Origin of the sequence: Pigmentiphaga litoralis, from assembly GCF_013408655.1 — a bacterium.
Lineage (GTDB): Bacteria > Pseudomonadota > Gammaproteobacteria > Burkholderiales > Burkholderiaceae_B > Pigmentiphaga > Pigmentiphaga litoralis_A.
In genome coordinates this window covers 2398512-2453710 of sequence record NZ_JACCBP010000001.1, presented here as the reverse complement: position 1 = coordinate 2453710, position 55199 = coordinate 2398512, and the positions used below count along the sequence as shown (strand labels likewise).

The window sequence follows — 55199 nt, the reverse complement described above, 5'->3', positions numbered from 1 at the left end:
GAAACGGGTGCCGCCCTCGGCCGGCCGTTCTGCAGTCACTTGGCCGCCTTGTTGGATGACGAGGGTCTGCACGATGGCCAGGCCCAGTCCCGACCCGCCGGTCTCTCGCGATCGCGACAGATCGGTGCGGTGAAAGCGCTCGAACAGATGCGCCACCACATCTTCGGGCAGACCGGGGCCACGATCGGTCACGGTCAGCACGGCCTTGTCGTCGTGCCGATGCACCGCGATTTCCAGCCACTCGCCGCTGGCCGCATACCGCAACGCATTTTCTATCAGGTTGGACAGGATCTGGTTGATCCGGTCCGGGTCGGCGTTCGCGTGGACCGGCACGATGTCGGTCCGGTATTCCGCGCGTACGTTGTGATCGGCGATGCGGCCGGCATAGGTCGACAGCAACTGCGCGCAGGCCGCGCTCAGGTCGATATCGCTGCGATGCAGGGACAGCCGGCCCGCGTCCGCCAGCGACAGGGTATGCACGTCGTCGACCAGCCTGCCCAGGTGCTCGACCTGATCCAATAGCCGCCGCAGTTCCTGCGGCGTTCCGGGAATCACATCGTCGTAGATCGCATACAGGCGGGCGCGCAGCACGGCCAGTGGCGTGCGCAATTCATGCGAGATCGCGGCCGCCGTGGCCCGTCGTTCCCGCTCCAGGTTTTCCAGCGAGTCCGTCATCAGATTGAAGTCGCGCACCAGCTCGGCCAGTTCGCCGCGCTGCCGGACGGGTTGCGCGCGTACGCCCAGGTCCCCAAGCGCCACCCGATTGGCCGCTTGCGCAATTGAATTGAGCGGCTGCGTCACCACCCGTGACAGCCAGAAGCCCGCGGCCAGACCGGCCGGCAGGCAGAGCAGCAGGGCCATGAATAGCAGCCAGGTCTCGTCCAGCCAGATACTGTTGCGGCCATGTTCGCGAAGGATTTCGTCAAAGCGCGCCGAGTTGCGGTCTTCCACTTCTTCGATCCGGGCCAGTTCGGCCGACGCGGTCTTCGGCAGGCTGCGATGCAGCCATCCTTCCTGAAGCTCGGAATACAGCAGCAGGCTGCCCATCACCAGGCCGAAGGTCACGACGATGGTGCCGGCCATGTAGAGGCCGAAGCGGACCCAGATGCGGTCTAGGACTCGGGCCACAGCCGGTATCCGATGCCGCGCACGGTGTCGATCATGTCGCCGCAGCCGCCCACTTCCAGCTTGCGGCGCAGCTTGCTCAGATGCGAGTCGATGACCCGGTCCAGCGCGTCGCTTTCCGGCAGGCAGGCCTCCACCAGGTCGGACCGCGTGAAGCAGCGCCGCGGCTGGTTCGCCATCGTTTCGAGCAGCTTGTATTCGGTCAGGGTCAGCGGCAGGGGCCGGGTCGTGCCGTCATCGTCGCGCACCGACGCGGCGTGGGCTGATCGATCGATCTGCAGGCGTCCGACGCGCAGCATGGACGGCCGCTGCTGCCCCGCCGCCGCAGTGCGCCGCAGGACCGCCCGCACGCGCGCCACGACTTCGGCGGGATTGAAGGGTTTGACGACGTAGTCGTCGGCGCCCATACGCAGGCTGACCAGCTTGTCCACGTCGTCGGCCATGGCGGTCACCATGATGACCGGGGTATCGCTTTCGGCGCGGATGGTTTTCAGCACATCGACGCCATCGATGCCCGGCAGCCGGATGTCCAGCAACACGATGTCGGGCCGGTTCTGCCGGAAGTTCTGCAAGGCGGTCAGGCCATTGTCGGCATGTTGCGTCCGCAGGCCATCGCGCTGCAGATAGGCGACCAGGATGTCGGCAAGACTGCCTTCGTCTTCGACAACGAGGACCAGCCGGTTGAGATGGGAAGCGTCGGGGTTGGTCATGGGCGGGCTGTTTGTCGAGTCTTGTTTTGCGCCGATTATCCGCCTTGTTATCGCCTTCGCGACAACATTTCTCTGGCTGGGGCCTCTCCACACAGTCTCCACATAACCTGCACCGGCGGGCAAGACAAGGGATCGACAATCCGGCCACTTGCCGTCCGCCCCAGCCGGGACGGGGCAGCATCCGCCCCTGGTGGCGGCTCTGGATTGGACCCGCCTGTCGTGCCTTTACGCCGTCCCCTGATGTCTTGCCTTGCGGCGTGCGCCGCCGCGGCCGGTATGGCCGGGTGCATGGGCGTGCCGATCCCGCCGCTGGATCGCAGCGTGCCGGCGGCATGGAGCGAAGCGGATCCGGCGCTTGCCTTGCCGGCGGGGCCCGACCTGCGGACGTGGTGGACCGCGTTCAACGACCCGGCGCTGAACACGCTGGTGGACCAGGCGCTGGCGCAGAACCTGACGCTGGCCGAGGCCGGCAGCCGGGTGCGGCAGGCCCGGCAACTGTCGCAGGGCGTGACCTCGTCCTTCCTGCCGAGCCTGTCGGCGGGCACGCGCAGCGTCCAGCCGCCTTCCGCGCAAGACACCTATCTGCAGGGCAGCCTGGATGCGATCTGGGATCTGGGCCTGTTCGGCGCGCGCGAAGGCGCCACCCAGCGCTACCGGGGCGGGATCGATCTGGCGCTGGCCGAAGAGCAGGCCGCGCGCGTGACGGTGGTGGCCGAGGTGGTGCGCCATTATCTGGACTTGCGGGCGGCGCAGGAGCAACTGGCGCAGGGTCAGGCGCAATTGCGGCTGGATGCCCGCAGCCTGGCGCTGATCGATGCCCGCATCGATCACCGGCTGGCCGCTGCGGGCGAACGCGATGCCGTGGCGCTGCGCCAGGCACGGACCCGTGCGTCGCTGGCCGATCCGATGGCGGCGCAGTCCGCGGCCGCGCACAGCCTGGCCGCGTTGCTGGGACAGACGCGGCCGGATCCGGCCTGGATGTCGCCTGCTGGCCAGCCTGCGCTGGCGGTCCGGTCGATTGCACAGGTGCCCGCGGACTTGCTGCGGGTGCGGCCCGAGATCCGCCGCGCCGAAGCCGATGTGGCCCAAGCCGCGGGCGAACTGGGCATTGCGCGATCCGAACTCTATCCCCGCGTGGCGCTGGGCGCGTCCTATCTGGTGTCGTACAACCTGACCCGCTCGCCGAGGTCGCGCTTCAACACAGGGGTCGCGGCCGGCCCGATCATCGATCTGCCTCTGTTCGACTGGGGCCGCCGTCAGGCCGGCGCCGCCGCGAAGCGGGAAGCGCTGGACGCCGCCGTGACGGCCTACCGGCAGGCTGTGCTGGAGGGCGTGGCCGACGTTGAAATCGCCCTGGCCGCGCTGCAATTCCAGACCGAGCGCGTCGCGCAACTCGAGGACGCCCGCCAGACTGTCGCACGGCAGCGGTCCACCCATCAATCCCTGGTCGGGCTGGGCCTGGCCAGCGACTTCGATGGCCTGGACGACCAGCAGGGCGCGTTGTCGGCCGACCAGGATCTGGTGGTCGCCCGGGCGCGCCGCAACCTGGCCTTCGTGACCCTGTACAAGGCGCTGGGCGGCGCGCCGCTGCCGATGGACGGGGCGGCAACGCCACCACCGGACGCGGCGTCGCCACCGCCCCACGACGAGGCTGCCTCATGATCGCGCTCGCCCGCAAGACCCTGGTGTATGAATGGCGGCGCTTTCTGCCCGCGGTGCTGGCGATCGCCTTTTCGGGGGTGCTGCTGACGGTGCAGGCTGCCCTGGTGCTGGGCATTTTCGGCAGCGCGTCGGTGTATGTGACCGGGTCGACAGCCGACCTGTGGGCCGGTTTCCCGGGCACGCAAAGCGTGAACTTCGGCCGGGCCATCAGCCCCGATGTCGAGGTGCGCCTGCGCATGGATCCGGACGTGACCGCCGTCGAACCCTATGTGTGGGTGGAAGGCGACTGGCGTGACCGGGGCAATACCGGTGGCGGCGTGCCGGTGTTCGTGTCGGGCATCGAGACGCGTGCCGACGCGATGATGTTCGCGCGCCTGATCAAGCCGGCCACGCGCCGCAAGCTGGCTGACCCGGGCGCCGTGGTGGTGGACCGGGCCGACCTTGCCTCGCTGGGTGTGGATGACGGGGCGACCGCGTGGATCAACGGCCAGCGCGTGCACGTGGTCGCGACCGTCGCGGGCTTGCGTGCTTTGGGCGGGGTCAATGTGCTGGCGTCGATCGACACGGCCCGCATGCTGGATGCCGCCGACGCGGTGCCGGGCAGTGCCACCTATTTCGTGGCCCGGGTGCGCGATCCGGCCAAGGCCGACGCCGTGCGCCAACGGCTGGTGCCCGACGCCGCCTTCGGCCCGTTCGAAGTCTGGACCGCCGATGCGTTCGCCACGCTGTCGCAGCGTTACTGGATCTTCGATACCGGGGCAGGGGTGGCCGTGCTGTTCATGGCGGGGATCGTCTGCCTGGTCGGCGCGGTCATTACCAGCCAGTCGTTGATGGCCATGGTGGTGGCATCGGCCCGGGAATACGCCACGCTCAATGCCTTGGGTGCGAGCCTGTCCGCGCTGAGCCGGGTGGTGGTGGAACAGTCGTGCTGGATCGGCGGCCTGGGGCTGATGGTGGGCGGCCTGGCCAGCGCGGCCTTGCTGTCGATCGCGGCCAGCCGCGATGTGCCGGTCGCCTTGAATGTGACCGTGGCGGCGGCGTGCGCCGCGCTGGTGATCGTGCTGGCCCTGGTGTCAGGTCTGATCGCGGTGCGCGGCCTGTCGCGTGCGGACCCTTCGATGTTGCTGCGGTGATTGCCATGCCTATCCAGACCGCATCGCTGCACGCACCTGCCAAGACCGGCTCCCGCCATCCGGCATCCCGTCAACCCGTGGCTCGCCTCCCGGCGCCCAGCCTGGAAGCGGTGGGCGTCAGCAAGTCCTTCCTGTCGGGCGTGGTCCGCATCCAGGTGCTGCAGCGGCTGTCGATCGCCGTGTTCCCCGCGGAACTGACGCTGATCTCGGGTCCGTCGGGCTGCGGCAAAAGCACGCTGCTGTCCTTGCTCAGCGGCCTGCAGGCTCCGGACGAAGGCGAGGCCCTGGCGCTGGGCCAGCGGCTGGGCAACCTGAGCAAGCGGGCTATTGAACGCTTTCGCCTGCATCACACGGGCTTTGTGTTCCAGGGCTTCAATCTGTTCCCGGCCCTGACCGCGTGCGAACAGGTCGAGCTGCCTTTGGGCTACCTGGGCATCTCGAGCCGCGAAGCGCGCCGCCGCGCGCGGGAAGCGCTGGACGACGTCGGCATGACGCATCGCGCCGACTGGCGTCCGGCGCAATTGTCGGGCGGTGAAAAACAACGCGTGGCGATCGCCCGCGCCTTGGCCAAGGCGCCGCAACTGCTGTTTGCCGACGAGCCGACCAGCGCGCTGGACGCGACCAATGGCCAGAACGTGGTCGACATCCTGCACCGTGTGGCGCGCACGCGCGGCACGACCGTGCTGTGTGTCAGCCACGATCCGCGGCTGGTGCGCCATGCCGATCGTGTCCTGACGATGGAAGACGGCATGATCCGTGGCGATTGGCGGCAGGGCGAGGCGCAGGGACAGGCCGCCGGCGTGATCAAGGAGGAGGAATGATGGCCCGATTCATGGCCCGCACGATGCGGTCGACGCTGCTGCGGGGCGTGTCCCCGGTCACGCGGCTGACGTGGCTTGGGGCAGTTCTTGGTCTGATGGCCCTTGGCGGTCTGGCCGGATGTTCCGATGGGGCGTCGGCTGCGCCGACCGCGCAGACCGCGGGATCGGCGGCGGCCGCGCCCTCCGGGTCCAACGCCGCGGCCTCAGGCTCCAACGCCGCGGCGGCGTCCGCCCAGGTCGTCGCCATCGCGCGGGGCAAGGTCGATATCGATGGCGGGCTGCTCGATATCGCCGCCATGGCCGATGGCCAGGTTACCCACGTCGCGGTCAAGCCCGGCGATGCGGTCAAGCGCGGCCAGGTGCTGGTCCAATTGTCCGAACAATCGGCGCAACTCGATCTGGCCCTGGCCGACGCCGAACTGCAGCGCGCCACTGCCGTCGCGCAGTCGGACGCTGCCCGGGTGCCGGCCGCCCGTGACCTGGCCCGCCGCCTGGCATCCGCCGCGGCGCTGGGCGCGACCGACCGTCAGCGTGCTGACGATGCCGCGGCCACCGTGCAGCAGCTGGAAGCCGCCGTGCGTCTGTCGCGTGCCGACGCCGCCATCCAGAAACAGAAACGCGCGCAGGCCGCGTACGCGCTTGCGCAGCGCACGATCCACGCGCCGCAGAGCGGGCGGGTGGCGGCAGTAAGCACGCAGGCAGGTGCATGGGTTCGTGCGGGGCAGGCGGCGCCGCTGCTGGTGATCGTGCCTGACCGGCCGCTGATCGTGCGCGCGGAACTCAATGAAAGTTATGCCGCGCGAGTCAAACCCGGCATGCGCGCCGATGTGACGCTGGAGTCCAACGGCCGCCAGCAGGCGCTGCCGGCGCGCCTTATCCGCATCGCGCAGACCTATGGCGCAAGCCAGCTGTATGACGACACCCAGCCGCGCGCCGCGGTGCGTGTCATCGAGTGCGTCCTTGAATTCGACCAGCCGCCGGCCTTGCGCATCGGCCAAACCGTAAGGGTGAACTTCCATGAATGAAACTTGGCGTGTGCAGTGCGACTTCGACGGCACCATCAGCCTGGCCGACGTGACCGACTCGCTGCTGGAACGGTTTGGCCAGCCCGGATGGCATGAACTGGAAGCCGCCTGGGAGCGCGGCGACATCGGCTCGCGGGAATGCATGCGCGGCCAGATCGCGTTGCTGGACATGAGCGAGCACGAACTGGCGGCGCATCTGGACACCATCGCCATCGATCCGTTCTTTGTGGACTTCGTGCGCACGGCGCAGTCGCTGGGCCTGCCGGTCGAAGTCATCAGCGACGGCATGGACCGGGTGATCCGCAGCATCCTGCAGCGGCACGGCCTGGGCGATCTGCCGGTCAGCGCAAACCATCTGGTGCAGGTGGGCGAGCGGCGCTGGGCCCTGGAATCGCCCTACGCCAAGGCGTCGTGCACCCGGGCCAGCGGCACCTGCAAATGCGCCTGCCTGGCCGTGCATCACCAGGACGGCGCGGCAGTGCTGTTCGTGGGCGACAGCACGTCGGACTTTTGCGTGTCGGGCAAGGCAGACTATGTGTTCGCCAAGAGCCGCCTGATCGACTACTGCGAAGCCGAACGCATTCCGTTCGCGCCCATCGCGGACTTTGGCGTGGCGCTGGCCTTGCTGGCCGACGTGATCGAACCCGCCCGGATCTCGGCATGACCGACAACGAATTCCTGTTTCGCGGCGGGCGGGTGGGCGTACTGCTGATCCATGGTCTGACCGGCACCCCCAATGAAATGCGGCTGGTCGGCAAGGGCCTGCATCAGGCCGGCTACACGGTGCATGGCATGCAGCTGGCCGGTCACTGCGGCACCGAGGATGACCTGATCGCGACCGGCTGGCAGGACTGGTATGCCAGCGTGTGCGCCGCCGCCGACCGGCTTGCGGCCGACGTCGATCACTTCTTTGTGATCGGCCTGTCGATGGGCGCGTTGCTGGCGCTGAAGCTGGCGGCCGATCGGCCCGCCCAGGTCCACGGCGTGGGGGCGTACGCCACCATGTTCCGTCACGACGGGTGGAGCATGCCGTTCTTTACGCGGCTGTGTTTCCTGCTGCCCGTGTTCAAGGCCTTGGGCGTCGGGCGTCGCCGCAGCTTTACCGAGCGGCCGCCTTACGGCATCAAGGACGAACACCTGCGCAGCCGCATCGTGGCCAAGATGCAGGGCGGCGACAGCGCCGCGGCCGGCCTGCCCGGCAATCCGTGGTATGCCGTGGCCGAGATGTATGCGCTGTCGGCCGCGGTCCGCCGGCAGCTGCGCGACATCCGCTCGCCTTGCCTCGTGGTGCATGCGACGCAGGATGACGTGGCCAGCGTGCGCAACGCGGCGCTGATCGCGCGGCGGGTGCATCGGGCCAGTGTCGAAACGGTGCTGCTGAACGACAGCTACCACATGGTCACGATCGACCGTCAACGCCGCACCGTGATCCGCCGGTCGGTCGCGTTCATCGATCGCGTGGTGGCCGCGCGCGAACCCGCGCTGCGCGCCGCGGCGTGATGAACGCTCCGCTAACGAACGCTCCAATACCGAACGCATCCACTACGGGCATGTCATGACGAGCACCTTGCCGCCGGTCGCATTGCTGGTGTGGATGGTCTGCGTGGTCGTCGATACGGGCGGCCAGCTGGCCTTCAAATATGCGGCGACCGACGCGATCGAAGGCGATGGCGTGGCCCGTTGGCGCGGCATGGCCCGCCGCCCCTGGCTGTGGCTGGGGCTGTCCTGCTATGTCGTGGAATTCGTTGCCTGGCTGGCCTTCCTGTCGCTGGTGCCGCTGTCGGACGGCGTGCTGCTGGGATCGATCAACATCGTGGCGATCATGCTGGCCGGACGCTATCTGTTCAAGGAACAGCTGTCACAGCTGCGGGTGGTCGGCATCCTGCTGATCACGGCCGGCGTCGCCATCGTCGGGTGGACCTGATGCGCCGCTTCTACCTGCTGGGCTTCCTGGTGTTGATGGGGTTCGATACCCTGGCGCAGGTCAGCTTCAAGCTGGCCGCCAACCACGCCTTGCCGATGGACCTGTCCGCGGCATGGCTGGCGCGCGTGGCGAGCGAGCCGTGGATCTATGGCGCGTTCGTGGGCTACATCGGTGCGTTCTTTACGTGGATGGCGCTGCTGCGTCATGCCCCCATCGGGCCCGCCTATGCCGCCACGCATCTGGAAATCGTCAGTGTCATGCTGTGCTCGGTGTGGCTGTTCGGTGAACACATCTCGGCGCTGCAAGGCGTGGGCGCGGTGCTGATCGTGGCGGGCATCGTGTGCCTGGCCATCGCGGAAAGCCGGCAGGGCGGGGCTGCGGTAAAGGATGACGGGGGCGCTGGCGCGTCGGCAGATGCCCTGCCTGCCGACGCGTCCAGCTCGATCAGCCGCTGACCGCCGAGATCCGCGCCACCAGCCGCGCATTCAACGCGTGCTGTTGTGCCTGCCACTGCGCCAGATCGCCGGCGGACACGGCAATGTCCTGTCCGTCGGCAGCGCTCAGCCACCGTTTCCATCGGCTGCGATACACATAGGACGAGACCTCGCCCGTGATGTCGCTGGCCACGATCTGCCCGCCCAGGCTATCGATCACCCGATCAACATGCGCTTCCAGCAGGCGGCCCTGATCCCAGTTGGTCCGCACGACATCCGTGCTGAACGCGTCCTTGTCGATGGAAAGATAGGTGGTCTCGGGCTGCCCGCGAAGCATGCCGTCGAACGCATCGATCATTGCGTCGACATGTTCGAACGACCGGAAGCCGCGCGCCACGCCGGCCCACTGCGCCCATCGCGTGTCCACCCCCACGCTCCAGTACGTCAGCTTGCCGCGGCGCAGCGGCGCCAGATAATTTTCCCAGCAGCTGGCCGCGCCGATGTCGGCGGATGTAATGCCCACCACATGCACGTGCGTTACCTCGGGCATCAAGGCCACGCGCCGCACCCACGATCCGCAGTGCACGCCGAACGGAAACCGCATGTTGTCCGGATGGTTGTCGAACACAACGATCCGGAACGGCTTGCCGTCAAGCCGCCGCCGCTGGCGTTCGATCAGGGGCCAGCTCACATGATGGAAGTCGCCGCTGCCCATCAGGACTGTGCCGTGCTCACGAGGCAACGCCGCCGCCAGCTGGGTCGACAGCGCGTCCATGACCCCCACGCGGCAGCCGAAACGGATCGCTTCCTGCCAGGTGCCCAACGCGATGCGGGTCATGCCGGGCAGGGCGCCGATCGACCCATCGAAGTCCAGTGCGACCGGCGTCCGGCGCGGCGTCACGATGCGGCTCCGGGGGGGCCGACAGTGGCGCGTCTCCCCGCGCTTTCCTTCCATTCCCGATCCGCCTCGAAGCGATGCGCAAAAGCACGCGCCAGCTTGCGCAGCAGGGGGTTGCGCACATACACCGCATGCCGCGTCGGCGTGAAGCTGGCGCCCAGTTCCGCCTTGACCTGCGGGTCGGTCCACCCCGCCACGTAGTGCGTCAATCCGCGCGCCAGGGCATGCTCCAGGTTCACGATCCAGCTCACGGCATACAGGTTGTGCGTGCGCGCCTGCGGATAGGCAAAGCCCACGTACTTGTCGATCAGCTTGCCGCCGTGTTCAAAGCACAGGTTGAAGCCGATCAGCTCGCCCGCATGCCGATATGCAAACACCATCCCGCCATTGCTCGCGTCCCGCAGCACGTAGGCAAAGAAGTCGCGCGACAACCGGTCGAAGTGGATCTCGCTTTGCGCATACACGTTCAGGTACAGCGCGTAATACGCGTCGATCACGGCGGGGTCGTCAAAGTTGGGGTCGCCGGTCTGTACCAGCGCCACGTCCAGATCGGTCCGGCTGCGCAGCTTGCGCCGGATATTCTTGCGCCGGCTGGCCGACAAGCGGGCTAGATAGGCATCGATCGACACGAAGTCGATATCGACATAGGCCAGTTGCTGGCCGGCCAGCAGCACGAAGCCTGCCCTGGCGCAGGCCTGCGCCAGGGCATCGGCCGCCAGGTTGCCTTGCGCGCCCAGCAGCGGCGAATCGCAGGGCAGATCCTTGACGACCAGCAGCCGAAAGCGCGCCGCCAGGGCGCGCCATGCCGCGACCCGCATCTGCGGCAGCACGCAAGGCGCCGCCGGCAGCGGCACGTATTCCGACACGGTGGTCCCGACAAACGCCGTGCGGATGCGCAGCCAGCGGCCCCACCACCGGTAGCCCGGCAGCCCCTTGACCTGCATCACCAGTGCCGGGTCGGCCGTGGTGAGCAGGTCGAAGTGCGCCGCAAACACCGGTTCGTGGCAGGGCGCCGGCAGCGTCAGCACGTCGAACCCTTCCGGCGGATGCCGCAGGAATGCCGACAGCAGGGGAGCAGGTTCGAGTGTCGTCACATCGCCCGTTTTGCGCGCGTCAGCAACTGATCCAGCAGCACCATGGCCTGGTCGATTTCGGCAAACGAGATCATCAGCGACGGGGCAAAGGTGATCACGTTCTTGTAGTAGCCGCCCACGTCCAGCACCAGGCCGACCTTCTTGCCCTGGTATTCCAGATCGCCCGACAGGCCGATGTCGACCATCTTGTCGAGCAATTCGCGGTTCGGCGCAAAGCCGTCTTCCTGGCAGATCTCGGCGCGCAGCGCCAGGCCCAGGCCATCGACATCGCCGATTTCCTTGTGCCGTTTCTGCAGGTCGCGCAAGCCTTCCAGGAAGTAGGCGCCCCGTTCCATCACCTGCCGGCCGAAGTTGTCTTCGGACGTCATGCGCAGCGTTTCAAGGCCGATCGCCGTGCCGAGCGGATTGGCCGCAAAGGTCGAATGCGTGGACCCGGGCGGGAACACCGTCGGGTTGATCAGTTCTTCTCGCGCCCACAGGCCGCCCAGCGGATTCATGCCGTTGGTCAGCGCCTTGCCGAACACGATCATGTCGGGCTTGACGTCGAAGTGCTCGATCGCCCACAGCTTGCCGGTCCGGTAGAAGCCCATCTGGATCTCGTCGATCACCAGCAGGATGCCGTACTGATCCAGCACCTTTTTCAGCGCCGGAAAGTAGTTGCGCGGCGGCACGACATATCCGCCCGTGCCCTGGATGGCTTCGGCGTAGAAGGCGGCGTATTCGCACTGTCCGGCCTTCGGGTCCCACACGCCGTGGTATTCGGTCTCGAACAGCCGGGCAAAGTCCTTGACCAGAAAGTCGGCGTATTCCTCGGCCGTCATGCCGGGCTTGCGGCGGAACGGGTAGGGGAAAGGAATGAAGTGCGCGCGGTCGCTGAAGTGGCCGTAGCGGCGGCGGTAGCGGTAGCTAGACGTGATGCTGGATGCGCCCAGGGTGCGGCCGTGGTAGCCGCCTTCGAAGGCGAACATCAGGCTTTTGCCATTCGATGCGTTGCGCACGATCTTGAGCGAGTCTTCGATCGACTGCGATCCGCCCACATTGAAGTGCACGCGGCCGGCATGGCCGAACTTGCGTTCGGCATCCTGCGCAATCGTCTTGGCCAGTTCGATCTTGGTCGGATGCAGGTACTGGCTGGCCACCTGGGGCAGCTCGTCCAGCTGCTTTTTCATGACGGCGGTCAGCCGCGGATTCTTGTAGCCGAAGTTGACGGCCGAATACCACATCTGCAGATCCAGATACGGCGTGCCCGCGGCATCGAACATATAGCTGCCGTCGCAGCCGGTGAAGATCTTGGGTGGGTTCACATAGTGGACCGTGTCACCGAAGGAACAATATTTGGCTTCGTCCGCCAGCATCGCTGCGCTCATCGAATCAACCCCGATTCAGGAAGGTGGGTGTCACCGCGGGCCCCCGAGGTGACGACTGGGCGCAGTCTGCTGCGCCAACCTTGCCCGGGCGTCGAGACTTTGTGTGCAACGTGTGGAGACGAATCTCTTCTACACTGGCCGCACTTTCGCCACGTCGCCATCGGCGCGCTTCATGAGGACACCGCCATGACTGTCACGGCATTGCGCAGCTCGGTCATTACCTTTCATCAGGACCCTTTCCTGGTCGACCCGGCCAGCAGCTACCGATATCTGGACGACGCCCTGGTCGTGATGGCGGACGGCAAGATCGTGTCGGTCGATCCCTATTCGGATGCCGCGGTGGATGCCGCGACGCAGGCCGCGGGGTCGGCTGTCACGGTCACGCACTATCCCGACAGCCTGATCTGCGCCGGCTTCATCGACTGCCACGTGCACTACCCGCAAACGCAAATGATCGGCGCATTCGGCGAGCAACTGCTGGAATGGTTGAACAAGTACACCTTCATTGCCGAACAGCAGTTTGCCGACAAGTCGCACGCCGATACCGTGTCGCGTGTGTTCCTGCGCGAGCTGCTGCGCTCGGGCACGACGACCGCCGCGGTGTACTGCACCGTTCACCCCGAATCGGTGGACGCGTTGTTTGAAGAATCCGAACGTTTCAACACCCGGATGATCGCGGGCAAGGTGCTGATGGACCGGCACGCGCCTGATGCGCTGCTGGACACCGCCGAACGCGGCTACGACGAATCAAAGGCCTTGCTGCAGAAGTGGCATGGCCGCGGCAGGCAGCTGTACTGCATCACGCCGCGGTTTGCCGCGTCGTCCACCGACGAACAATTGGCCGCCGCCGCGCGGTTGTGGAAAGAGCACCCCGGCACCTACATGCAGACCCATCTGGCCGAAAACACCGGCGAGATCGACTGGGTGCGCGATCTGTTCCCGCAACGTTCCAGCTATCTGGACGTGTATGACCATGCCGGCCTGACCGGTCCACGCGCCATCTTCGGCCACGCGGTGCACATGGATGATGTCGACTTCGCGTGCTGCCATCGCACCGGATCGGCGCTGGCGCATTGCCCGACGTCCAACCTGTTCCTGGGCAGCGGCCTGTTCAAGCTGACCGAAGCCAAGCAGACGGATCGGCCGGTCCGCGTGGGCATCGGGTCGGACATCGGCGCGGGCACCAGCTTCAGCACGCTGCACACCCTGAACGAAGCCTACAAGGTTTCGCAAATGGCGCAGGGCCGGCTGACGGCAGCGCATGCCTTCTACCTGGCGACGCGGGGCGGGGCCGAGGCCCTGTACCTGCAGGACTCGCTGGGATCGGTCGCGCCGGGGTACGACGCCGACCTGGTCGTGCTGGATCTGGCGCCGACGCCGCTGATCGCCTTCCGCATGGGCTTCACCCAGGACATCCTGGAAAAGCTGTTCGTGCTGATGACGCTGGGCGACGACCGGGCCGTCAAGGCCACCTACGTGGCCGGCGTGCCGGTTTACGACAGCGCGCGTGATGAAGCCTTTCACTATGCGCAGGACGCAGCGGTCACGGACGGCGGCGCCCCGGACCCCCGGCCCCACGACGCGTCGTTGCCGGGCATTCCAGGCTGAAGCGCGGCAGACTGATACGCTGCGGGCTGACACCCCGCAACTACCGGATACCGCATGCCCCTGTCCCCGACCCAGGCCTTCTGGCGCACCTGCCTGAAGGTGGCCTGTCTGTGCATCCCCGCCCTGATCGTGGCGGGCTGTTCCACCGTCCAGGCGATCAACGCCCTCGTCCCTGAAAGCGGGTTTACCCGCCAAGCCGATCTGTCCTACGGCCCGTCGCCCCGGCAATCGGTCGACGTCTATGTGCCGACCCGGCCGCCGTCCTCGGCCCTGCGTCCCGTCGTGGTGTTCTTCTACGGCGGCAACTGGGACAGCGGCCGCAAGCAGGACTACCTGTTCGTTGCCGAAGCCCTGACGTCGCGCGGCTACGTCGTGGTGCTGGCGGACTACCGCATTTACCCCGAGGTCCGCTACCCCGGCTTCATGGACGACGGCGCGGCGGCCGTGCGGTGGACGCTGGATCACCTGGCCGACTTTGCTGGCGATCCGTCGCGTGTCCACCTGATGGGGCATTCGGCCGGCGCCTATATTGCGGTCGACCTGGTCATGGATGATCGCTGGCTGGGCCCGCGCCGCGGTGCGATCCGCAGCGTGGTGGGCCTGGCCGGCCCCTATGACTTCCTGCCGCTGACCGATCCCACGCTCAAGATCATCTTCGGCACCGCCACCGACCTGCGCACCACGCAACCGATCACCCATGTCGATGGCAAATCGCCTCCGCTGCTGCTGATGTCCGGCCTCAAGGACACCACGGTCCGTCCGGGAAACTCCGAACGGCTGGCGGCGAGCGTGCGCGAACACGGCGGCCAGGCTTTCGAGCACTATTACCCGGGCCTGAGCCACGTCACCCTGATCGGCGCCCTGGCCAGGCCCACCCGCTTCCTCGGACCGGTGCTTGACGACGTAGCACGATTCCTGGATTCCGGTGAGCCCCCGGCGGGCGGCAATATTCCGTAATCATTTCGGCCCGGGATTTGCGCGTGGCGCCGGTAATTGTGTAACCAAGGTGGTGCTGCCCAGCTTATGATGAGGACACGTGGTGCAGGGGGACCGGCACCCACGCCTCCCGATGGTGCGCAGCTGTGGCAAAACGTGCATGGCGAACGGGTACGGCCTTTGCTTTAGTAGAAAAGTCACATTGCGCAGAGCGCGAAAGGCGAAAGGCACACGATGCGGTCTTACAACGAAATGCAGTTTGAAGAAGGTAAGGTCCGCCAGCATTACGAGCGCTTCGGCGCTTGGCTCTCCCGCCAGTCTCCCGAGACGATGGCGCGCAAGCGGGCGGAAGCCGACCTTGTTTTCCGACGTGTCGGAATCACCTTCGCGGTCGATGGGGACGCGGGCGGCACCGAAAGGCTGATCCCGTTCGACCTGATCCCCCGGATCATTCCGGGCGACGAATGGAGCCTGCTGCGAGACGGTCTCGCTCAGCGCGTCCGCGCCCTCAACATGTTCATCCACGACGTCTATCACGACCGCCGCATTGTCCGCGCCGGCGTGATTCCGGCCGAGCAGGTCTATACCAATGCTCAGTACCGTCCGGAAATGCAGGGCGTGTCGGTGCCGCGTGACATCTATGCTCACGTGGCCGGCGTCGACATCGTCAAGGCCGGCGGCGACAACGACGGCACGTTCTACGTGCTGGAAGACAATCTGCGCGTGCCCTCGGGCGTGTCCTACATGCTTGAAAACCGCAAGATGATGATGCGGTTGTTCCCCGAGCTGTTCGTGCAGAACAAGGTCGCGCCGGTCGCCCACTATCCCGACCTGCTGCTGGAAAGCCTGCGGTCGGTGGCGCCCAGCGGCGTCGACGATCCGACGGTCGTGGTGCTGACGCCCGGCATGTACAACTCCGCCTACTTCGAACACGCCTTCCTGGCGCAGCAGATGGGCGTGGAACTGGTGCAGGGGCAGGACCTGTTCGTCGACGACAACAGCGTGTTCATGCGCACCACGCGCGGCCCGAAGCGCGTCGATGTCATCTACCGCCGCCTGGACGACGACTTCCTGGATCCGCTTGCCTTCCGCGCCGACTCCGCGCTGGGCGTGCCGGGACTGCTGTCGGTCTATCGCGCCGGCCGGGTGGCGCTGGCCAATGCCATCGGTACCGGCGTGGCCGACGACAAGTCCATCTATCCCTTCGTGCCGGACATGGTCAAGTTCTACCTGTCCGAAGAACCCATTCTCAAGAACGTGCCGACCTGGCAGTGCCGCAAGCCCGACGAACTGTCGTACGTGCTGGCCAACCTGCCGGAACTGGTCGTCAAGGAAGTCCACGGCGCCGGCGGCTACGGCATGCTGGTCGGGCCGACCTCGTCCAAGGCCGAGATCGAAGCCTTCCGGGCCCGGCTCATTGCCCGGCCCAATGGCTACATCGCCCAGCCCACCCTTGCGCTCTCGTCCTGCCCCACCTTCGTGGAATCGGGCGTCGCGCCGCGCCACATCGACCTTCGCCCCTTCGTGTTGTCGGGCAAGAACGTGTCGATGGTCGCAGGCGGCCTGACCCGGGTGGCGCTGCGCGAAGGCTCGCTGGTGGTGAACTCGTCGCAGGGCGGGGGAACGAAAGACACGTGGATTACCGAGAAATAAGATGCTGAGTCGAACCGCCGATCATCTGTTCTGGATGGCCCGATACATGGAACGCGCGGAAAACACCGCGCGCATGCTCGACGTCACCCTCAAAGCCCTGCTGTTGCCGCAATCGGAAGAAAGCGCAACGCGCAGCCAACGCGCGGTCCTGGACATCTCCGAACTCGGCCAGGCATTTTCCGAGCGCTACGATGCGCTCACGCCCGAGAACGTGCTGCGCTTCATGGTCACCGACGCCGACAATCCGTCGTCCATCCTGCGCTGCCTGCAGGCGGCGCGTGAAAACGCCCGGGCCGTGCGCGGCGCGATCACGACCGAATCGTGGGAAACCATCAACCACACCTGGCTGGAATTCGGCAACCGCCTGGCCGACAACGGCTGGCTGCAGGATCCGAACGCACTGTTCGAATGGGTCAAGTTCCGTTCGCACCTGTCGCGCGGCGTGACCCTGGGCACCGCGCTGCAGGACGGCGCCTTCTACTTCACGCAGCTGGGCACCTTCCTGGAACGGGCCGACAACACGGCGCGGATCCTGGACGTTCGTTTCGTGAGCGGCGGGCGCGAAACCGGCACGGTCAGCGCCGCGCAATTGGACGACTTCTATTACTGGACGTCCATCCTGAGCTCGGTGTCGGCGCTGGAAATCTATCGCCAGGTCTACCGCGACGTGCTCGCGCCGGAACGCGTGGTGGAACTGCTGATCCTGAATCCGTCCATGCCGCGGTCGCTGCTGGCCTCGCTCGACGGCGTCGTGACCAACCTGGCCATGCTGACCACGCAGAACTCGATGGAATGCGAGCGCTACGCCGGCAAGCTGCGCGCCGAACTCCTGTTCTCGGACATTCGCGACGTGCTGGACCAAGGTCTGCACGAGTACCTCACCCAGTTCCTGGCCCGCATGTATGTGCTTGGCAACAAGATCAGCACGACGTTCTTGCTGCCGACGACGGTATAAGGGGCTCCCATGCGTCTGTCGATCCGCCACCAGACCCGCTACACCTATGACAGCCCCGTGCTGTATTCCATCCAGCAGATCCGGCTGACCCCGAATTCGGCGCCGACCCAGTTCGTCGCCAACTGGGACCTGTCGGTGCCGGGCAAGCTCAACACGTCGCTCGACGCCTACGGCAATACGCTGCAGACGCTGGTGCTGACGCGGCCCATTACCGAGATGACCTTCACGGCCACCGGCGAAGTCGAAACCACGCCTTTGCAGGACGGCCGTCTGCTGGAAGGCCCCGGGCGGATTCCGCTCGAACACTTCACCTGCACGACGCCATTGACGGAAGTGGACCCTGCGATCCTGGATCTGGCCAACACGATTACCGACCTGAAGTCGCCGTCGTCGCTGGTCAACCTGGCGCAGACCATTCGCGGCAAGGTCGCCTACCAGACCGGGTCGACCGAAGTCACGGGCACGGCGGCCGAAGCCCTGGCCCAGGGCAAAGGCGTCTGCCAGGACCATGCGCATCTGTTCATCGCCTGCTGCCGCGCGCGCAATCTGCCCGCACGGTATGTCAGCGGCTACCTTGAAACCAGCAATGCACCCGAGATCGGCGAGCAGGCCGCCAGTCACGCCTGGGTCGATGTCTGGCTCGAAGACTGCGGCTGGATCTCGGTGGACGTGACCCAGGGCCAGTTCGCCAGCGAGCAGTATTGCCGGCTGGCAGTGGGACGCGACTACTCGGCGGCGGCGCCGCTGCGCGGGATGCGGGTCGGGGGCGGAAACGAGACGTTGTCGGTGGACGTCAAAGTGCAGGTCGTGGTCAAAAGCTTCTAGGCGATACGGGTCAGTCCGGGGCGCGACAGACGGTAGAATGGACGGTCCATCGCGTTCCACTTGTTTTCCCAGACCATGACTTACTGTGTCGCAATGAGCGTGTCCGACGGCCTCGTGTTCCTGTCGGATACCCGCACCAACGCTGGCGTCGATCACGTCAGCACCTTTCGCAAGATGGCGGTCTTCGAGCAGCCGGGCGAACGTGTGCTGGTGCTGATGACCGCGGGCAACCTCGCCCTGACGCAGTCGGTGGTGCAACTGCTGACCGAGCCGACCCATCCAGGTGGCCAGACCTTGTGGACGGTGCCATCCCTGTTCGAGGCGGCGCGCCTGATCGGCGAGGCCGTGCGCGAGGTCTACAAGCAGCACGCCGCGGCGCTGCAGGAATTCAACGTCGAATTCAATTGCAGCTTCCTGCTCGGTGGCCAGATCCATGGCCAGAAGATGCGGCTGTTCCAGATTTACGCGGCCGGCAACTTCATCGAAGCGTCGACCATGAACCCGTATTTCCAGATCGGCGAAGCCAAGTACGGCAAGCCCATCATCGACCGGGTCATCACGCCGTCCACGCCGCTTGACGAACTGGCCAAGTGCGCGCTGATCTCCATGGATTCGACACTGCGGTCCAACGTGTCGGTGGGCCTGCCGCTGGACCTGCTGGTGTATGAAAAGGACAGCCTGCGCGTGACCAAGTACGCGCTGATCGACCACACCAACGAGTACTACCAGATGATCCACTCGACCTGGGGCGAACGCCTGCGCCAGGTGTTTACCGAGATTCCGGATCCGAAGTGGACATCGTCGCCCCAGGCGGTGCCGGCGGGCGAACGCTCGTTCAAGGTTGAAGCGCCGCCGCGGGCCGACATGCCGATCGCCGGGGATATCGAACTGGTCCCGACGCCCGCCCAGACGTTGGCGCAAGAAGCGCCGCCCCTGCGCGACGCCTGATCGGCCGGGGGCGCCGGGTCAGACCAGCGTCGAAGGCTGCAGCAGGGTCGAAGGCAGCGGCGACAGGACGTGTTCGAAGGCCGCCGGGTTCAGCGGCCGCGAAAACCAGTAGCCCTGCGCTTCATCGCACCCGAGTCTGGTCAGGCTGTCGGCATCGTCGGCCGTCTCGACCCCTTCCGCCGTCACATGGATGCCCAGTTCATGCGCCATTGCGATGATGGCGCTGACGATCGCGCGGCCTTGCCGCCCGGTGGACATGGCCATGACCAGTGACCGGTCGATCTTGATCCGGTCCACCTGGAACCGGGTCAGGTAAGACAGGCTGGAATAGCCGGTCCCGAAATCATCGATCGCGATCTCGACCCCCATGTCCCGCAGGCCCTTGATCGTGGCCATGGCGGCCGACGTGTCATCCAGCAGCACGCCTTCGGTAATCTCGACTTCCAGGTAGGCCGGGTCCAGCGACGCGGCATCCAGCGCGCGCTCCACCATCTTCAACACGTCCACCTTGCGGAACTGGATCGGCGACACGTTCACGGCGATCCGCGGGCAGGTGCCAAAGCGCGACACGATACGCGCGGCCTGGCGGCAGGCCGTGCGCACCACCCATTCCCCCATGGGCAGGATCAGACCGGTATCTTCGGCAACGGGAATGAATTCGCCCGGGCCGATCGCGCCCTTGACCGGGTGATTCCACCGCAGCAAGGCCTCGGCCAGCGTGATGCGCCCGTTGGCCAGGTGGATCTGCGGCTGGAACGCCAGGGTGAACTGCTCGGTTTCCACCGCTTCCTGCAGCAGCACTTCCAGTTCCAGGCGGCGCGTGGACTGGGCCTGCATGGTGTATTCAAAATGGCGCAGGGTGTTGCCGCCCTCGTTGCGCGCGGCGCTCAGCGCCAGCAGCGCGCGCCGGATCAGGGACGTGGCTTCCGTGCCCGCGTCGGGAAAGGCGCAGGCGCCGGCGCTGACCGTCAGGCGCAGCTGGGTGCCCAGGTAATCCACAGGCTGGGCCAGCGACCGCAGCAGCGCGGCTTCGCGTTCCGGGCCCATGGTGCGCAAGCCAGTGGTCACGATCGCGAACTGGGTTGCGCTCATCAGCCCGACCGACTGGCTGGCGTCGCACCCGGCGCGCAGGCGTTCGGCCACATGCTTGATCGCGGTTTCGCGCGCGGCGGGACCCAGCGTGTCGTGCAGCTTGCGCAGATTGTCGATCTCGATCACCGTCAGCAACACGGGTTCGCTCATGACCTTGCGCCGCTGGATCGCCATGTCCAGGTGTTCTTCGACCCAGGTCTGGTTGGGCAGGCCCGTCAGTTCATCGTGGTGGGACAGGTACCACAGCCGCGACTGCTGCTGCGCGCGCCGCGTGTTGTCCATCACCATGCCCACATAGCCCTGCAGGCGCCCCGCATGGTCGGTCAGTTGCGACATCGTCAGCAACACGTTCACCCGGCTCTGGTTGCGGCGCACGTAGACCCATTCGGAATCAGGCAGGGTGTGGATGTCGCGCACCGGTCCCGCCGCGTAGGCGTGCTGGACGGGAACGGTGGGGGACAGCAATTCCTCGCGCCGCTGCTGCCATTCGCTGGGTTCGTGCAGGGTGTCGAAGGTGGCAACGCCGACCAGTTCGGCGGCGCTGTAGCCGGTCAGGCGTTCATACGCCAGGTTGACCAGCTGGAACGTGCCGTCGGCATCGCACAGGAACATGCCGCAGGGCGCGGCTTCAAGTGCAAGGCGATAGACCGAATCGGCGACCCAGGCCGGAGTCGACCAGGGGAGGGGGGTGGCATTCTTGCGCAGCACGCGTCGGGCTCCAGTCCGGAGTGTCGAGTTCGGGATGTCTTGCCGGATAGGCGCAAACAACAACGGGCCCACGAAGGACCCGTTCAACTCGATTATGCAGTGCTTTCCGAACGTGCGCGAGATGCAGCGCAACAACTGTTCCGGTGCTTGCGACTATCGCTGCGCTAGCACTTTCCGAACATCAGTTTTCGATCTTCGAATCCATCGTGATCGTGGCGTTCAGCACCTTGGAAACCGGGCAGCCGACCTTGGCGTTATCCACGGCTTTCTGCACGGCGTCCTTGTCGGAGCCAGGCGCCGTCACGGTCACGTCCAGGTGGGCGGCCGTAATGGCGAAGCCTTCGCCGACCTTGTCGAGCGTGATCGTCGACGTCGTCGCGATGTTTTGCGCGGTGATGCCAGCGTTGCCCAATTCCAACGACAGGGCCATCGAGAAGCAGGCGGCGTGGGCCGCGCCGATCAATTCTTCGGGGTTGGTGCCGGGGCCGGTCTCGAAGCGTGACTTGAATCCGTACGGGGCATCTTTCAGGACGCCGGTTTCGGTCGAGATCTTGCCTTGACCGTCCTTGATCCCGCCTTGCCAGACTGCCGAACCTTTCTTCTTCATGAGTCGCTCCTAAAGTGAAGGGCTAGCGTAGCTCGCGTGCGCGACCGTGCGTGCGACAGGGCGTCTCGACTTGGAAAGCGCCTGTAACTCGGCCATTGGCCGACAACCTGACGTTATTGGCGCACCAGTACCTCGCGCAGCGCTTCGACAAAGCGCGCCGCCGGTCCAGGTAACGGACGGCCCTTGAGCTGCGCGACCACCAGCGTGCTGCGCTCCAGCTTGCGGTCGGTGATGGGCCGGGCCACGACGCCATCCCGCGCCTCGGCCATCGGCGCACCCAGCGGAATCTGGAAGGTGACGGCGGTGGTGCCGCGCACGTAGTTGCGCAGCATTTCGAAGGAATTCGATTCCATCGCCACCTTGGGCTTGAGCGAGCTGCGTGCAAAGAACTGATCCAGCACGATCCGGCCACCCAGCGACCGGTCGGGCAGGGCGGCCGGGTAGGCCAGGCAGTCGGCCATGCTGACGCCCGGCTGCGCGGCAAGGGGATGCCCTTCGGCCATGACGGCGCACAGCGCCTGGTCTACCGTGAACAGGGGCAGCACGTCGGCGGCTGCGGGCGCGTGGTAGACGATGCCCAGGTCGGCCTGGAATTCCCGCAGCGCCTGGATGACGACCGCGTGGTCGGCCACGGTCACGGTAAAAGTGATGCCGGGATGCCGTTCGTTGAACTGCTGGATCACCTGGGGCAGGACGGTGTGGACCAGGGCCTGGCTGGCGACTACCGACACGCTGCCGCGTTGCAGGCCTTTCAGTTGCTCGATTTCGGCGCGCACACGTTCGAAGTCCGCCCGTTGGGCGCGTACATGATGCAGAAAGATCTCGCCCGCCGACGTCAGCCGCATGCCGCGGGCGTGCCGCTCGAACAGGGGCGTGCCCAGTTCCGCTTCCAGGTCCTGCAGGCGGCGGTCCAGCGCCGAAGGCGTCAGGAACAGGGCTTCGGCCGCCTTGCGAATGGAACCGCAGCGGGCGATTTCGTCGATGTGGCGGAAAACGCGCAGGTACTGGAGGGACATGGGACAGGATGCGAGCGTTGCTGGAATTCGAACAGGGTGCACCGACTTTAGCACTGGATACGATGCACTCGTGACGGCATGATGGGGCATCGTTGGTTGACTTTCCAGGAGCTTTTCCATGCAACGCGTTGGTGTCCACAAGATTCTCTGCAGCGGTCCGGGCGACATTTCGGGCGCTCTCACGCTGATCGACGCGGGCGAAATCGACCCGGCAGACATCGTTGCCGTCATGGGCAAGACCGAAGGCAACGGCTGCGTGAACGACTTCACGCGCGAATACGCCACGCGCGCCTGGTGCCACGCCCTGGCGCCGCGCCTGGACATGACCGCCGACGACGTGGAGCATCGCATTGCCTTCGTGATGTCGGGCGGGACCGAAGGCGTGCTCAGCCCGCACTTCACGGTGTTCACGCGCAAGGTGACTGACGATACGCATGACGGCGCGCCGCGATTGGCCATCGGCATTGCCTTCACCCGCGCCTTCCTGCCTGAAGAACTGGGCACCACGGTGCAGGTCAAAGAGACCGCACAGGCCGTCAAGGAGGCGATGGCCGAGGCTGGCATTGCTTCGACGGCGGACGTGCACTTCGTGCAGGTCAAATGCCCGCTGCTGACGTCGACCAAGATCGCCGATGCGCTGTCGCGCGGCCAAACGCCGGTTGCGCACGAAACCTACGAATCCATGGGGGCGTCGCGTGCGGCGTCCGCATTGGGGGTCGCGGTCGCCACGGGCGAGATCGCCGAATCGGCGGTCAGCAACGAATCGATCAACGCCGACTGGTCGCTGTTTTCGGGCGTGGCGTCGGCGTCGGCCGGTATCGAGATCGACTACAACGTCGTGATCGTGATGGGCATGAGCCGCGCGTCCGACAGCCCGTACGTGATCGACCACGGCGTCATGGATGACGCGATCGACGCCGACAGCCTGCGCGCCTGCCTGCAGCGCCTGGACATCGATCCGGGCATGGGCCGCGCGGCGTTGGCCGAACGTATCGTGAACGTGTTCGGCAAGGCGGAAGCGTCACCCGACGGGAAGGTGCGCGGCGTGCGGCACACCATGCTCAACGATTCGGATATCAACTCGACCCGCCATGCGCGTGCCGCAGTGGGAGCCGTGGTGGCCTCGGTCGTGGGGCAGAGCGCGGTCTATGTGTCGGGCGGCGCGGAACACCAGGGCCCGGCGGGCGGCGGCCCGTTCGCCGTGGTGGCGCGGGTGTAGCAGGACGGTGCTTTATACTGCCGGCGCGCGGGCTTGTCCCCGCGCGTTTTTTTTTGCCAGCGCCGCCTGGATGCCGAGTCGTTCCGGGTGCGCGCCTTGTCGAGCCTTGCAATGATCCGTCTGTTCCGCCCGGCGCCGGGCGCCTGGGCCCTGTCCCTGGCGGCCCTGTCCGCCGCACCCTGCCTCGTCCACGCCCAATCCAACGTCACCGTCTACGGCCTGATCGATACCGCCGTGCGCTACAGCACCCACGAGGGCGCGGACGGCAGTGGAAAGGCGCAACTGTCCGACGGCGTGCTGACCGGCAGCCGGCTGGGGTTCCGGGGCGCCGAAGAACTGGGCGGCGGCTACAAGGCCGAGTTCGTGCTCGAAACCGGCTATTCACCGGACACTGGCATCAACCAGCAGGGCGGCCGCCTGTTCGGCCGCCAATCGACGCTGGGCCTGTCGGGCGGCTTTGGCCGCGTGACGGTGGGCCGGCAATTCACGTTGCCGCAAGACGTGATCGGCAGCTACGAAGCCACCTACCTGGGCAACCTGGTGCTGTTGGGCTACCAGGGCACGACCTACACCGGCCTGCGCCAGGAAAATATGGTCAAGTACGTGGGCGCGGTGGGCAATACCACGCTCATGGCGAGCTACACCCCCGGTGAACGTCCGGGTCAGGCCGTCAGCACCGGCGCGACCTATGCCGGGGCGGTGTCGCACACCACCGGCCGCGTCATGCTGGCCGGCGTGTATCAGGTGCAGAAGGACGTTGAAAGCTACTTCGGGTCGGTCGTGCCTGCGACCCGCCAGACCACGTGGTCGGTGGGCGGGACCTATGCGCTCGACCGCGCCAAGCTCTACCTGGGCTACACATGGAACCACCTGGCGCAGTCGGACACGCTGAACCAGGCGGTCTACACGGGCTTCAACGCCACGCTGGCCCCGGCCTGGAGCCTGATCGGCGCCATCACCTATGACAGGCTGTCGCGGGGCGGCGCGTCGGGCCAGCGCGTCAGCACGGGCGCGATCCTGGGCTATGCGTTGTCCAAGCGCAGCGACGTGTATGTGGCGGCCGATTACACCTGGCTGCAAGGGGAGTGGATAGGCGTGGCGAGCACGCCGGGCTTCTTCACGCCCTTCTACGCATCGAACCCGACGCGGATCGGCGCGATGGCAGGCGTGCGCACGCGGTTCTAGTCGGCGGTTGTTGAGTCGGGGTGATGGGTCGGGTTCATGGGCCGGGTTGATGGGCCGGCGGAAGAGGCGTCGCCTTTGCTTGCCGCGTTTCCGCCGTCTCCGATATAGTTGAGAAAATCAACGATAGGCCGAAGGCAGGCCGGGAGACATTCTCATGACCCTCGACATTCACTGCGCCGTGCAGGGCGCGGACATTCTTGGCGAAGTGCCGTTGTGGTGCGATCGCACGCAGCGGTTGTGGTGGGTCGACGTGCGGCGTCCGGCGCTGCAGTCCTACGATCCTGCCACGTGCGCGCACCGCGCGATCCGGCTGCCCGACGGCCTGCTGACCGGCAGCATCGCCCTGCGTGAGGCCGGCGGTTTCCTGCTCGCGACGCAGCGCGGCTTTTTTGTGTACGACCCCGACACCGGCGAGCCGCCGCGTTTCATCAACCATCCCGAAGCGGACCTGCCGCACAACCGGCTCAATGATGGCAAGTGCGATCGGCGCGGCCGGTTCTGGGTCGGCAGCATGCGCGACGCGCAGCGCGAGCCCGACGGCACCCTGTATCGCTTCGATCCGGACTACCAGGCCACGCCCATGGCGACCGGTATCGTGGTGCCGAACTCGGTGGCGTGGAGCCCCGACGACAAGACGATGTACTTTGCCGACACGCATATCCAGATCATCTGGGCCTACGACTTCGACATTGACGAAGGTCGGATCACGAACCGGCGCGTGTTCAAGGATTGGACGCATCAGGTCGGCCGGCCTGACGGGTCGACGGTCGATGCGGACGGCTATCTGTGGACGGCGATGGTCGCGTCGGGCGAACTGGTGCGGCTCGCGCCGGACGGCAGCGTGGACCGCGTGATCCGGCTACCGGTCACGAACCCGACCTGTCCGGCCTTTGGCGGGCCAGACCTGGGCATGCTGTTCGTGACCAGCCATTCGCAGCGACTGACGCCCGAGCAACTGGCGACCGAGCCGGCCGGTGCGTTGCTGATGATGGACGTGGGCGTCAAGGGCATCAGGGAACCGCGCTTTCGCGGGTGAGCGCCGCACGGGCCGCCTCACTCGATCGGTATCTTCCGTTCGCGAATCACCGTCGCCCACTTGTCCTGTTCATTCGTGATGAAGGTCGCGAACTCCGCCTGCGTCATGGGGGTCTCGGTCAGCCCCGATTCCTCCATGAAAGCGCGCAGCCGTGCGGATGCGAGCACGTCGGCGATGTCCTTGTGCAGCTTGTCCTTGACCGGCTGGGGCGTGGCGGCCGGGGCAAAGAAACCGAACCAGGAACTTGACACCACATCGGGCACGCCGCTGTCGATGAACGTCGGCAACCCGGGTGCTTCTTTGAGCTTGTCGGTGCTGGCGACCGCAATCGCCTTCAGCTTGCCTTCCTTGGCCAAGGCCAGCGACGCCGGGAAGTGGAACATGGCGTTCACATGCCCCGCCAGCAGATCGGCCAGCGCCGGCCCCGCGCCCTTGTACGGCACGTGGACCATGGAAATCCCGGTCTTGGAGGCGAACAGTTCGGCTGTCAGATGCGGGCTGGACCCGTGGCCGGTGGACGCAAATTTCAAGGCACCCGGGTTGGCTCTGGCGTAGGTCAGCAGCTCGGCCAGATTGGTCGCCGGCACCGACGGATGCACGTACAGCACATTCGGCGCCGTCGCACCCATCGCGATCGGCGTGAAGGCATCGGCCGAATAGGGCAGGGACTTCATCAATACCTGGTTGGTGACGTAGCCCGTGCTGGTGAACAGCAGCGTCTGGCCATCGGCCGCCGCGCGCGCCACATACGCCGTGCCTATCGTCGTGCCGCCCCCGCCCTTGTTTTCGATGAAGACGGTGGTCTTCCACTTTTCGGTCAGCCCCTGCGCCACCTGGCGCACGATGCCATCCGTCAGGCCGCCGGGCGGGTAGGGCACGATGACCTGGACCGGCCGGGTGGGATAGGTCTGGGCGACAGCCCCCAGGGGCGCGGCCAGGGCGGCCACGGCGGCCGTCGCCCACATCGCACCGGCAAGCCGGCGGGTAGCAAACACGAACATGTCATCCTCCATTGCGCGAAGCATCAAGGTGCCCCGTCGTCGAATGCGAGTACGGTAGCGCAACAAGTTGTGTTTATCAACGAGATTCGACCGCGAAGTGCGCCGCGATGTGACGCATCAGCGTTGCTGTCGTGTCGCTGGGCCGCCGGCACGGCGTGTGCGCCAGCCGCAGTTCCATCTGCATCGGCTCGCCGGTCATGCGGATCACCGTCAGCACGCCGGCCGCCACTTCGCGTTCCACCGCGCGCGCCAGCGTGCACAACATGCCGACGCCCGCCATCGCCATCGCGCGGACCACGGCGGACTCGGTCGCGCGTGCCACGACCGGCGCGTCGGCAATGCCTGCCATCGCCAGCATGTCATTCATCTGCGGCCCGAAGCCGAGCCGATGCGTGGCGCGCACGAACTGGTGGCGGGCGACTTCCTGTGGCGATACGGCGGCGCGGCCCGCCAGCGCATGCGTGGGCGCGGCCACGATCACGAAGGTCACCTGCGCAATCACATCGGACGGCAAGGACGGCAATGCGTTTCGCGCAAGCAGGCAACCGACATCAGCCGTGCCCCTTGTCAGGTGTTGCACCACGGTGTCGGTATCGACGGCAAGCGTCGCCAGATCGGTGTCCGGCTGGTCGCGGGCAAAGCCGGCCAGACAGGGGGGCAACAGCAGACTGGCGACGGCGGGCTGGCAGGCCAGCACCACCTGCCGGCTTGCGGACTGGCTGCGGCGCGACAGGTCATCCGACAGATCGCTGGCATGGCTGAGGAGGGCGCGGGCGTGCGCCAGCAGCGCGAGGCCCGCATCCGTCAGCTGGCCCGAGCGGCCGCGCCGCCGCTCCACCAGATGTGTCCGGCTGCGTGCCTCGAGTGACCGGATGTGGTCGCTGACCGAGGGCTGCGTGATGCCCAGACGATCCGCGGCCGCGACAAAGCTGCCGGATTCGGCAACGGCAACGAACACTTCCAGGCTGCGGACGGAAAGATTGAGCATGCTCGAAAACTAGCACATATAGGCATCCGCCTATACCGGGTATAGCCCCAGCACCCGTTGCTTGCCGCCGTGCGCCGCGACCATACTTCGGGCCAGAGACGACCCGGCCGCCAGGCCGTACAGGAGCCGCCAATGAGCGACCAGGCACGACCCGTATCCGCACACGACCGCCAGCCCGATCCCCAACGGATCGACGTGCATTTCCACACCATCCCGCACTTCTTTCGTGATGCGGTGATCGCCGCCGGCCGGGGGCCCACCATCAGTTCCGGCTTTCCGGCCTGGACGCCCGATGCGTCATTGCAGCTGATGGACCGGCATGGCATTGCCGCCGCCATCCTGTCGGTGTCGCAGCCCGGCGTGCACTTTGGGGACGACGCGGCGGCGGCGGCGCTGGCCCGCCGGTGCAACGACTACATGGCGGGTCTGATCAGCGACCGGCCGACCCGCTTCGGCGCGTTTGCCACCGTGCCGCTGCCCGATGTGGACGCGGCCTGCAAGGAAGTCGCCTATGCGCTCGATACGCTCAAGCTGGACGGCGTATGCCTGCTGGCCAGCTATGGCGAGCGCTTCCTGGGTGACCCGCATTTCGAACCGTTGATGGCCGAGCTGTCGCGGCGGCGCGCGGTGGTCTTCATCCATCCCAACTTTCATCCGTCGAGCCGGACCATTCAGCTGCCGTACCCGGCGTTCATGATGGAGTTCCTGTTCGACACGACGCGCGCCGCCGCCAACCTGGTTTTCAGCGGCACGCTGGACCGCTATCCCGACATCCGGTTCATCCTGGCCCATGCCGGGGGGGCGCTGCCCTACATTTCGTGGCGCATGTCGGTATCGCCGGTGATTGATCCCCGGCTGCCGCGGCTGTCGCCCGACGACATCATGGAGCGGCTGGGACGATTCTGGTATGACACGGCGATCTCGGCGGGCCCGTCCACTTTTGGGTCGCTGGATGCCGTGGCGCGGCCCGACCGCATCGTGTTCGGCAGCGACTGGCCCTATGCGCCGGAATCGGTCACGACCCTGACGGTGGATGCGCTGACGCAGCCGGACCACTTCGACGCGAAGCGGCAACAGGCGATCGCTCGCGACAATGCGTTGCCGCTGTTCCCACGATTTGCTGGCTGAGCCCTGCGCCTGACATCGATGACGACGCCCGCGCAGACCGGGCGCGCCGCAACACACGGAGGAGACCCCCATGCTGACCCTGAAGATTCCTGGCCTTGCCGCAACGGTGGGCGCTACCACTCTGGCCGCACTATGCGCCGTGGCCGCCTGGCCCGGTGCCTCGTCAGCGGCCACGGCCGCGGACTGGCCCACGGGCATGGTGCGCATCATCGTGCCGTTTCCGCCGGGTGGCACGACCGACGCCATGGCGCGTCTGCTAGCCGAAGACCTGGCCAAGACCTCGGGCAGGTCGGTGATCGTGGAAAACCGGCCCGGGGCCAATACCCAGATCGGCACCGACGCCGTCGCCAAGGCCGCGCCCGACGGCCTGACGCTGCTCTTCACGACGTCGCCCTACGCCATCATTGCGGCTATGTATCCCAAGCTGCCGTACGACCCCGCCAAGGACCTGGCGCCCGTCGTACGCGTTGCCGAAAATGCCATGCTGCTGGTCGCCCATCCGGGCGCGCCGGCCAGAACGGTACGCGACATGGTGGCCCTGGCCAAAAACAAGCCCGGCGCGCTGACCATTGCGTCGGTCGGCAACACGGGCATGAGCTATATGTCGAGCGAACTCTTTGCCGCGTCCGCCGGAATCCAGGTGACCCACGTTCCCTACAAGGGCACCGGGCAAGCCATGCCGGACCTGTTGGGCGGGCAGGTGAGCTACTTCTTCGACAACCCCAGCACGTCGTTGCCGTATGTGCGGTCCGGCAAGCTCATGGCCATTGCCAGCACCGGCAGCAAACGTGAAGCAGCCTTGCCCGACGTGCCGACCCTGGCTGAGGGCGGGCTGACCGGCTTTGAAACCGTGAACTGGTATGGCATTTTTGCGCCCGCCCGTACCCCGGTCGATGTGCTGGACCGCATCAACCGCGACGTGGTCCGCTTCGTGACGCGGCCGGACGTGAAGGAACGCCTGGCCAAGGACTCGGTAGACGTCGTTGGCAGCACGCGCGCCGACTTTGCCAGCTTCCTGCAGAAGGACATGGCGAAGTGGGCAACCGTGGTCAAGGAACGCAATATCCGGCCGGAGTAGGCAAGGGCGGGCGGCAGCGGATCGCCCCCCGAGTGCCGCAGGTCAATCCGCCGGGATCACCGGCAGCATCACCGCATTGTCCGCCGCATCACCAAAGTGCAGGGTCGTGACCCCGCCAAAGGTGTGCATCGGGCGGTCATCCGGATCGTCATGCACGAACGGGCCGCAGCCCTTCATGGGATGCTTCATGTTCGACAGCCGGGCCGCGGGGCCGTCCCATTCGTAATCCTTGCCGCGGACCGTGATCGCGATCCGGTAGCCGACCGGCACCACGATGCAGGTGGGCCAGATCTCGACATCCAGGGCAACAGGCTCGCCCGGGGTCAGTGGCCACGGTTCGTCGTGTGTGTAGTAGGGCCGGTAGGGCAGGCTCAGCGCGGCGTCCTGCTTGCGATGTGACGCGCGCAGCCAGCCTTGTCCGATCGGCGTGTGCGGGTCGAGCGCGCCGTGGAACACGACTTCGGTGCCCGACGGATCAAACACGCGCAGCACCGCAAAGATGTCCGCGTCGGTCGTCGACGACGACACCTTCAGGCGAAGCACCGACGGGCCGGTGATTTCGGTGTCGGTGGTCATGGGCAACGATCGGAAGGTCAGGCCGTCGCCCATCGCGTCAAAGTCGAGCGTGCTCAAGCTTGAGCGGGCGGGTTCCTGGCTCAGGCTGAGGTCATCCGGATTCAGGTGGAAGCGGGTCCACTGCGTGCGGGCCAGGGGCCATTCGTGTTCACCGCGCACCACGAAACGATCAACATGGCGGATCTGCAATTGCACCGGCGCCTGGTCTTCCCAGCCGGTCGCCTCGCCCTTCAGGAAATGCCCGAAAAAGCGCTTCTGCAAGGTCACGCCGTAGTCGGTATAGAACTCGGCCCAATGCGCGCCGCCGTGCATTTCCAGCCACTTCTGCGTCGATGCCGATCGCATGAAGGCTTCGATATTGCCGCGCAGATGCAGCCCTTGCCCGCCCCAGTTGCCGGCCGACAGGAACGGCACGGTGATCCGGTCGAAGTCGGGGGAACGCTCCCGGTAGTAGTCGTCGTCCAGCGGATGCTGGATCAGTTGCCGCCACATGTCGACCCGGTTGTCGGCCAACTGGTCTTCCGGCAAGGTGTCGGGGCCGCATACCCATTCGCCGTTGAAAGCGCTGCGGGCGCCACGTTCGCCGCGTCCATGCTGCACGGTCTTGACCTGCATCTCGTGCCAGTTCTTGGCAAAGACACACAGAATGCCGCCGTGGTGCGTGGCTTCGCGATAGCGGTCACTGTTGCCTTCCCACGCGCAGATGGCGGCCAAGTTGGGCGGTTGTTGCGCGGCTGCGCGCCAGGCGTTGATCGCGTAGTACGAAATGCCGTTCATGCCGACCTTGCCGGTGCACCAGGGCTGCGCGGCGGCCCACTCGATGCTGTCGACGATGTCTTTTGTTTCGCGGGGCGAGTGCTGGTCGGATACGCCCGGCGATCGGCCGGCCCCGCGCGAATCGATACGAATGCAGACGTAGCCGTCGGGCACCCACTTTTCCGGGTCGACCACTTCCCAGTTCTGGTAGGCGTTGGATGAGCCGCGCGCGGTGTCCGGGTGCTGCTCGACCATGATGTCCCATGCCGTCTTGTAGCCTTCCTGAAAGGCGAGCCCTTTGCCATACGGGCCGTAGCTCAGCAGGACGGGATAGGCCTGGTCGTCGTCCGGACGGAAGACATCGCAGCGCAGGACGACGCCATCGTCCATGGGAATGGGCGTGTCCCAATCGATGCGCATGCCGTCCCGCGCTTCGCTGCGCAGGGGGGTAAGGGGTGAGGTGCTCATGCTTCGTTTCCTGATGAAAGGCGGGGCGGGCGGCTTACTGCGCCTTGATGTTCTTGTCGGCGATCACGCGAGCCCAGGTGGCTTTTTCGGCGGTCATGTCCTGCGTCAGGCTGGCCGGGCTGCCAGCGATGATTTCCGATCCGTCCTTGTCCGCCCGCGCCTTGAATTCCGGCAGGGCCATGATGCGGGCCACCTCGGTCTGCAACTTGTCGCGAATGGCGTCGGGCATGCCTTTCGGGCCGAACACGCCGGTCCAGATGTAGGCTTCGACACCGCGCACGCCTTCTTCGGCGGCCGTCGGTACGTCGGGCACGGCAGGCGAACGCTTGGATGCCGTGACGGCCAGGCCACGCATCTTGCCGGCCTGCACCATGGGCTGCGAAAAGCCGACCGAATCACACATGAAGTCCACTTCGCCCGCGGCCAGGGCGGCCTGCGCCGGGGCAGCGCCCTTGTACGGTACATGCACCGTGTCGATGCCGGCGGCAAGGTTGATCAGTTCGCAGGCCAGATGGCCGCCGCTTCCAAGGCCGACGCTCGAATAATTGAGTTTGCCGGGACGCTGTTTGGCGAGCGCGACGAACTCTTTCAGGCTCCTGGCCGGCAATGCGCTGGACACCAGGAAATACATGGGATAACGGATCACCATGGTGACAGGCGTGAAGTCGGCGACCGAGTCGAACGAGGCAGGCTTGTGCAGCAATGGACCGATCACCTGCGCACTGTTCGAGGTGAACAGCAGGGTGTAGCCGTCGGGCGCGGCCTCCTTGACGATGTTGCTGCCGATCAACCCGGTGGCGCCCGGTTTGTTGTCAATGACAACCGTCTGCTTCCAGGTCTCGCTCAGCTTCTGGCCGATCAGCCGCGCGTAGGCGTCGGTCGGGCCGCCCGCAGGGAAGGGAACGACCAGCCGGATCGGACGGCTGGGATAGTCCTGGGCATGGGCGCCCAGAGGCAAGGCAAGGCCCAGGCAGGCCCCGACAATCAGGGCGGGCGCGCCGGGCAGGCGGATGAAGGTCATGCGTGTCTCCTGGTGTGTCCGCGGGAATATCTAGATCCCCACTGGTAAATCGGTACCCAATCCTTGCGTGTGGGCGAGCGGCAGCAAGCGGGCGCCCACGATGATGTCCTGGATGGCCAGGCCCAATGATTCGAAGCACGTGATGTCGTCGGCGTCGCGCCGCCCGGGACGCCGGCCGGTGATCACCTCGCCCAATTCGTGGATGTCGCCCCAACCCAGGCGGCCTTTTTCCAGCAGGGGCAGCAGGTCGCCGCATTCCTTCTGGGCAACGGCGCGGCCGTCTACGACGATCGCGTTGCAGCGTTGCAAGGTCGTCTCGTCGACTTCGCGCTTGCTGAGCATGTTCGCCCCGGCGGCGTTCACGTGCGTGCCGGGGGCGAGCCAGGCGCCGTCGAACACCGGCACGTCCGACGTGGTGATGGTGGTGACGATGTCGCTGCCGCGGACCGTGTCTTCGGCGCTTTCCGCTGGGCGGACACGGATGCCGACCCGGCGCGACATGGCGTCGCAGAAGGCTGCCAGTTTCCGCGGATCGCGGGCGTGCACCTTCACTTCCCGAATGGACCGTACATGGCAGACCGCTTCGATCTGGCCGACCGCCTGCCTTCCGCTGCCGAACACGCCCAGCACCGCGGCGTCCGCGCGGGCAAGGTGCCGGGTCGCGACGCCGCTGGCCGCGCCGGTGCGCATCATCCCCAGTGTCTGCGCCTGCAGGATCCCGGCAAGGTGGCCATCGGTCGTGTCGTAGACATGGAGCAGGAAGCGCACGACCCCCTGGCTGATCGTGTAGACCTTGTAGCCCACGGCCTGTTCGCTGGGCACCAGGCCCTGCAACAGGTGCTGCGTCGTGCCTGGCGTGCGCAGGCGTTCACGCGGAATGTTCTGCGCGGCGCCGTCCGCCATTTCGGCCATGACCGCCTCCACGGCGTCCAGGGCCATGGGCATGGTGAGCAAACGTCCAACATCGTCTTCGGTCAGGAATCGGGCCATGGGGTCTCGTCGCAGGAACGGGGGCAGAAGGTCAGGAAGCACGGCATCGTTGCCTGCCGCTGTGCGACTGTAGAGGCGCGGCGTGTCATTCAGGAAATACCGTGTTTTGATGGAAGCGATAACATTGTGTGATGGGACGGCGGGTTGGCGTTCCGGGATCATCATTCGATGATCGACAGTCAGGGAGCGGTCGTCGTGGATCTGTTGCAGCTTCGGTATTTCGTGCAGGTGGTGGACCTGCGCAGCTTCACCAAGGCGGCGGCTGCGCTGCATATTGCCCAGCCGGCGATCACGCGGCACGTGCATCTGCTGGAAGACGAGCTGGGCGTGCAACTGCTGTATCGCCACAGCCGCGGCGCCGAGCCGACGGAAGCGGGCCGGCAGTTGCGCATGGGCGCGCAGGCCATTTTCCGCTTGCTGGAACAGACGCGGGCCGATGTGATCGCGTCCAGCGCGGTGGTGTCGGGTTCGCTGCGCATCGGCTTTCCGCCATCCATGGGGGATTTGCTGCTGGGAGACGTCATCGGCACTTTCCGGTCACGGCACCCCAATGTCGAACTGAGCCTGCAGGAAGGCTACAGCCATGCCATGCGCGATGCCCTGCTGGGCGATCGTCTGGACCTGGCCTTTATTACCGGGCAGGACGTCAACCCCTTGCTGGTCACCACCCACCTGTACGACGAGCAGATCTGGCTGATGGAGCCCCCGGCGGCCGATGGCGCGCCGCGACGCAAGAAGCGCTATCAATTGGCCGATGTGGCCAGCCGCGACTTGATCCAGCCCAGCCGGGCCAACACGCTGCGCCAGATGCTGGACGATCAGGCCGCGCGCCAGAAATTGACACTCAAGGTCGTGGTCGAAGCGGAAGCGCTGCACCTGATCAAGGACCTGGTGCGGCGCGGGGTCGGTAGCCATCTGTCGCCGTATTCGGCCGTGGTGCGCGGCATCGAACGCGGCGCGTTCATCGGCGGGCCGGTTGCCGGCCTGTCGGTATCGCGCTTCCTGGTGCGGCGGGTGGATCGTCCGGTCAGCCTGGCGCTGACCCGGTTCCAGGACATCCTGACGGCGCGTCTGGCAGAGATCCATCAGACCGCCAAAGGCGCGGTCGTGTTGCCGGGCCCGGCGGATGGAAGCCGGCAGCGCAGCCGCAGGCGCTAGCCCGTTCCCGTGTCGGCCGGACCGGTCAGCCCCGCACTTCGAACAAGGCTTCGATTTCCACCGCCACCCCGTAGGGCATGCTGGCCACGCCGACGGCCGTGCGGGTATGGGCGCCCGCTTCGCCGAACACGGTCATCATCAGGTCCGACGCGCCGTTGACGGCATCGGCCACCTGCGTAAAGTCGGGTTCGACGGTCACGAAACCCCGCAGGTTGATGACCGACACCACGTCATCCAGGCCATGGGTCAACAGCGCGCGGGCCTGCGCCAGGACATTGAGCGCGCTCAATCGGGCGGCGTCCTGCGCTTCTGACAGCGTCCACCGGCTGCCGACGCGGCCCACGTACCGCAGTTCGCCATTCCAGCTGGGCAACTGGCCGGACACCCACAGCTGGTTGCCGACGCGGCGCGCCATCAGGATGCGGGCGGCACGCGGGCGCGCCGGCTCGGGCAGCTCGATCCCCAGACGGCGCAGGCGCGCTTCGGGTAATTCGTCGGCGTCGATGGGTGGCGGGACAGGATGGTTGGTCATGGTGAAGCTCCAGAAGAATGAACCAGGAAGCGGGCGCGAAACAGACACAGCATGCGCCGGTTTCGTGACCCGGTGCTGACGGTTTGTGCGCCCGCCATAACCGGCCGGTTGTAGCGGGCGCACCAAGTGGAATGGGGCGGGGTCCGTGCGCGCTTCTATGATGGGCGCCTGCACCGACCAGGATAGCCGCATGCTCTACATCATCTACCAGGAAGACCGCGACGACGGCGCCGCCGAGATCCGCCAGCAGGTCAAACCCGATCATCTTGCCTACCTTGACCGCTTCGAATCCGTGCTGGTGCTGGGCGGGGCCCTGCTTGCCGAAGACGGCGTCAAACGCACCGGCAGCGTGCTGATCCTGAACGTGCCCAGCCTGGCCGATGCCGAAGCGTTTTCCTTGAATGAACCTTTCCGCAAGGCGGGCCTGTTCAAACGGGTTTCGATTTCCCGCATGCGGCGCGGCCAGTGGAATCCCGACGCGGCGCCCGCATCGGCAGAAGGCCACTGATCACGACACCGCGCCGGGCGCCTGCACCCGCGCCGCGCCGGGCGCCGCGTGATACAGCTCGGCCGCCGCTTCACGCAGACAGGCAATCATCGAGATGGCCGCGTCCGACAGCTTGAAGGTGTCGTTGGTGCTGATGCCGACCGGCAAGGCGGGGTAGCCGATATCGATCGGCAATTGGGTCAACAGGCCTTGCTGGATATCCGCCTGCACCACTTGCCAGGGCAGCGCCGCCACCGCCGGCCGCTGCGCCAGCAGGCTGCGGATCAGCGGCACCGATACCGTTTCGATAATGCGGCGGGGCCGCGGCAGGCCTTCGCGCATCAGAAACAGATTGATCGGCGTACGCACCACACTGGTCGCATGCGGCATGATCCACTCCTGGTCCAGCAGGTCGGCGGCCACCAGCGAATCGCGCTGCGCCAGCGGGTTCTGGCTTCCGGCGACCAGCACGATGGGCTCGAAATACAGCGGCACCTGCGTGATCCACTCCATGTCGCCCAGGTCCGTCATGCGCCCGACCACGATGTCAATCTCGCCCGCCACCAGGCCGCCCATCAGCTTTTCCTTGTTGCCGTCCACGACGGTGATCCGCGCGGTGTCGTCGCGGTCAAAGAAAATCGACAGCGCCCGGGGCAGCAATTGCGGCAGGGCGACCATGTAGCTGCCTATCGTCAGCTTGCCACCTCCGCCATGCCGCAAGGCGGTCAGCTCATCCGCGGCGCGCCGCAGTTCCGCGTGCACCGATCGGGCATAACGGATGACATGGCGGCCGAACACCGTGGGCGTCACCCCCTTGGACGTGCGTTCGAACAGGGGCTCTTCCAGCAGGGCTTCCAGTTCGTGAATCGTTTTCGAGACGGCCGGCTGCGACATGTGCAGGGCCTCCGCCGCCCGGGACACGGTGCCGCAATCGGCCACCGCCTTGAGCAGCATCAATTGACGCAGCTTGATCTGGGTGGTCAGGATACGTTCGATCGAACGATCGGCAGACATGGGGAATCCTTGCCGGAGCTTGGGCGGTTGATTCCGCGATCTTAACCAACAACGCCCGCATTGCCATGCCATGCCGGGAGCCATAACCGTTTGGTTCTCGCACCGCACCAAATGCGAATGCAGCGGGCAAAAGGGCGCTGCTAGAGTCGGCCTGACGAACTGCCTTCTTTTATCTGCTGGAGACTTCGCGTGCGGATCCTTGCCTACGAGATCGAACATATCAGCCTGCCCGACGAAGACCCCAACTGGAAATTCGCGGGGCAGGCCTATCCCACCAATGACGCCTGCATCCTGACCATCATTGCCGAAGATGGCACACGGGGCATCGGGTATGCCGCCGCGTTTCCCCATCTGGCCGCCACGGCCCTGGGTGTCGAAGGTGCCCTGCAGCGCATCTGCACCGGGCTGGTGGGCCGCGACGTGATGGCGATCGAGGGCAATCTGCGCTTCGTGAACGGGGCGCTGGTCGGCAACCATCCGGCCAAGGCCGCGATCGACTGCGCGCTGCATGACCTGAAAGCGCGGCTGCTCGAAGTGCCCCTGTACGAACTGCTGGGGGGCAAGGTCGTGGACCGCATCGCCATCTGCCGCATGCTGGGACTGAAAGCGCCGCACGAGATGGCCGAGCGCGCCCAGCGCCTGGTCGATCAGGGCTACCGGCACCTGAAGCTGAAGGTAGGCGGCGAGGTGCGCGACGACATCGCCCGCCTGGCGGCCGTACGCAAACAAGTGGGCGACGCGGTGCGATTGGTTGCGGATCCCAACCAATCCTACCGGGCCAAGGATGCCATCGCCTTTGCCCAGCGCGCCGTGGACTACGACGTCGACATCATCGAGCAGCCCGTACGCACCGACGATCTGGAAGGCCTGCGCCATGTCACGCAACTGTCCAGCATCGCCATCGAAGCCGACGAAAGCGCCTATTCGGCCGAGTCCACCTACCGGCTTGCCGCCACCGGCGCGATCGACGCTGTCAGCCTCAAGGTGCCCAAGATGGGCGGCCTGCGCGCCGTGCAGACCGCCGCGCGCATTTGCGAAGTCGCGCACCTGGGATGCCGCATGGGCGCCAACGTCGGCAGCCAGCTGCTCGCCGCCCATGCCCTGCACCTGGCGGTGACCCTGCCCAACCTGACCTACGCGTGCGAACTGGCCGAGTTCCAGAAACTGCTGAACGATCCCTTTGAAGGATTGACCGTGCAGGACGGATACCTGAGCCTGCCGGAAGGCCCCGGGGTCGGTGTGCATCGCCGGGCCGTGTCTTAACGTGCCGCTTTCCGTCGCTTGCCCCAGGTTGTTCTTGCCCTTTGTATTGCGTGTCCCCTGTGTTGTTCGCCCCTGTGTCGTTCGTCCCTGTGTCGTCGCCCCTCCTGGAAAGATCATGCGCCTACGTCTTCGCGATGTTGCCACCCGCCTTCTTGCGGGCGCCCTGATGGCGCTTGCCGCGACGGCATCCGTCGCACAACCCGCAGGCCGCACCCTCCGCCTGGTGGTGCCCTTCGCCGCAGGCGGACCGGCCGACGTCATCGCCCGCAAGATAGCCGACCGCCTCGGCCCGCAGCTCAACACCGTGGTCGTGGTCGACAGCCGCCCCGGCGCCAACGGCGTGATCGGTGTGCAGGCCGTATCGAAAGCTGCCGCGGACGGCAGCGTGCTGCTGTTCGCCACCTCGGGCATGCTCACCATCAGTCCCGGGCTCTACAAGGACCTGAGCTACGACCCGCTGCGCGACCTGACGCCCATCGCGCGGGTGGTGGCCAACGGCAGCGCGCTCCTGGTCAACAAACAGGTGCCGGCCAACAACATCAAGGAATTTGTCGCCTATGCGGCCAAGTCCGCCACACCCGTGGCTGTCGGGTCCGCCGGCACCGGCAACATCACGCACCTGTACCTCGAACTGCTGAAGGAATCGACCCGCGCGAACCTGGTGCACGTGCCCTACAAAGGCGTCGCCCCGGCCCTGGCCGACGTCATGGGCGGCCAGATCGCCGGCGTCTTCGTGGACCTGCCCGCCGCGCTGCCCCTGATCAGGGCGGGCACCGTCAAAGCCCTCGGCATGGTCGGCGACACCCGCAGCCCCGCCGCGCCCGACATCCCCACCATCGCCGAACAGGGCTACCCCGGCGTCGACGGCGTCAGCTGGTTCGGCATCCTCGGCCCCGCCGGCATGCCGTCCGCGGCCGTCGACCGCGTCCACGCCGCACTGGCGCGCGTGCTGAGCGAACCGGAGGTGGTAAAGGGCCTGCAGGACATCGGATCCGTCCCGTCGCTGGATACGCCGCAGGAGATGCGAAAGCTGATCGCTGACGAACAGGTGCGGTGGGCGGGGCTGATCAAGGCGCGGAACATTACGGTGGATTGAGCGTGCTCGGGATAGCGCACGCTCAAAAACGAGCGTGCGCAAAAACGCGCGCGCTCCGAATCGAGTGCGATCAAAACGAGCCCGCGCGCGACGGTGCTTCTGACGCTCAGCGTTTCGCCTGGGACGCCACGGCAGTCTTGTTGGCAACATCCACGAACAGCGCAATCGCCGGTGGCGCATCGCCGCGCCGCCACACCGCCCCCACGGTCGATCGGGGCGAGTCGCGCAACGGGCGGTAGACGATCTGGCTGGGCTTGGCCCAGCGCATCGATTCGGGCACCAGCGCGATCCCCATGCCCACGCCCACCAGTCCGACCGCGGTGTTCAGGTTGGACGAGACATCGGTCACGGTCGCTTCGAAGCCTGCCCGTCGGCAGATCGACTGAATCGATTCGAACAGGGCGGCCGAATTGCGGCTGGCCTTGAGGAAGACTTCGTCTTTCAGATCGATCAGCGACAGATGCTTGCGGGCGGCGAGCGGGTGATGCAGCGGCAAGGCCACCATCAGGGCTTCGTCATACAAAGGTGCGGTCATCAGGTGCGATTCGTCCACCGGCAACCGCATGATGCCGATATCGACCAGTCCTCTTGCCAGGGATTCGAGCTGCTGTTCGATCTGCATCTCTCGCAGGCGCAGCGTGATCTTGGGATAGCTGTCGCGAAAGTTGCGGATGATCTGGGGCAGCAGCGCCTGCGTGGTCGAGAAACTGCAGGCCACGCTCAGTTGCCCCTCTTCGCCTTTGGCAATACGGCGGGCCCGGCCGACGATGTCGCCCAGACCCGCCAGCCAGGGCCCCAATTGCTCATACAGATCGCGACCTGCCGCCGTCAGCGCGACGCTGCGTTTGGTACGGTGAAACAGGGTCGCGCCGATATCGGCCTCCAGCGCCTTGATCTGCTGACTTAGTGGCGGCTGCGACATATTGAGCCGCGCGGCTGCACGACTGAAGTGAAGTTCCTCGGCGACCACCACGAAGTAGCGCAACTGACGAAGTTCCATAATATGCAAAACGTCTTAATCGGCCCGGAATTTCGTATTAGACACCCCTGGTCTCCTGGCACAAACTTTCCCGATGACTGATGGAGATCGCATGCCCACGCAAGCCTGTTGTGCCGTCCGACGTTTCCTTGCGCCGCTCCTTATGTATGGGAGCCTCACCCTGGCCGCCACCGCCCTGGCCCAGCCGCTTCCGCTGCGCCTGGGAACCGGTGGCGCGGCCGAGGAACAACTCTGGTTGATGCAGGCCAAGCCGGACGTCGGGCCGGAGCAAGGCAAGGCCTATACCCTGGACGTGACACGTTTCCCCGGCACGGACAAACGCTTCCAGGCCTTCGAAGCCGGCGCACTCGATTTGGCAACCGCCAGCGCGAACGCCGCCATGCTGGCTGCGTCGGAAGGCGCTCAGTTCAAGATCATCGCGTCGCTGTCGCGCGAGAGCACGCAAGGCTTCTCGACCAAATACTTCGTCAAGCAGGATTCCCCCGTCAAGACCGTGAAGGACCTGAAGGGCAAGACCATCGGCGTCAACAACCTGAACAGCTCATCGCATCTGTGGGCCAAGATGGTGCTGGAAAAAAATGGCTTGAATCCTGACCGTGACGTGACCTTCACGCCGGTCAGTTTTCCGGCACAAGGTGAAGCCCTCCGGTCAGGCAAGATCGACGTCGGCGCGTTTCCGCAGCCGTTCGCCACGGCCGAAGAAATGAAAGGCGGTGTGCGCACGCTGTTTACGTCGAAGGATGGCGTACCTTTCGATGAGGAACTGATGGTCGTCATCGCATCGCCTGCGGTGCTTGCCTCCAAGCCCGCGGCGGTCAAAGCCTTTCTTGGCGATCTGGTGGCGTCGACGCGGTACTACAACGGCAATCCGAAGCCGGCGCGCCAGGCTCTGATCGATGGGAAGCAGGTGCGCATCTCGCCCGACATCTATCTGCCGATGGCCGACTACTACCGGGACCCATCGGCCCGCGTCGACGTCAAGGCGCTTGGCCAGATGCAGGATCTGCTGGTTGCGAAGGGCTTTCAGCGCAAGGCCGTCGATCTGGCCACCCTCGTCGATCTGTCGTATCTGCCCGCGAAGTAGCCGCATGACCATTCTGGAAGCCGTGAGCGTCGTCAAGTCCTTCACGACGCCCTCTGGCACGGTCTCGGCGCTGGATGGGTTCGACCTGCAGGTCCAGGAAGGCGAGTTCCTAGCGATACTTGGTCCCTCCGGCTGCGGGAAGAGCACCTTCCTGCATATGGCCGGCGGCTTTGAAGCGGTCACGGCGGGCGAGATTCGCGTCGACGGCAAGCGGGTGACGGCGCCGGGCCGCGATCGCGGCATGATGTTCCAGGGCTACTCGCTGTTCCCGTGGGCCACCGTGGCGGACAACATTGGCTGGCCGATGCGCGTGGCTGGCGTCGATACGGCAACGCGCGCCGAACGGGTGCGCGAACTCCTCGTCATGGTCGGTCTGCCTACCGGCGCGGGCCTTTATCCAGGGCAATTGAGCGGAGGCATGCGGCAGCGCGTAGCGTTGGCGCGGATGCTCGCTCTGGAACCTCGCATCATGCTGATGGACGAGCCGTTTGGTGCGCTGGACGCGCAGAACCGGGAATTGCTCCAGGAAGAACTGGGCCACATCTGGACCCGCCACCGGCGCACCGTGTTGTTCGTCACGCACGACATCGACGAAGCGGTCGCCCTGGCCACGCGTATCGTGGTGTTCACGACACGGCCTGGCCGCATCAAGCTGGATCTGGCAGTCGATCGCGGAGAGATGGACTTTGTCGCCTTTCGGAAGTCGCAGCGCTTCTTCGAACTGCGGACGCAGCTTTGGGAAGCTGTCCGCGAAGAAGTGCTGAAAGCCAGGGCTCTGGACGGTACGGCATGAGCAGGGCGACATGACCCGCGCGCACGCATGGCCTGCCCTGGCACGGCAGGCGCTGCGAGGAATCGGCCGCTGCGCCGTTCCGCTTGCCGTGATTCTGGCGTGGCAGTGGATGGGCAGCACCGAACGGCTGCCGCATTACCTGTCCTGGCCCGGCGCCATCTGGGCCGCGGCGCGTGAACTGTCGGCCGACGGTGAATTGTGGATGCACGTCCGCGCGACGCTGTTGAGGTTGGTGTGCGGCTTTGCGATCGGGGCGATGGTTGGCGTGCTGACGGGCATGGCAGCCGGGATGTCGCGCACGGCACGCAACTTTCTGGACCCCTTGGTCGCGGTGGTCAATCCCGTCCCCAAGATAGCCTTCCTGCCGGTTGTGCTGCTCGTGTTCGGCCTGACGCACGCAACGCAGATCGCCATCGTCGCACTCAGCGTGTCGTTCCCGGTCTTTCTCGGGGCGCAGCAAGCCGTGGCGCAGGTGGATCGCCACCTGATCTGGGTTGCCCGCAATTTCGAAACGCCCGTTCTGACCCTGTGGTCGAGAGTGGTGTTCCCTGCGGCGCTGCCTGGCATCTTCGCGGGCCTGAGGGTGGGACTGGCGCTGAGCTTCGTGGTGTTGTTCGCTGCCGAATTGATCGGCGCAAAGACGGGGTTGAGTCGCCTGATCGTCGAAGGTGAAGAATGGGTGCGCTACGACATCATGCTGACGGGCATCTTGGGATACGCCGTTCTGGGATTCCTGGCGGACCGCCTGCTGTTGCGCATCAGGCATCGTGTGCTGCGTGGCTCACTGATCGGCACGCAAGAGGCGCGGACATGACCTTGACGCGCCGTATGGAACGTTGGTACTCGATCCCGCTGCTGCTGCTGATCTGGCAAGCGGTCGCCTGGTCGGGTTGGGTCTCGCCCCGGGTATTGCCGCCACTGGATCGTGTGGCTACTGCCTGGCTGGCTGACATGGCCAACGGCAATCTTCCTTATCACGCAGGCATCACGCTGTACCGGACGCTGTCGGGCTTCGCGATTGGGTCGATTGCGGGGGTGCTGATCGGCTTTGCACTTGCCCGCGTCAAGTGGGTCGAGTACCTGTTTGAGCCGGTTTTCTTTGCAGGCTATCCGGTTCCCAAGATCGCCTTGTTTCCGATCTTCACCTTCGTCTTCGGAATCGGCACGCCATCAAAAATTGCGTTTGCTGCCGTCGAGTGCCTGTATCCGGTCGTCGTCGCGACCCATCTGGCGACGCGCGGTATCGGCCGCGAGGTCGTATGGGCTGCGCAGAACATGGGGTTGAAAGGTGCGGGCCTGCTGCGCCACGTGCTGATTCCCGCGGCCCTGCCGGGGATCCTGGCGGGCCTGCGCATCGCATTGCCGATCGGCATCACCGTTGTCGTGGTGACCGAAATGATCGGCGACACCCACGGGCTGGGGTTCTATGTGGGCTATGCGGGCACCTCATTCCGGCCCGACAAGCTCTACGCGGGCATCGTCAGCATCGGGCTGCTGGGATGGGTACTGGACCATGGCGTGATCGCCGTGCGCAACCGTGCGCTGCGGTGGAGCCATCTTCAAGAGTGACAATGATGGATGCAGAACTGAGTGCGATGCTGGATCGGCTTGCGGTAGGCAGCCGGATACTTGAGCTGGAAGGGCACGGAGACATGTCCCTCGGGCATGTCTCGCTGCGCGACCCGAATGGGCGAGGCTTCTGGATGAAGCGCAACAGGATCGGCCTTGGCGAAGTGCTGTCGTCGGCGGACTTCGTGCTGGTCGACTTCGACGGCAACAAGCTTGAAGGAGACGGCGGCCGCCATTCCGAATGGCCCATCCATTCCGAGATTTTCAGGTTACGCCCCGACGTGCAGGTCGTCGCGCATACGCATCCCTTGCACGCAAGCATTCTTTCCGCCATGGAAGGCGCCTTGCAGCCGTTCACCCTGGATGCCGACTACTTTGACGAGATCCCCCGGCATACCGACGACGTGGCCTTGATCACACGCAAGGAAGAAGGCGAAGCGCTGGCACGCAGCCTGGGTAGCAGCTTTGCCGTGCTGATGGCCAATCATGGCGTGTCGTTCTGCGGAACGTCGATCGAGCACGCGATCATCATCGGTGTGTTCCTGGAACGCGCCGCGCGTATCCACGTCCTTGGCAACAAGTCCGCCGCGGCCACGACGATGCCCAACCCTGCAGTACGCGCCCGCCGCAATGCGCAGATCATGACCCCCGTGCATGTCGAGCATTCCTGGAATTATTTCGCGCGCAAGCTGGAGTGGTTCATGGCGACGCGTGCGCCGGGGCAACGCGCGCTGTTCGTCTGACGTCCGTCCGGCATGCCCCTTGCTCTGTCGGACTCTTTACCCCTCCCAAGGAATGACGATGACCGAACAAGGTATGAAGTCAATGGCGATGGGCTACGGGCGATTCGCCGCCATGATTGCTGTGTCGACAGTGCTCATGTATGGCCTGATGTACTTGAACGTTTTTAGCGTCGAGCACATCGAGTTCAGCCAGACGCGAATGTGGATGGCGCTGGTGATGGGCGCGGTGATGGCGGTGGTGATGATCGGGTTCATGTGGGCGATGTACGCCCGGCGTACGGTGAACGTAGCGATCGTTATCGGTGGCATCGCGGTGTTCGCGGGGAGTCTATGGCTCGTTCGAAGCCAACAGACAGTAGACGACGTGGCCTACATGAAAGCGATGATTCCGCACCACTCGATTGCCATTCTGACCAGTGAACGTGCGCATATCCGCGACCCCCGCGTTCGGGAACTGGCCGACGGAATCATTCGCGCGCAGGTCAAGGAAATTGGTGACATGCAGGCCTTGATCAAGGCGTTGGAGGACCACCCGCCTGCCGCCGCCGCGCCTGATATTCCAAGCTATCGCGCTCGCCAGGATCCGCCACCGCCACCGCGTTGACCTGGGGGCGACAGGCAGTATCACGTCGCCGGCCCGTCATGTGTCCTGATCACTGACCGGGGTCGCCGGCCGCAGCTTCATCGCCGTGGCGGCTTCTTCCAGGCACTGCACCATCAGTTCCGCGCCGGGGGTCAGCCCGCGGTTCTTGTTCCACAGCACCCCGCGGGGCCGCATCACATGCGGGAAAGTCAGCGGCAGGATCTTCAAAGGCTGGGCCGCGTCGTGCGCCACCGCGCCCGCCATCACGGCGATGGCGTCGGTCACCAGCAAGTAGGCCCGCGCCAGGCTGGTCGACAGCGTCTCGACATAGTTGTTCGGCAGCGCCACGCCGTGCTGTTCCAGCGTGCGCTCCAGCGGGGCGCGCAGGATCGTGCCGGTGGGCGGCAGCACCCAAGGGTAGGGTTGCAGATCTGACCACTTCAGCCGCTTCTTGCGCGCCAGCGGATGCTGGTTGCGGATCATCAGGCTGACGGGCTCGTCGAGCAGTTCCTTTTCGTCGAAGCCGTCTGTGGCGTTGCGCACCGGCAGGCGGCCCACGACGATATCGACGCGGCCTTGCCACAATTCGGGCAGCAGGGTCTGGGCGATGCCTTCGGTCACCAGCACGTTGGTGCGCGGGGATCGCTGCTTGAGGAGGGCAATGGCTTGTGGCAGCAGCACTGACGTTGCGGCCGGAAAAGCGCCGACGTGGACCTTGCCTTCGGCGCCGGAGCTAAGCGATTTGAGTTCGTCGCGGGCCTGGTGGATTTCGGTCATCAGGGTGCGTGCATGGCGCACCAGGCACTCGCCGTAGGCGGTGGGCCGCAGGCCTTGCGCAGTGCGGCTGAACAGTTCCAGCCCCAGTCCCTTTTCCAGTTCCGCCAGTGCCTTCGATACCGCGGGCACGGTCACGTGCGAGATCTCGGCGACCTGCTTCAGATTGCCGTGGTCGTAGAGCGCGGTAATCAACCGCAGATGGCGGGCTTTCAGATTGAGCTGCATGTACCAGTCGATTTGCGTCATGCAAGTTCCCCCGGGAAAGAGTGCAGGGCCGGAAGCCCCGGGGGATTCTACTCGACGGGGTTCAGTCCAGCGACCCCGTCACGTCGTCGAACAGTTCATCCACCGAGAACTTGCGGGGAATGATCTTTTGTTCGTACGACCAGTCAATGGCCATCTCGAGCCCCTTGCGGTTGGCCTCGAGGCCCAGCGGCGGCAACGTCGCCAGCGCCGACTCTGGCGCCAGGGCGCGGCTTTCCTTGATCATGCGGTAGATGTCGCGCACCACCTCCGGGTGCTTGCGCGAGATGTCCTGGTGCACGACGAACACATGGTTGATGGGCACAACGTGTTCGCGTTCGTACCAGGCCTTGGCGGCGGCGATCGGCTCGGGAATCAGGGTCTGCACGCGGGGGTCCTTGGGCATGTCGTTGCCCAGGATGGCCGCAGCCAGTTCGCCGTCCAGCATCATCTGCGGAATGGACGATCCTTTGGGCAGGCGCTGGCAATTGGGCGGGTCCTGGTATTCGGCCAGGTGCGAGTCGTCGATCGTCATCCAGGTGACCTTGTCCAGGTCGACGCCGTGTTCGTGCTGCAGGATGCCGCGCACCCACAGGCCGGTGGTTTGCGCATAGCTGCGCACGCCGACCTTCTTGCCTTCGATGTCTTTCGGGTTCAGGTGCCCGAATTCCTTGTTGAAGCCGATGCAGTGGTGCTGGAAGCGGCCCACCACCGGTGCTGGCAGCATCACGAAGGGCTTGCCGAAGGCCTTGGCCTGCAGGTAGGTAACGATGGCCAGTTCACCGGCGTCAAAGTCGTTGTTGCGGATCATCGGCTTGAAGCCGTCGTGGGCGGTCTTGGGACCACAGAAATCGAGTTGCACCAGGTCGGACGTGATGCGGCCGTCTTTCATGGCCGCGACGACGGGCGAGTCGGCAAGGTTGGTTTTCAGGGTCAGCACGCGGGTATCAGCAGTGGACATGGTTGTTCCTTGAATGTGGGGGTCAGTCGGCCAGTTGCGGATACAGCTTCTGCGCGGTGCCGGCCATGATCCAGTGCTGGTCGGCGGCGGGCAGGAAGTCGATGCAGCGCTTCAGGTCGTTGACGATGTCAAGCAAGCTGCCTTCGCTGGCCGGAAAGTTGGACCCCCACGCAATGCGGTCGGCGCCGAAGGTGGAGACGACCTTGCCAAAGAACGTCTGGGGCGTGGCCTTGCCCGCTTGCGATTCTTCGGTGTTGCGGCTGCTCAGCTTCAGGTGCACGTTGTTGTAGCGGGCCAGGTCGAACAGGAACTGGGCGCCGGGGTAGGGCGCGCCGTCGGCGATCGGCGGCTTCATCATGTGGTCGATGATGACGTTAGTAGCCGGAAAGGCGGTCAGCAGCTTTTCGAGCGCCGGAATGGCCGCCTTGGTCATCTGCACGCATACCGATAAGTCCATGTCGCCCGCCAGGCTCCAGGCGCCGTGCAGATCCGGCGATTCCAGCGTCGGCGCTTGGCCGGGCATGGTGCTGCCCGTGGTGAAGATGCGCAGGCCCGACAGGCCGCGTTCCTTCCAGTAGCGGATTTTTTCGGCGGCGTCGGGGGCCAGCAGGTCGATCGAATAGACGCCGGCAAAGCGGCTGGGGTCCGTGGCAACGGAATCGGCCACATAGGAATTGTCGAAGCCATAGGTGGTCGACGAATGCACGATGGCCGCCTTGTCGACGCCGGCCTTGTCCATCTCGGCCACGAACTGTTCGAAGGTGGCCGGGCGCTTGGCGGACCAGCCCGAGCGTTCGCCGCCCAGCGGATCAAGCGGATACTTCTTTTCGTCAGGGGAAATGATGTGCGGATGGATATCGATCAGGCGCGTTGCCATGGTGTGTTTCCTTGATGTCTGATTAGTTGCCGACGTCAACGAACAGGTCGTCGACCGCGTGTTGTTTCTTCAGGAGGCCTTGCTGGAAGCAGTACTGCATCATGGCTTCGATGGATGCCCGGTTGGCCTTGATGCCGTAGGGCAGGGGGTCGCCCACGATCTCGGCCATGGCCCGGTAATGGGTGTCCTTGTCCGACACCGATTCGCCCGCCGCCAGCTGCTTCAGATAGATCTCTTTGGATTCCAGGAAGGCGTCGTACAGGGACTTGGCCAGCCACGGGTACTGGGCCAGCAATTCGTCCTTCACCACGATCAGGCCGTGCACCGGATAGATGCCGGTCTTGGCGTACCACTCGGCTTCGAGCTTGGCGGCGTCGGGGAACAGCTCGCGGTATTCGGGCGGCTTGATGCGGCCACCGGCTTGCCATCCGTCGGCGGGCGCGCCGGCGCGGCCGATGCCGGCGTTGTCGGTAAAGGCGGCCGACAGATAGCCGCTGGCCATGAGGTCCACCAGCGACTTGCCGTCCTGTGCCTGTTCGACGTTGTCGGGCAGCACCAATGACGAGACGTGTTCTTCATCGTCGACCACCCAGGTGATGGTGCTGTTGTCGACGCCGTAGTCGTTCATCAGGATGCCGCGAGTCCACAGGCCGGTCGTGACGGAATAGGCCCGCACGCCGGCACGTTTGCCTTCCAGGTCGCGCGGTTCCTTGATGCCCGCGTCGTCGCGATACACCAGGCCGGCATGATGAAAGCGGCGGAAGATGAACACCGGCAGCGCCTTGAACTTCGCGCCCGCTTCGCGGGCGATCAGGTAGGTGACAGGGGCCATTTCGCACACGTCGAACTCGACGTCGCGCACCATGCGGCGGAAGGCCGCGATGATGGGTTTGATCTCGACGAAGTCGGGCTGGACGCCGTCGATCTCGACCTTGCCTTGCTTGAGGGCAGCGGTGTGACCGTAGGTGGCAATGGCGATTTTCAGGGGAAGCGGTTGAGAGGAGGTCATGGAGTCGGTGTCTTCAATGGAATGAAAAGGGGAGGCCCGCGGCGGCCGGCCAAGGCGCGCTTCGAAGCCCTTGCATGGCAGGCATCACAGGTCGTCGGCGCTGTCGACGTAGACCAGGCCCGCGGCTTCCAGCCCCGCGCGCATGCCCGCCACGTCCAGCGAGAGTTCACCCGCGGCATAACGCGGCCGTGAGCGGTCTTCTTTGTCAGTGCGTTGGCGAGCCAGTCCGGCAATCCGTTCGATGTCCAGCCGGGGCACCACCACGACGCCATCGTCATCCGCGATCACCGCGTCACCCGGATTGACCATCGCACCGGCGCACACGACCGGAAGGTTGACGTTGCCAACGACCGTCTTGACCGTGCCCCGCGCCGAGATGGCACGCGACCAGACCGGAAAGCCCATCTCGGTCAGGGTCTTGACGTCGCGGCAGCCGGCATCGATCACCACGCCCCGCACGCCCCGCGCCTGCAGGGCCGTCGAGATCAGGTCGCCGATCATGCCGTCGGTGTTCTCGCACATCACGCCAACGACCAATACGTCGCCGGGTTGGCACAGTTCGATCGCGACGTGCAGCATCCAGTTGTCGCCAGGGGCGACCAGCACCGTGACAGCGGATCCGGCAATGCTGGCGCCGGCATAGATCGGCCGCAGGTAGGGCGCCATCAGGCCCGATCGGCCCATGGCTTCGTGCACGGTGGCGACCCCCGCTACGCCGAGCGCCTGGATGGCGTCTGCCGGACCGCGCGGGATGTTTCGTACAGCGACTGTTCTCATGAAGAAGCCTCGTTCAGTTGATCGGAAGGTTGGCGCGCTGGATGACGGTCTTCCACTTGGCGACATCGGAGACCATCAGTTCGCGGGCCTGGGGGGCCGTCAGCGCATAGGGTTCGGAATTCATGTCGCGCAGCTTCTGTGCGACTTCGGGCGAGTTCACCGCCGCGACGAACGCCTTGTTGAGCTTTTCAACGATCTCGGGCGGCGTGCCGGCGCGGGCGGACACACCGTTCCACGACGTCACGACATAGCCATCCAGGCCGCTTTCCTTGGAGGTCGGCACATCCGACAAGGCCGGGCTGCGCTTGTCGTCGGCAATCGCCAGCGCGCGGACGGTGCCGCCCTTGATCGATGCCAGCATGGGCGGCACGAATTCGAATGCGGCGTCGATGTCGCCCGACCGGATGCCGGTCAGCAGCGCGGGGCTCATCTTGTAGGGAATGACCTGGGCATCGATGCCGGCCACCGACTTGAACAGTTCGGCGCCCAGGTGCTGCGACGACCCCATGTTGGCGGTGCCCAGGCTCAGCTTGCCGGGATTGGCCTTGCCGTAGGCCACCAGTTCGCCCAGCGACTTGTAGGGCGAGTCGGCGCGCACCACCACGACCAGGGCGAACTTGGACATGGTGGCGACCTGCGTGAAGTCATTGATGATGCTGTAGGGCAGGTCCTTGATCAGCGTCTGCGTGATGGCCGTGCCATTGCCGCCAGTGACGAGTGTGTAGCCATCGGCGGGCGCCTGCATGCCGGCCTGGAACGAAGGCACGCCACCGGCGCCGGGCCGGTTCTCGATCACGATCGGTTGCCCGAGGATCTCGCTGACCTTCTGGGTGACGACCCGCGCGGTCAGGTCACCGATGCCGCCTGCGCCATAGGGCAGGGACATACGAATGGGCTTGTCGGGATAGGTGTTGCCCTGCGCCGCGGCGGGCAGGGCGTGGGCGGCCGCCACGGTCGAAATGACGAGGGCGAGAGTGGTCCGGCGAACGCGGAAGCGCAACAGTTTCACGGCATGTCTCCTTGTGCCGGCGTTCATGGACGCCGGCGTGTTGTCGGAGAGGATGTTGCCTCTGGCCTGCGGCCGCGATCAATTGAGTATTGCTTCCGTGGGGTTGAGTGAATCGTTAAGTGGGTGCCTGAGACGGCCGTCCCACGCGGTGGGTTGAGTGTTCCTTCAACGGCTCGGAAGGAATACTCAATGGGTCGGGCGGCAACTGCGAGGGCAGAATGCACAGGCGTCGATACGGCACCCGCCAGCTTTTGCGGCAGGACGGGGCCGGAGGTCGGCGACGACAAGAAAGGAGACACGATGACAAGAACCACGACGCGGGATGTGAACCCAGGCGCGAACCCGGCCCAGGGGCCAGCCATGCCTTCGGCCACGCATGGCCGCATGCATTGGCGCAGGGGCCTGGCAGTGGCCGCCTGCGCAGCCCTGGCGACCGGCGCGCTGGCTCAACCGCAGGGGATCGCACCGGACTACCCGAACAAGCCGATCACCGTGGTGGTGGCCTTCGGCCCGGGCGGCGCCGGGGACCTGGTGACCCGCCGCGTGGCGCAGGCCATGTCGGCCACCACCGGGCAATCCGTGATCGTTGAAAACCGGCCCGGTGCCGGCGCTGCGGCCGCGGCCGTCACGGTCGCCAAAGCCAAGCCCGATGGCTACACGGTGCTGTTGACGGGCAACGGCACGGCCATCAGTTCGGTGCTGTTCCAGAACCTGCCCTACAACCTGGCGCGGGACTTTCGCCACGTGTCGTCGATCGCGTCGTTCGACCTGGGGCTGATCGTGGACGGGCAGTCGCCGTTCAAATCGGTTGCCGACGTGATCGCGTTCGCCAAGGGGAACCCCGGCAAGCTCAATATCGGCACGTCGCGCATCGGCAGCACGCAGCATCTGGCGGCCGAAATGTTCAAGTCCATGGCCGGCATCGATGCCGTCAGTGTGCCGTACAAGACCACCGGCGAGATGGTCAGCGCCGTCCGCGCGAACGACGTGCAGGTGGCCTTTGAAGTGCTGTCGCCGATCCTGGGGCAGTTGTCATCGAACGCCATCCGCGCCGTGGCCGTGACCGCGAGCAAACGGTTCCCTGGCCTGCCGAACGTCCCGACGGTGGCCGAGGGCGGCGTGCCGGGCTTTGATGCGTCGTCGTGGGCCGGTTTCAGCGTGCCGGCCGCGACACCGACGCCCGTCGTGCAGAAGCTGTCGGCCATCGTGCAGGCCGCCGTGGCGTCCCCCGACGTGCAGGCGTCCTTGCAGGGCATGGGCTACGTGGCCTCTGCCAGCACGCCCGAGCAGATGACGACCCGCATCAGCGACGACGCTGCCAAATGGAAGAAAGTGATCGTGCAGGCCGAGATCCCGCTGCAGTGAGGCGCGATGTCGCCAACGTGCGCGGGCAGGGGCCTTTTTCCCCCGCGGTTCTTTACGTCCATCCCCAGGATGCTGCATGCCACACCCGCAAGACATCGATCCCCATTCCGGCTGCCGCCTGCCGCTGCCGTCGCGCGACGCGCTGGGCGAGGCCGGGCAGGCCGCATGGGACCGCGCCAACCGACCGGGCACGCTGGCCGGTCTGCGCGGCCCGGCGGGCCTGCAGTTGCATAGCCCCGAGACCTCCCCCCATCTGGCGGCCTTGAACATCTACCTGCGGCAAGCGGCAGGGTTTGCGCCGCGCGTTCGTGAAGTCGCGATCCTGGCCACCGCGCGTGAGATGGACAGCCAGTTCGAATGGGCCACGCACGAGGCCGAGGCGCTGCGGGTCGGCGTGCCGTCCGAAGTGGTCGAAGCGATTCGCCACGGCCGCGCGCTGGATGGTCTGCCTGATGAAGACGTCCTGATCATCGATCTGGCACGGCAGTTGTGGCGCACCCATCGGGTCAGCGCCGACACCTATGCCCAGCTGCATGCACGTTTCGGAACCCGTCAGATGCTGGAGCTGGTGGTGCTGATGGGGACCTATGCCAATACCGCCGCCATGCTTGCCCTGGTCGACATGCAGGTGCCCCCCGAATTTCCCGGACGCCTGCCCGAGCTGGCGCGGTGATCCGGCCGCCGGCACCGTTTTCCACCGCATCTTTATGAAGAGACCGCTTCCATGACTCTCCACGTCATCGACGTCCATCCGCACATCATCACGACGGACACCGCGACCTACCCTCGCGCACCCTTGCACGGCACGCAGTCCACCTGGTCGCAGGAGCGCCCCACCACCACCGAGCAACTGCTTGCCGCCATGGATGACGCGGGCGTGGCCCGGGCCGCGATCGTGCAGGCGTCGACCTGCTATGGCTTTGACAACGCGTATGTGGCCGATGCCGTGGCGGCGCACCCGGATCGGTTCACTGGCGTGTTTTCGGTGGATGTCATGGCGCCGGATGCCCCGGAACGTATCCGCCATTGGGTCGACCGGAAGCTGACCGGCCTGCGTCTGTTCACGGCCGGCAGCACCATCACAGGCCAGGCGCCCGGCCTGGGTGACCCGGCCAGCTTTGCGGCCTGGGATTGCGCCGCGGACTTGAATCTGCCGGTGTGTGTGCAGATGCGCGTGGCTGGCCTGCCGCAACTGAAGGTGCTGCTGGATCGATATCCTGACCTGCCCATCATCATCGACCACCTGCTGAATATTCCGCTCGACGATGGCCCGCCGTACCACGAGGCCGAGGCGCTGTACGGGCTGTCTGCCTACCCGAACATCTATCTGAAGCTGACGCCCGTGATCCTGAAAAAGGCCCGGGAAGGCAAGGCCACCCCCGAGTCCTTTTTCAAGCAGGTGTTCGCCGAGTTCGGCGCGCCGCGTATCGCGTGGGGATCGAATTTTCCGGCCAGCCCGGGCTCGCTCAAAGACTTGCTGCAGGACACGCAAGCGGCCCTGGCCTGGGCATCGGCCGGCGACCAGGACTGGGTCTTTCGCAAGACTGCAGAAATGCTTTACCCCGCATTGCAGGCCGACCCCGCGTCGGCCACCCCAGACGACAACAAGGAGTTCGCATGATCATCGATTGCCACGGGCACTACACCACCGCCCCCGAAGAACTGAACGAATACCGGCGCCTGCAAGTCGCGGCCTGCGAATGTGGCGGCAGCGGCTGCATCTTCCCGGCGCCCGTGATTTCGGACGACCAGATCCGCGAAAGCGTCGAAGGCAAGCAATTGCGTATCCAGCGCGAACGCGGCACCGACCTGACGATCTTTTCGCCGCGCGCGATCGGCATGGGGCACCACGTGGGCGACGCCAAGACCAGCGAAGCATGGTCCACCGTGTGCAACGACTTGATCCACCGGGTGTGCCAGCTCTACCCCGAGAACTTTGCGGGCGTCTGCCAGTTGCCGCAAAGCCCGGGCGTTGCGCCGGCCAACTGCATTCCGGAGCTGGAACGTTGCGTGAATGAACTTGGCTTCATCGGCTGCAACCTGAACCCGGATCCGACCGGCGGCATGTGGACCGATCCGCCACTGTTCGACAAGTGGTGGTACCCGCTGTTCGAAAAGATGGTCGAACTGGACGTGCCCGCCATGATCCACGTGAGCGGGTCGTGCAACCCGCACTTTCATGCGACCGGCGCGCACTACATCAACGGCGATACCACTGCCTTCATGCAGTTCCTGACGTCCAAGCTGTTCAAGGACTTTCCGACACTCAAGTTCATCATCCCGCACGGCGGTGGCGCCGCCCCGTATCACTGGGGCCGCTATCGTGGCCTGGCGCTGGACATGGGCCTGCCACCCCTGAAGGAACTGCTGCTCAACAACGTGTACTTCGACACCTGCGTGTATCACCAACCCGGCATCGACCTGCTGCTGGATGTGATTCCGGCCGAAAATATCCTGTTCGCGTCGGAAACGGTGGGCGCGGTGCGCAGCATCGACCCGGAGACGGGTTTCTATTTCGACGACACGCGGCGGTATATCGATGCGTCGAAGATTGGCGACGATGCCAAGGCGAAGATATTCGAAGGCAACGCCAGAAAGGTTTACAGCCGCCTGAAGGTCTGAGGGCAGGTGTAAAGGTTGTTGCGGCCGGGCGAGTCGCGGATGGTGCGGCAGGCGTTCTTCGCGGACGCAAAAAAGCCGGACGCCTGTTGAGGGGTCCGGCTTTTGTACGGTGGCAATGGGGAGTATGCCGTCAGTACGCGATCGGTACGCCGTCAGTGCAATGTTCAGTGTGCTGACAGGTTGCCACCGGTGCCATCAGCGTGTGTCACGGCATGGCTTCGGGTGGCGCGACGGCGGCGTCGAACTGCTG

At 65.6% G+C, this 55199-nt stretch carries 56 protein-coding genes (2 of these 56 cut by a window edge); 33 read left to right on the top strand and 23 right to left on the bottom strand.

What is annotated here, in order from left to right:
- Positions 1-1128 carry the 5' portion of a sensor histidine kinase gene (locus HD883_RS10990; RefSeq protein WP_179585601.1) on the bottom strand. It extends 24 nt beyond the left edge of the window, so the window shows 1128 of its 1152 coding nt (coding positions 1-1128); the start codon lies at positions 1126-1128; the stop codon falls past the left edge of the window.
- Positions 1113-1835, bottom strand: coding sequence for a response regulator (locus HD883_RS10985; RefSeq protein WP_179585603.1), 723 nt, complete (start codon positions 1833-1835; stop codon positions 1113-1115). The genes HD883_RS10990 and HD883_RS10985 overlap by 16 nt, the downstream gene beginning before the upstream one ends.
- A 219-nt stretch (positions 1836-2054) precedes the next feature.
- On the opposite strand from HD883_RS10985, the gene HD883_RS10980 reads away from it, so the two are divergent.
- The 8 genes from HD883_RS10980 to HD883_RS10945 are packed head-to-tail and all read left to right on the top strand — an operon-like array spanning position 2055 to position 8855.
- Positions 2055-3497, top strand: a complete 1443-nt coding sequence (locus tag HD883_RS10980; protein ID WP_179585605.1) for a TolC family protein — start codon at positions 2055-2057, stop codon at positions 3495-3497.
- Complete coding sequence (locus HD883_RS10975; protein WP_179585607.1) at positions 3494-4630, top strand: ABC transporter permease; 1137 nt, start codon at positions 3494-3496, stop codon at positions 4628-4630. The genes HD883_RS10980 and HD883_RS10975 overlap by 4 nt, the downstream gene beginning before the upstream one ends.
- An 11-nt stretch (positions 4631-4641) precedes the next feature.
- Positions 4642-5451 carry an ABC transporter ATP-binding protein gene (locus tag HD883_RS10970; protein WP_373563429.1) on the top strand — a complete coding sequence of 270 codons (810 nt, stop codon included), beginning with the start codon at positions 4642-4644 and terminating at the stop codon, positions 5449-5451.
- Entirely contained in the window at positions 5451-6476 is a 1026-nt protein-coding gene (locus HD883_RS10965) for an efflux RND transporter periplasmic adaptor subunit (RefSeq protein ID WP_179617609.1), read from the top strand. The genes HD883_RS10970 and HD883_RS10965 overlap by 1 nt, the downstream gene beginning before the upstream one ends.
- Positions 6469-7140 (top strand): MtnX-like HAD-IB family phosphatase, encoded by a 672-nt coding sequence (locus HD883_RS10960; RefSeq protein WP_179585613.1) that lies wholly within the window; start codon positions 6469-6471, stop codon positions 7138-7140. Before HD883_RS10965 ends, HD883_RS10960 begins: the two co-directional genes overlap by 8 nt.
- Positions 7137-7976 (top strand): alpha/beta hydrolase, encoded by an 840-nt coding sequence (locus HD883_RS10955; RefSeq protein WP_179585615.1) that lies wholly within the window; start codon positions 7137-7139, stop codon positions 7974-7976. Before HD883_RS10960 ends, HD883_RS10955 begins: the two co-directional genes overlap by 4 nt.
- A gap of 55 nt (positions 7977-8031) precedes the next feature.
- The gene (locus tag HD883_RS10950) at positions 8032-8400 is read left to right on the top strand and encodes an EamA family transporter (RefSeq protein WP_179585617.1); all 369 of its coding nucleotides are present in this window, start codon (positions 8032-8034) and stop codon (positions 8398-8400) included.
- Complete coding sequence (locus tag HD883_RS10945) at positions 8400-8855, top strand: DMT family transporter (protein ID WP_179585619.1); 456 nt, start codon at positions 8400-8402, stop codon at positions 8853-8855. Before HD883_RS10950 ends, HD883_RS10945 begins: the two co-directional genes overlap by 1 nt.
- Here the strand turns inward: HD883_RS10945 and HD883_RS10940 are convergent.
- From HD883_RS10940 to HD883_RS10930, 3 genes are read right to left on the bottom strand one after another with little or no spacing between them, the layout of a single operon-like run.
- A complete protein-coding gene (locus HD883_RS10940) occupies positions 8845-9672 on the bottom strand; it encodes an arginase family protein (protein WP_257022479.1) in 828 nt (275 codons plus the stop codon). The two genes, HD883_RS10945 and HD883_RS10940, sit on opposite strands and share 11 nt — an antisense overlap.
- Before the next feature lie 59 nt (positions 9673-9731).
- Entirely contained in the window at positions 9732-10826 is a 1095-nt protein-coding gene (locus HD883_RS10935) for a GNAT family N-acetyltransferase (RefSeq protein WP_179585623.1), read from the bottom strand.
- Complete coding sequence (locus tag HD883_RS10930; RefSeq protein ID WP_179585625.1) at positions 10823-12193, bottom strand: aspartate aminotransferase family protein; 1371 nt, start codon at positions 12191-12193, stop codon at positions 10823-10825. The genes HD883_RS10935 and HD883_RS10930 overlap by 4 nt, the downstream gene beginning before the upstream one ends.
- A 186-nt stretch (positions 12194-12379) precedes the next feature.
- On the opposite strand from HD883_RS10930, the gene guaD reads away from it, so the two are divergent.
- The 6 genes from guaD to HD883_RS10900 all read left to right on the top strand — a co-directional run bounded on the left by guaD (position 12380) and on the right by HD883_RS10900 (position 19118).
- Entirely contained in the window at positions 12380-13801 is a 1422-nt protein-coding gene (gene guaD, locus HD883_RS10925) for a guanine deaminase (protein WP_179585627.1), read from the top strand.
- 54 nt (positions 13802-13855) lie between these two features.
- Complete coding sequence (locus tag HD883_RS10920; RefSeq protein WP_179585629.1) at positions 13856-14758, top strand: alpha/beta hydrolase; 903 nt, start codon at positions 13856-13858, stop codon at positions 14756-14758.
- A gap of 213 nt (positions 14759-14971) precedes the next feature.
- On the top strand, positions 14972-16390 hold the full coding sequence (locus tag HD883_RS10915) for a circularly permuted type 2 ATP-grasp protein (protein WP_179585631.1): 1419 nt from the start codon (positions 14972-14974) through the stop codon (positions 16388-16390).
- 1 nt (position 16391) lies between these two features.
- Complete coding sequence (locus tag HD883_RS10910) at positions 16392-17345, top strand: alpha-E domain-containing protein (RefSeq protein WP_179585633.1); 954 nt, start codon at positions 16392-16394, stop codon at positions 17343-17345.
- Positions 17346-17354: 9 nt separating this feature from the next.
- Positions 17355-18170, top strand: coding sequence for a transglutaminase family protein (locus HD883_RS10905; protein WP_179585635.1), 816 nt, complete (start codon positions 17355-17357; stop codon positions 18168-18170).
- Between the two features lie 75 nt (positions 18171-18245).
- Positions 18246-19118, top strand: coding sequence for a proteasome-type protease (locus tag HD883_RS10900; protein ID WP_257022138.1), 873 nt, complete (start codon positions 18246-18248; stop codon positions 19116-19118).
- A gap of 18 nt (positions 19119-19136) precedes the next feature.
- Here the strand turns inward: HD883_RS10900 and HD883_RS10895 are convergent, their stop codons facing one another.
- The 3 genes from HD883_RS10895 to HD883_RS10885 form a co-directional block, all read right to left on the bottom strand.
- Positions 19137-20918 (bottom strand): putative bifunctional diguanylate cyclase/phosphodiesterase, encoded by a 1782-nt coding sequence (locus HD883_RS10895; protein ID WP_373563346.1) that lies wholly within the window; start codon positions 20916-20918, stop codon positions 19137-19139.
- A gap of 181 nt (positions 20919-21099) precedes the next feature.
- Entirely contained in the window at positions 21100-21525 is a 426-nt protein-coding gene (locus tag HD883_RS10890) for an OsmC family protein (protein WP_179585637.1), read from the bottom strand.
- A gap of 113 nt (positions 21526-21638) precedes the next feature.
- A complete protein-coding gene (locus HD883_RS10885) occupies positions 21639-22541 on the bottom strand; it encodes a LysR family transcriptional regulator (protein ID WP_179585639.1) in 903 nt (300 codons plus the stop codon).
- Positions 22542-22659: 118 nt separating this feature from the next.
- On the opposite strand from HD883_RS10885, the gene HD883_RS10880 reads away from it, so the two are divergent.
- From HD883_RS10880 to HD883_RS10870, 3 genes are all read left to right on the top strand, one after another.
- Positions 22660-23760 carry a ring-opening amidohydrolase gene (locus HD883_RS10880; protein WP_179585641.1) on the top strand — a complete coding sequence of 367 codons (1101 nt, stop codon included), beginning with the start codon at positions 22660-22662 and terminating at the stop codon, positions 23758-23760.
- Between the two features lie 33 nt (positions 23761-23793).
- Positions 23794-24945: a porin gene (locus tag HD883_RS10875; RefSeq protein WP_257022137.1), complete on the top strand. Its 1152-nt coding sequence runs from the start codon at positions 23794-23796 to the stop codon at positions 24943-24945.
- Between the two features lie 154 nt (positions 24946-25099).
- Positions 25100-25981 (top strand): SMP-30/gluconolactonase/LRE family protein, encoded by an 882-nt coding sequence (locus tag HD883_RS10870; RefSeq protein WP_179585643.1) that lies wholly within the window; start codon positions 25100-25102, stop codon positions 25979-25981.
- Between the two features lie 17 nt (positions 25982-25998).
- Here the strand turns inward: HD883_RS10870 and HD883_RS10865 are convergent, their stop codons facing one another.
- Both HD883_RS10865 and HD883_RS10860 read right to left on the bottom strand, forming a co-directional pair.
- Positions 25999-26982 (bottom strand): Bug family tripartite tricarboxylate transporter substrate binding protein, encoded by a 984-nt coding sequence (locus HD883_RS10865; protein WP_179585645.1) that lies wholly within the window; start codon positions 26980-26982, stop codon positions 25999-26001.
- Between the two features lie 76 nt (positions 26983-27058).
- Complete coding sequence (locus HD883_RS10860) at positions 27059-27970, bottom strand: LysR family transcriptional regulator (protein WP_179585647.1); 912 nt, start codon at positions 27968-27970, stop codon at positions 27059-27061.
- Positions 27971-28102: 132 nt separating this feature from the next.
- Between HD883_RS10860 and HD883_RS10855 the strand changes: the two genes are divergently transcribed.
- Positions 28103-29098, top strand: coding sequence for an amidohydrolase family protein (locus tag HD883_RS10855; protein WP_179585649.1), 996 nt, complete (start codon positions 28103-28105; stop codon positions 29096-29098).
- A gap of 70 nt (positions 29099-29168) precedes the next feature.
- Positions 29169-30176, top strand: a complete 1008-nt coding sequence (locus HD883_RS10850; RefSeq protein ID WP_179585651.1) for a Bug family tripartite tricarboxylate transporter substrate binding protein — start codon at positions 29169-29171, stop codon at positions 30174-30176.
- 42 nt (positions 30177-30218) lie between these two features.
- Here HD883_RS10850 and HD883_RS10845 read toward each other — a convergent pair whose 3' ends face one another.
- Genes HD883_RS10845 through HD883_RS10835 form a run of 3 tightly spaced genes read right to left on the bottom strand, consistent with a single transcriptional unit; the run spans position 30219 to position 33987 of the window.
- Complete coding sequence (locus HD883_RS10845; protein WP_257022136.1) at positions 30219-31976, bottom strand: CocE/NonD family hydrolase; 1758 nt, start codon at positions 31974-31976, stop codon at positions 30219-30221.
- Positions 31977-32010: 34 nt separating this feature from the next.
- Positions 32011-32997 (bottom strand): Bug family tripartite tricarboxylate transporter substrate binding protein, encoded by a 987-nt coding sequence (locus tag HD883_RS10840; RefSeq protein WP_179585653.1) that lies wholly within the window; start codon positions 32995-32997, stop codon positions 32011-32013.
- 30 nt (positions 32998-33027) lie between these two features.
- Complete coding sequence (locus HD883_RS10835; protein WP_179585655.1) at positions 33028-33987, bottom strand: ornithine cyclodeaminase family protein; 960 nt, start codon at positions 33985-33987, stop codon at positions 33028-33030.
- Positions 33988-34155: 168 nt separating this feature from the next.
- Here HD883_RS10835 and HD883_RS10830 point away from each other — a divergent pair, with 168 nt between their 5' ends.
- Positions 34156-35145: a LysR family transcriptional regulator gene (locus HD883_RS10830; RefSeq protein WP_179585657.1), complete on the top strand. Its 990-nt coding sequence runs from the start codon at positions 34156-34158 to the stop codon at positions 35143-35145.
- 25 nt (positions 35146-35170) lie between these two features.
- Here the strand turns inward: HD883_RS10830 and HD883_RS10825 are convergent, their stop codons facing one another.
- Complete coding sequence (locus HD883_RS10825; protein ID WP_179585659.1) at positions 35171-35677, bottom strand: RidA family protein; 507 nt, start codon at positions 35675-35677, stop codon at positions 35171-35173.
- 190 nt (positions 35678-35867) lie between these two features.
- On the opposite strand from HD883_RS10825, the gene HD883_RS10820 reads away from it, so the two are divergent.
- A complete protein-coding gene (locus HD883_RS10820; RefSeq protein ID WP_179585661.1) occupies positions 35868-36185 on the top strand; it encodes a YciI family protein in 318 nt (105 codons plus the stop codon).
- Here the strand turns inward: HD883_RS10820 and HD883_RS10815 are convergent, their stop codons facing one another.
- A complete protein-coding gene (locus tag HD883_RS10815) occupies positions 36186-37178 on the bottom strand; it encodes a LysR substrate-binding domain-containing protein (protein ID WP_179585663.1) in 993 nt (330 codons plus the stop codon).
- Positions 37179-37367: 189 nt separating this feature from the next.
- Between HD883_RS10815 and HD883_RS10810 the strand changes: the two genes are divergently transcribed.
- A complete protein-coding gene (locus HD883_RS10810; protein WP_179585665.1) occupies positions 37368-38441 on the top strand; it encodes a mandelate racemase/muconate lactonizing enzyme family protein in 1074 nt (357 codons plus the stop codon).
- A 115-nt stretch (positions 38442-38556) separates the two neighbouring features.
- Complete coding sequence (locus HD883_RS10805; RefSeq protein ID WP_179585667.1) at positions 38557-39537, top strand: Bug family tripartite tricarboxylate transporter substrate binding protein; 981 nt, start codon at positions 38557-38559, stop codon at positions 39535-39537.
- Between the two features lie 106 nt (positions 39538-39643).
- Here HD883_RS10805 and HD883_RS10800 read toward each other — a convergent pair whose 3' ends face one another.
- Positions 39644-40537 (bottom strand): LysR family transcriptional regulator, encoded by an 894-nt coding sequence (locus HD883_RS10800; protein WP_179585669.1) that lies wholly within the window; start codon positions 40535-40537, stop codon positions 39644-39646.
- Between the two features lie 142 nt (positions 40538-40679).
- Between HD883_RS10800 and HD883_RS10795 the strand changes: the two genes are divergently transcribed.
- From HD883_RS10795 to HD883_RS10770, 6 genes are read left to right on the top strand one after another with little or no spacing between them, the layout of a single operon-like run.
- Entirely contained in the window at positions 40680-41621 is a 942-nt protein-coding gene (locus HD883_RS10795; RefSeq protein ID WP_179585671.1) for an ABC transporter substrate-binding protein, read from the top strand.
- Positions 41622-41625: 4 nt separating this feature from the next.
- Positions 41626-42414 carry an ABC transporter ATP-binding protein gene (locus tag HD883_RS10790; RefSeq protein WP_179585673.1) on the top strand — a complete coding sequence of 263 codons (789 nt, stop codon included), beginning with the start codon at positions 41626-41628 and terminating at the stop codon, positions 42412-42414.
- Between the two features lie 10 nt (positions 42415-42424).
- Complete coding sequence (locus HD883_RS10785; protein ID WP_179585675.1) at positions 42425-43228, top strand: ABC transporter permease; 804 nt, start codon at positions 42425-42427, stop codon at positions 43226-43228.
- The gene (locus HD883_RS10780) at positions 43225-43983 is read left to right on the top strand and encodes an ABC transporter permease (protein WP_179585677.1); all 759 of its coding nucleotides are present in this window, start codon (positions 43225-43227) and stop codon (positions 43981-43983) included. The genes HD883_RS10785 and HD883_RS10780 overlap by 4 nt, the downstream gene beginning before the upstream one ends.
- Positions 43914-44726, top strand: coding sequence for a class II aldolase/adducin family protein (locus tag HD883_RS10775; protein ID WP_306456301.1), 813 nt, complete (start codon positions 43914-43916; stop codon positions 44724-44726). The genes HD883_RS10780 and HD883_RS10775 overlap by 70 nt, the downstream gene beginning before the upstream one ends.
- 58 nt (positions 44727-44784) lie before the next feature.
- Positions 44785-45330 carry a DUF305 domain-containing protein gene (locus HD883_RS10770; RefSeq protein WP_257022135.1) on the top strand — a complete coding sequence of 182 codons (546 nt, stop codon included), beginning with the start codon at positions 44785-44787 and terminating at the stop codon, positions 45328-45330.
- Between the two features lie 36 nt (positions 45331-45366).
- Here HD883_RS10770 and HD883_RS10765 read toward each other — a convergent pair whose 3' ends face one another.
- From HD883_RS10765 to HD883_RS10740, 6 genes are all read right to left on the bottom strand, one after another.
- Positions 45367-46332: a LysR substrate-binding domain-containing protein gene (locus tag HD883_RS10765; RefSeq protein WP_179585681.1), complete on the bottom strand. Its 966-nt coding sequence runs from the start codon at positions 46330-46332 to the stop codon at positions 45367-45369.
- A gap of 61 nt (positions 46333-46393) precedes the next feature.
- Complete coding sequence (locus HD883_RS10760) at positions 46394-47290, bottom strand: phosphate ABC transporter substrate-binding protein (protein WP_179585683.1); 897 nt, start codon at positions 47288-47290, stop codon at positions 46394-46396.
- A gap of 22 nt (positions 47291-47312) precedes the next feature.
- Positions 47313-48167 carry an amidohydrolase family protein gene (locus tag HD883_RS10755; protein ID WP_179585685.1) on the bottom strand — a complete coding sequence of 285 codons (855 nt, stop codon included), beginning with the start codon at positions 48165-48167 and terminating at the stop codon, positions 47313-47315.
- Positions 48168-48189: 22 nt separating this feature from the next.
- Positions 48190-49176, bottom strand: coding sequence for an ABC transporter substrate-binding protein (locus HD883_RS10750; protein ID WP_179585687.1), 987 nt, complete (start codon positions 49174-49176; stop codon positions 48190-48192).
- Positions 49177-49260: 84 nt separating this feature from the next.
- Positions 49261-49953, bottom strand: coding sequence for a 4-carboxy-4-hydroxy-2-oxoadipate aldolase/oxaloacetate decarboxylase (locus tag HD883_RS10745; protein ID WP_179585689.1), 693 nt, complete (start codon positions 49951-49953; stop codon positions 49261-49263).
- A gap of 13 nt (positions 49954-49966) precedes the next feature.
- Positions 49967-50962 (bottom strand): Bug family tripartite tricarboxylate transporter substrate binding protein, encoded by a 996-nt coding sequence (locus tag HD883_RS10740; RefSeq protein ID WP_179585691.1) that lies wholly within the window; start codon positions 50960-50962, stop codon positions 49967-49969.
- A 300-nt stretch (positions 50963-51262) separates the two neighbouring features.
- Here HD883_RS10740 and HD883_RS10735 point away from each other — a divergent pair, with 300 nt between their 5' ends.
- From HD883_RS10735 to HD883_RS10720, 4 genes are all read left to right on the top strand, one after another.
- Positions 51263-52327 (top strand): tripartite tricarboxylate transporter substrate-binding protein, encoded by a 1065-nt coding sequence (locus HD883_RS10735; protein ID WP_257022134.1) that lies wholly within the window; start codon positions 51263-51265, stop codon positions 52325-52327.
- 76 nt (positions 52328-52403) lie between these two features.
- Positions 52404-53000 (top strand): carboxymuconolactone decarboxylase family protein, encoded by a 597-nt coding sequence (locus HD883_RS10730; RefSeq protein WP_179585693.1) that lies wholly within the window; start codon positions 52404-52406, stop codon positions 52998-53000.
- A 51-nt stretch (positions 53001-53051) separates the two neighbouring features.
- Entirely contained in the window at positions 53052-53948 is an 897-nt protein-coding gene (locus HD883_RS10725; protein ID WP_179585695.1) for an amidohydrolase family protein, read from the top strand.
- Positions 53945-54949, top strand: coding sequence for an amidohydrolase family protein (locus tag HD883_RS10720; protein WP_179585697.1), 1005 nt, complete (start codon positions 53945-53947; stop codon positions 54947-54949). The genes HD883_RS10725 and HD883_RS10720 overlap by 4 nt, the downstream gene beginning before the upstream one ends.
- Before the next feature lie 205 nt (positions 54950-55154).
- On the opposite strand, the gene HD883_RS10715 is transcribed toward HD883_RS10720, so the two are convergent.
- On the bottom strand, positions 55155-55199 hold the 3' portion of the coding sequence (locus tag HD883_RS10715; RefSeq protein WP_179585699.1) for an ABC transporter substrate-binding protein. The gene runs 693 nt beyond the window's last position; the window shows 45 of its 738 coding nt (coding positions 694-738); the start codon falls outside the window, past its right edge; it ends in the stop codon at positions 55155-55157.

What these genes read in the sequence shown, in the direction of transcription:
- HD883_RS10860 (WP_179585647.1), bottom strand. Translation starts at nt 27,970, where the DNA reads ATGCTCAATCTTTCCGTCCGCAGCCTGGAAGTGTTCGTTGCCGTTGCC.
- HD883_RS10755 (WP_179585685.1), bottom strand. Translation starts at nt 48,167, where the DNA reads ATGGCAACGCGCCTGATCGATATCCATCCGCACATCATTTCCCCTGAC.
- HD883_RS10835 (WP_179585655.1), bottom strand. Translation starts at nt 33,987, where the DNA reads ATGGCCCGATTCCTGACCGAAGACGATGTTGGACGTTTGCTCACCATG.
- HD883_RS10915 (WP_179585631.1), top strand. Translation starts at nt 14,972, where the DNA reads ATGCGGTCTTACAACGAAATGCAGTTTGAAGAAGGTAAGGTCCGCCAG.
- HD883_RS10950 (WP_179585617.1), top strand. Translation starts at nt 8,032, where the DNA reads ATGACGAGCACCTTGCCGCCGGTCGCATTGCTGGTGTGGATGGTCTGC.
- HD883_RS10735 (WP_257022134.1), top strand. Translation starts at nt 51,263, where the DNA reads ATGACAAGAACCACGACGCGGGATGTGAACCCAGGCGCGAACCCGGCC.
- HD883_RS10910 (WP_179585633.1), top strand. Translation starts at nt 16,392, where the DNA reads ATGCTGAGTCGAACCGCCGATCATCTGTTCTGGATGGCCCGATACATG.
- HD883_RS10960 (WP_179585613.1), top strand. Translation starts at nt 6,469, where the DNA reads ATGAATGAAACTTGGCGTGTGCAGTGCGACTTCGACGGCACCATCAGC.
- HD883_RS10785 (WP_179585675.1), top strand. Translation starts at nt 42,425, where the DNA reads ATGACCCGCGCGCACGCATGGCCTGCCCTGGCACGGCAGGCGCTGCGA.
- HD883_RS10820 (WP_179585661.1), top strand. Translation starts at nt 35,868, where the DNA reads ATGCTCTACATCATCTACCAGGAAGACCGCGACGACGGCGCCGCCGAG.
- HD883_RS10725 (WP_179585695.1), top strand. Translation starts at nt 53,052, where the DNA reads ATGACTCTCCACGTCATCGACGTCCATCCGCACATCATCACGACGGAC.
- HD883_RS10855 (WP_179585649.1), top strand. Translation starts at nt 28,103, where the DNA reads ATGAGCGACCAGGCACGACCCGTATCCGCACACGACCGCCAGCCCGAT.
- HD883_RS10775 (WP_306456301.1), top strand. Translation starts at nt 43,914, where the DNA reads ATGGGTACTGGACCATGGCGTGATCGCCGTGCGCAACCGTGCGCTGCG.
- HD883_RS10870 (WP_179585643.1), top strand. Translation starts at nt 25,100, where the DNA reads ATGACCCTCGACATTCACTGCGCCGTGCAGGGCGCGGACATTCTTGGC.
- HD883_RS10840 (WP_179585653.1), bottom strand. Translation starts at nt 32,997, where the DNA reads ATGACCTTCATCCGCCTGCCCGGCGCGCCCGCCCTGATTGTCGGGGCC.
- HD883_RS10805 (WP_179585667.1), top strand. Translation starts at nt 38,557, where the DNA reads ATGCGCCTACGTCTTCGCGATGTTGCCACCCGCCTTCTTGCGGGCGCC.
- HD883_RS10940 (WP_257022479.1), bottom strand. Translation starts at nt 9,672, where the DNA reads ATGACCCGCATCGCGTTGGGCACCTGGCAGGAAGCGATCCGTTTCGGC.
- HD883_RS10930 (WP_179585625.1), bottom strand. Translation starts at nt 12,193, where the DNA reads ATGAGCGCAGCGATGCTGGCGGACGAAGCCAAATATTGTTCCTTCGGT.
- HD883_RS10900 (WP_257022138.1), top strand. Translation starts at nt 18,246, where the DNA reads ATGACTTACTGTGTCGCAATGAGCGTGTCCGACGGCCTCGTGTTCCTG.
- HD883_RS10890 (WP_179585637.1), bottom strand. Translation starts at nt 21,525, where the DNA reads ATGAAGAAGAAAGGTTCGGCAGTCTGGCAAGGCGGGATCAAGGACGGT.
- guaD (WP_179585627.1), top strand. Translation starts at nt 12,380, where the DNA reads ATGACTGTCACGGCATTGCGCAGCTCGGTCATTACCTTTCATCAGGAC.
- HD883_RS10745 (WP_179585689.1), bottom strand. Translation starts at nt 49,953, where the DNA reads ATGAGAACAGTCGCTGTACGAAACATCCCGCGCGGTCCGGCAGACGCC.
- HD883_RS10865 (WP_179585645.1), bottom strand. Translation starts at nt 26,982, where the DNA reads ATGTTCGTGTTTGCTACCCGCCGGCTTGCCGGTGCGATGTGGGCGACG.
- HD883_RS10975 (WP_179585607.1), top strand. Translation starts at nt 3,494, where the DNA reads ATGATCGCGCTCGCCCGCAAGACCCTGGTGTATGAATGGCGGCGCTTT.
- HD883_RS10800 (WP_179585669.1), bottom strand. Translation starts at nt 40,537, where the DNA reads ATGGAACTTCGTCAGTTGCGCTACTTCGTGGTGGTCGCCGAGGAACTT.
- HD883_RS10825 (WP_179585659.1), bottom strand. Translation starts at nt 35,677, where the DNA reads ATGACCAACCATCCTGTCCCGCCACCCATCGACGCCGACGAATTACCC.
- HD883_RS10920 (WP_179585629.1), top strand. Translation starts at nt 13,856, where the DNA reads ATGCCCCTGTCCCCGACCCAGGCCTTCTGGCGCACCTGCCTGAAGGTG.
- HD883_RS10845 (WP_257022136.1), bottom strand. Translation starts at nt 31,976, where the DNA reads ATGAGCACCTCACCCCTTACCCCCCTGCGCAGCGAAGCGCGGGACGGC.
- HD883_RS10880 (WP_179585641.1), top strand. Translation starts at nt 22,660, where the DNA reads ATGCAACGCGTTGGTGTCCACAAGATTCTCTGCAGCGGTCCGGGCGAC.
- HD883_RS10790 (WP_179585673.1), top strand. Translation starts at nt 41,626, where the DNA reads ATGACCATTCTGGAAGCCGTGAGCGTCGTCAAGTCCTTCACGACGCCC.
- HD883_RS10985 (WP_179585603.1), bottom strand. Translation starts at nt 1,835, where the DNA reads ATGACCAACCCCGACGCTTCCCATCTCAACCGGCTGGTCCTCGTTGTC.
- HD883_RS10850 (WP_179585651.1), top strand. Translation starts at nt 29,169, where the DNA reads ATGCTGACCCTGAAGATTCCTGGCCTTGCCGCAACGGTGGGCGCTACC.
- HD883_RS10765 (WP_179585681.1), bottom strand. Translation starts at nt 46,332, where the DNA reads ATGACGCAAATCGACTGGTACATGCAGCTCAATCTGAAAGCCCGCCAT.
- HD883_RS10760 (WP_179585683.1), bottom strand. Translation starts at nt 47,290, where the DNA reads ATGTCCACTGCTGATACCCGCGTGCTGACCCTGAAAACCAACCTTGCC.
- HD883_RS10955 (WP_179585615.1), top strand. Translation starts at nt 7,137, where the DNA reads ATGACCGACAACGAATTCCTGTTTCGCGGCGGGCGGGTGGGCGTACTG.
- HD883_RS10730 (WP_179585693.1), top strand. Translation starts at nt 52,404, where the DNA reads ATGCCACACCCGCAAGACATCGATCCCCATTCCGGCTGCCGCCTGCCG.
- HD883_RS10815 (WP_179585663.1), bottom strand. Translation starts at nt 37,178, where the DNA reads ATGTCTGCCGATCGTTCGATCGAACGTATCCTGACCACCCAGATCAAG.
- HD883_RS10780 (WP_179585677.1), top strand. Translation starts at nt 43,225, where the DNA reads ATGACCTTGACGCGCCGTATGGAACGTTGGTACTCGATCCCGCTGCTG.
- HD883_RS10770 (WP_257022135.1), top strand. Translation starts at nt 44,785, where the DNA reads ATGACCGAACAAGGTATGAAGTCAATGGCGATGGGCTACGGGCGATTC.
- HD883_RS10945 (WP_179585619.1), top strand. Translation starts at nt 8,400, where the DNA reads ATGCGCCGCTTCTACCTGCTGGGCTTCCTGGTGTTGATGGGGTTCGAT.
- HD883_RS10830 (WP_179585657.1), top strand. Translation starts at nt 34,156, where the DNA reads ATGATCGACAGTCAGGGAGCGGTCGTCGTGGATCTGTTGCAGCTTCGG.
- HD883_RS10965 (WP_179617609.1), top strand. Translation starts at nt 5,451, where the DNA reads ATGGCCCGATTCATGGCCCGCACGATGCGGTCGACGCTGCTGCGGGGC.
- HD883_RS10795 (WP_179585671.1), top strand. Translation starts at nt 40,680, where the DNA reads ATGTATGGGAGCCTCACCCTGGCCGCCACCGCCCTGGCCCAGCCGCTT.
- HD883_RS10905 (WP_179585635.1), top strand. Translation starts at nt 17,355, where the DNA reads ATGCGTCTGTCGATCCGCCACCAGACCCGCTACACCTATGACAGCCCC.
- HD883_RS10750 (WP_179585687.1), bottom strand. Translation starts at nt 49,176, where the DNA reads ATGACCTCCTCTCAACCGCTTCCCCTGAAAATCGCCATTGCCACCTAC.
- HD883_RS10720 (WP_179585697.1), top strand. Translation starts at nt 53,945, where the DNA reads ATGATCATCGATTGCCACGGGCACTACACCACCGCCCCCGAAGAACTG.
- HD883_RS10885 (WP_179585639.1), bottom strand. Translation starts at nt 22,541, where the DNA reads ATGTCCCTCCAGTACCTGCGCGTTTTCCGCCACATCGACGAAATCGCC.